At 59.2% G+C, this 54,365-nt stretch carries 59 protein-coding genes, 1 pseudogene and 1 riboswitch (1 of these 61 running past the window's edge); of the genes and pseudogenes, 36 read left to right on the plus strand and 24 right to left on the minus strand.

The window, feature by feature from the left end:
• Positions 1 to 346 precede the first annotated feature (346 nt).
• Complete coding sequence (locus AAE029_RS15955; RefSeq protein ID WP_371073851.1) at positions 347 to 2,443, plus strand: catalase; 2,097 nt, start codon at positions 347 to 349, stop codon at positions 2,441 to 2,443.
• Positions 2,444 to 2,490: 47 nt separating this feature from the next.
• Here AAE029_RS15955 and AAE029_RS15960 read toward each other — a convergent pair whose 3' ends face one another.
• On the minus strand, positions 2,491 to 3,726 hold the full coding sequence (locus AAE029_RS15960; RefSeq protein ID WP_371073852.1) for a multidrug efflux MFS transporter: 1,236 nt from the start codon (positions 3,724 to 3,726) through the stop codon (positions 2,491 to 2,493).
• Between the two features lie 355 nt (positions 3,727 to 4,081).
• Here AAE029_RS15960 and AAE029_RS15965 point away from each other — a divergent pair, with 355 nt between their 5' ends.
• A complete protein-coding gene (locus AAE029_RS15965) occupies positions 4,082 to 4,426 on the plus strand; it encodes a nuclear transport factor 2 family protein (RefSeq protein ID WP_371073853.1) in 345 nt (114 codons plus the stop codon).
• Between the two features lie 302 nt (positions 4,427 to 4,728).
• Here AAE029_RS15965 and AAE029_RS15970 read toward each other — a convergent pair whose 3' ends face one another.
• The 6 genes from AAE029_RS15970 to AAE029_RS15995 all read right to left on the minus strand — a co-directional run bounded on the left by AAE029_RS15970 (position 4,729) and on the right by AAE029_RS15995 (position 9,475).
• The gene (locus AAE029_RS15970; RefSeq protein WP_371073854.1) at positions 4,729 to 5,229 is read right to left on the minus strand and encodes a hypothetical protein; all 501 of its coding nucleotides are present in this window, start codon (positions 5,227 to 5,229) and stop codon (positions 4,729 to 4,731) included.
• 93 nt (positions 5,230 to 5,322) lie between these two features.
• Complete coding sequence (locus AAE029_RS15975) at positions 5,323 to 5,898, minus strand: TetR/AcrR family transcriptional regulator (protein ID WP_371073855.1); 576 nt, start codon at positions 5,896 to 5,898, stop codon at positions 5,323 to 5,325.
• 200 nt (positions 5,899 to 6,098) lie between these two features.
• Complete coding sequence (locus AAE029_RS15980; RefSeq protein ID WP_371073856.1) at positions 6,099 to 6,830, minus strand: sulfite exporter TauE/SafE family protein; 732 nt, start codon at positions 6,828 to 6,830, stop codon at positions 6,099 to 6,101.
• 80 nt (positions 6,831 to 6,910) lie between these two features.
• On the minus strand, positions 6,911 to 7,711 hold the full coding sequence (locus tag AAE029_RS15985; RefSeq protein ID WP_371073857.1) for an ATP-dependent Clp protease proteolytic subunit: 801 nt from the start codon (positions 7,709 to 7,711) through the stop codon (positions 6,911 to 6,913).
• Complete coding sequence (locus tag AAE029_RS15990) at positions 7,708 to 9,009, minus strand: hypothetical protein (RefSeq protein WP_371073858.1); 1,302 nt, start codon at positions 9,007 to 9,009, stop codon at positions 7,708 to 7,710. The genes AAE029_RS15985 and AAE029_RS15990 overlap by 4 nt, the downstream gene beginning before the upstream one ends.
• 130 nt (positions 9,010 to 9,139) lie before the next feature.
• Positions 9,140 to 9,475 (minus strand): hypothetical protein, encoded by a 336-nt coding sequence (locus AAE029_RS15995; RefSeq protein WP_371073859.1) that lies wholly within the window; start codon positions 9,473 to 9,475, stop codon positions 9,140 to 9,142.
• A gap of 213 nt (positions 9,476 to 9,688) precedes the next feature.
• On the opposite strand from AAE029_RS15995, the gene AAE029_RS16000 reads away from it, so the two are divergent.
• Complete coding sequence (locus AAE029_RS16000; protein ID WP_371073860.1) at positions 9,689 to 10,291, plus strand: superoxide dismutase; 603 nt, start codon at positions 9,689 to 9,691, stop codon at positions 10,289 to 10,291.
• Between the two features lie 204 nt (positions 10,292 to 10,495).
• Positions 10,496 to 11,365, plus strand: a complete 870-nt coding sequence (locus tag AAE029_RS16005; protein WP_371073861.1) for a metallophosphoesterase — start codon at positions 10,496 to 10,498, stop codon at positions 11,363 to 11,365.
• Here AAE029_RS16005 and AAE029_RS16010 read toward each other — a convergent pair.
• The gene (locus tag AAE029_RS16010; protein WP_371073862.1) at positions 11,345 to 12,049 is read right to left on the minus strand and encodes a helix-turn-helix transcriptional regulator; all 705 of its coding nucleotides are present in this window, start codon (positions 12,047 to 12,049) and stop codon (positions 11,345 to 11,347) included. The genes AAE029_RS16005 and AAE029_RS16010 overlap by 21 nt on opposite strands.
• Positions 12,050 to 12,167: 118 nt before the next feature.
• Between AAE029_RS16010 and AAE029_RS16015 the strand changes: the two genes are divergently transcribed.
• From AAE029_RS16015 to AAE029_RS16045, 7 genes are all read left to right on the plus strand, one after another.
• Entirely contained in the window at positions 12,168 to 12,797 is a 630-nt protein-coding gene (locus AAE029_RS16015) for a LysE family translocator (protein ID WP_371073863.1), read from the plus strand.
• A gap of 198 nt (positions 12,798 to 12,995) precedes the next feature.
• Positions 12,996 to 13,439, plus strand: a complete 444-nt coding sequence (locus AAE029_RS16020) for a cytochrome c (RefSeq protein WP_371073864.1) — start codon at positions 12,996 to 12,998, stop codon at positions 13,437 to 13,439.
• Positions 13,440 to 13,673: 234 nt separating this feature from the next.
• Positions 13,674 to 14,588: a cytochrome c gene (locus AAE029_RS16025; RefSeq protein ID WP_371073865.1), complete on the plus strand. Its 915-nt coding sequence runs from the start codon at positions 13,674 to 13,676 to the stop codon at positions 14,586 to 14,588.
• A 29-nt stretch (positions 14,589 to 14,617) separates the two neighbouring features.
• Positions 14,618 to 14,860 (plus strand): hypothetical protein, encoded by a 243-nt coding sequence (locus tag AAE029_RS16030; protein WP_371073866.1) that lies wholly within the window; start codon positions 14,618 to 14,620, stop codon positions 14,858 to 14,860.
• Between the two features lie 42 nt (positions 14,861 to 14,902).
• A riboswitch (cobalamin riboswitch) is annotated at positions 14,903 to 15,121 on the plus strand.
• 174 nt (positions 15,122 to 15,295) lie between these two features.
• Positions 15,296 to 15,481: a CbtB-domain containing protein gene (locus tag AAE029_RS16035; protein ID WP_371073867.1), complete on the plus strand. Its 186-nt coding sequence runs from the start codon at positions 15,296 to 15,298 to the stop codon at positions 15,479 to 15,481.
• 12 nt (positions 15,482 to 15,493) lie between these two features.
• Positions 15,494 to 16,216, plus strand: a complete 723-nt coding sequence (locus tag AAE029_RS16040) for a CbtA family protein (protein ID WP_371073868.1) — start codon at positions 15,494 to 15,496, stop codon at positions 16,214 to 16,216.
• Positions 16,217 to 16,218: 2 nt separating this feature from the next.
• On the plus strand, positions 16,219 to 16,500 hold the full coding sequence (locus AAE029_RS16045; protein WP_371073869.1) for a hypothetical protein: 282 nt from the start codon (positions 16,219 to 16,221) through the stop codon (positions 16,498 to 16,500).
• A 115-nt stretch (positions 16,501 to 16,615) separates the two neighbouring features.
• Here the strand turns inward: AAE029_RS16045 and AAE029_RS16050 are convergent, their stop codons facing one another.
• The gene (locus AAE029_RS16050; RefSeq protein ID WP_371073870.1) at positions 16,616 to 17,509 is read right to left on the minus strand and encodes an aldo/keto reductase family oxidoreductase; all 894 of its coding nucleotides are present in this window, start codon (positions 17,507 to 17,509) and stop codon (positions 16,616 to 16,618) included.
• Between the two features lie 98 nt (positions 17,510 to 17,607).
• Here AAE029_RS16050 and AAE029_RS16055 point away from each other — a divergent pair, with 98 nt between their 5' ends.
• A complete protein-coding gene (locus tag AAE029_RS16055; RefSeq protein WP_371073871.1) occupies positions 17,608 to 18,507 on the plus strand; it encodes a LysR family transcriptional regulator in 900 nt (299 codons plus the stop codon).
• A 64-nt stretch (positions 18,508 to 18,571) separates the two neighbouring features.
• On the opposite strand, the gene AAE029_RS16060 is transcribed toward AAE029_RS16055, so the two are convergent.
• Both AAE029_RS16060 and AAE029_RS16065 read right to left on the minus strand, forming a co-directional pair.
• Positions 18,572 to 19,138, minus strand: a complete 567-nt coding sequence (locus tag AAE029_RS16060) for an N-acetyltransferase family protein (protein WP_371073872.1) — start codon at positions 19,136 to 19,138, stop codon at positions 18,572 to 18,574.
• Between the two features lie 172 nt (positions 19,139 to 19,310).
• Positions 19,311 to 20,219, minus strand: coding sequence for an SDR family oxidoreductase (locus AAE029_RS16065; RefSeq protein WP_371073873.1), 909 nt, complete (start codon positions 20,217 to 20,219; stop codon positions 19,311 to 19,313).
• 195 nt (positions 20,220 to 20,414) lie between these two features.
• Between AAE029_RS16065 and AAE029_RS16070 the strand changes: the two genes are divergently transcribed.
• Together AAE029_RS16070 and bla are read left to right on the plus strand one after the other, a co-directional pair.
• Positions 20,415 to 21,020, plus strand: a complete 606-nt coding sequence (locus AAE029_RS16070) for a TetR/AcrR family transcriptional regulator (RefSeq protein ID WP_371073874.1) — start codon at positions 20,415 to 20,417, stop codon at positions 21,018 to 21,020.
• A 108-nt stretch (positions 21,021 to 21,128) separates the two neighbouring features.
• Positions 21,129 to 22,013 carry a class A beta-lactamase gene (gene bla / locus AAE029_RS16075; RefSeq protein ID WP_371073875.1) on the plus strand — a complete coding sequence of 295 codons (885 nt, stop codon included), beginning with the start codon at positions 21,129 to 21,131 and terminating at the stop codon, positions 22,011 to 22,013.
• A 128-nt stretch (positions 22,014 to 22,141) separates the two neighbouring features.
• On the opposite strand, the gene AAE029_RS16080 is transcribed toward bla, so the two are convergent.
• The 3 genes from AAE029_RS16080 to AAE029_RS16090 all read right to left on the minus strand — a co-directional run bounded on the left by AAE029_RS16080 (position 22,142) and on the right by AAE029_RS16090 (position 26,783).
• Positions 22,142 to 22,606: a hypothetical protein gene (locus AAE029_RS16080; protein WP_371073876.1), complete on the minus strand. Its 465-nt coding sequence runs from the start codon at positions 22,604 to 22,606 to the stop codon at positions 22,142 to 22,144.
• A gap of 124 nt (positions 22,607 to 22,730) precedes the next feature.
• Positions 22,731 to 25,070, minus strand: coding sequence for a glucose/quinate/shikimate family membrane-bound PQQ-dependent dehydrogenase (locus tag AAE029_RS16085; protein ID WP_371073877.1), 2,340 nt, complete (start codon positions 25,068 to 25,070; stop codon positions 22,731 to 22,733).
• Positions 25,071 to 25,274: 204 nt separating this feature from the next.
• Positions 25,275 to 26,783, minus strand: a complete 1,509-nt coding sequence (locus AAE029_RS16090; RefSeq protein ID WP_371073878.1) for a YdiU family protein — start codon at positions 26,781 to 26,783, stop codon at positions 25,275 to 25,277.
• 288 nt (positions 26,784 to 27,071) lie between these two features.
• Here AAE029_RS16090 and AAE029_RS16095 point away from each other — a divergent pair, with 288 nt between their 5' ends.
• Positions 27,072 to 28,511, plus strand: coding sequence for an MFS transporter (locus AAE029_RS16095; RefSeq protein ID WP_371073879.1), 1,440 nt, complete (start codon positions 27,072 to 27,074; stop codon positions 28,509 to 28,511).
• A 29-nt stretch (positions 28,512 to 28,540) separates the two neighbouring features.
• Here the strand turns inward: AAE029_RS16095 and AAE029_RS16100 are convergent, their stop codons facing one another.
• Positions 28,541 to 28,744 carry a hypothetical protein gene (locus AAE029_RS16100; protein WP_371073880.1) on the minus strand — a complete coding sequence of 68 codons (204 nt, stop codon included), beginning with the start codon at positions 28,742 to 28,744 and terminating at the stop codon, positions 28,541 to 28,543.
• Positions 28,745 to 28,776: 32 nt separating this feature from the next.
• Positions 28,777 to 29,733 (minus strand): homocysteine S-methyltransferase family protein, encoded by a 957-nt coding sequence (locus AAE029_RS16105; RefSeq protein WP_371073881.1) that lies wholly within the window; start codon positions 29,731 to 29,733, stop codon positions 28,777 to 28,779.
• A gap of 225 nt (positions 29,734 to 29,958) precedes the next feature.
• Between AAE029_RS16105 and AAE029_RS16110 the strand changes: the two genes are divergently transcribed.
• The gene (locus AAE029_RS16110; protein WP_371073882.1) at positions 29,959 to 30,570 is read left to right on the plus strand and encodes a TetR/AcrR family transcriptional regulator; all 612 of its coding nucleotides are present in this window, start codon (positions 29,959 to 29,961) and stop codon (positions 30,568 to 30,570) included.
• Positions 30,571 to 30,753: 183 nt separating this feature from the next.
• Positions 30,754 to 31,014 carry a type II toxin-antitoxin system ParD family antitoxin gene (locus AAE029_RS16115; RefSeq protein WP_371073883.1) on the plus strand — a complete coding sequence of 87 codons (261 nt, stop codon included), beginning with the start codon at positions 30,754 to 30,756 and terminating at the stop codon, positions 31,012 to 31,014.
• Between the two features lie 30 nt (positions 31,015 to 31,044).
• Here AAE029_RS16115 and AAE029_RS16120 read toward each other — a convergent pair whose 3' ends face one another.
• Together AAE029_RS16120 and AAE029_RS16125 are read right to left on the minus strand one after the other, a co-directional pair.
• The gene (locus AAE029_RS16120; RefSeq protein ID WP_371073884.1) at positions 31,045 to 31,572 is read right to left on the minus strand and encodes a DUF1697 domain-containing protein; all 528 of its coding nucleotides are present in this window, start codon (positions 31,570 to 31,572) and stop codon (positions 31,045 to 31,047) included.
• A gap of 127 nt (positions 31,573 to 31,699) precedes the next feature.
• Positions 31,700 to 33,808 carry a S9 family peptidase gene (locus tag AAE029_RS16125; protein WP_371074153.1) on the minus strand — a complete coding sequence of 703 codons (2,109 nt, stop codon included), beginning with the start codon at positions 33,806 to 33,808 and terminating at the stop codon, positions 31,700 to 31,702.
• 271 nt (positions 33,809 to 34,079) lie between these two features.
• On the opposite strand from AAE029_RS16125, the gene AAE029_RS16130 reads away from it, so the two are divergent.
• Positions 34,080 to 34,469, plus strand: coding sequence for a DUF930 domain-containing protein (locus AAE029_RS16130; RefSeq protein ID WP_371073885.1), 390 nt, complete (start codon positions 34,080 to 34,082; stop codon positions 34,467 to 34,469).
• A gap of 177 nt (positions 34,470 to 34,646) precedes the next feature.
• Complete coding sequence (locus AAE029_RS16135; protein WP_371073886.1) at positions 34,647 to 35,396, plus strand: polysaccharide deacetylase family protein; 750 nt, start codon at positions 34,647 to 34,649, stop codon at positions 35,394 to 35,396.
• 56 nt (positions 35,397 to 35,452) lie between these two features.
• Here the strand turns inward: AAE029_RS16135 and AAE029_RS16140 are convergent, their stop codons facing one another.
• Together AAE029_RS16140 and AAE029_RS16145 are read right to left on the minus strand one after the other, a co-directional pair.
• The gene (locus AAE029_RS16140) at positions 35,453 to 36,625 is read right to left on the minus strand and encodes an AI-2E family transporter (protein WP_371073887.1); all 1,173 of its coding nucleotides are present in this window, start codon (positions 36,623 to 36,625) and stop codon (positions 35,453 to 35,455) included.
• Between the two features lie 100 nt (positions 36,626 to 36,725).
• Entirely contained in the window at positions 36,726 to 37,589 is an 864-nt protein-coding gene (locus tag AAE029_RS16145) for a VOC family protein (RefSeq protein WP_371073888.1), read from the minus strand.
• 310 nt (positions 37,590 to 37,899) lie between these two features.
• Between AAE029_RS16145 and AAE029_RS16150 the strand changes: the two genes are divergently transcribed.
• The 4 genes from AAE029_RS16150 (at position 37,900) to AAE029_RS16165 (ending at position 40,055) form a co-directional block, all read left to right on the plus strand.
• Entirely contained in the window at positions 37,900 to 38,322 is a 423-nt protein-coding gene (locus AAE029_RS16150) for a universal stress protein (protein ID WP_371073889.1), read from the plus strand.
• Between the two features lie 19 nt (positions 38,323 to 38,341).
• On the plus strand, positions 38,342 to 38,665 hold the full coding sequence (locus tag AAE029_RS16155; RefSeq protein WP_371073890.1) for a TraR/DksA family transcriptional regulator: 324 nt from the start codon (positions 38,342 to 38,344) through the stop codon (positions 38,663 to 38,665).
• Between the two features lie 117 nt (positions 38,666 to 38,782).
• A complete protein-coding gene (locus AAE029_RS16160; protein ID WP_371073891.1) occupies positions 38,783 to 39,451 on the plus strand; it encodes a hemolysin III family protein in 669 nt (222 codons plus the stop codon).
• A 94-nt stretch (positions 39,452 to 39,545) separates the two neighbouring features.
• A complete protein-coding gene (locus tag AAE029_RS16165; protein WP_371073892.1) occupies positions 39,546 to 40,055 on the plus strand; it encodes an N-acetyltransferase family protein in 510 nt (169 codons plus the stop codon).
• 5 nt (positions 40,056 to 40,060) lie between these two features.
• Here AAE029_RS16165 and AAE029_RS16170 read toward each other — a convergent pair.
• Positions 40,061 to 40,320 (minus strand): annotated as a pseudogene (locus tag AAE029_RS16170) (peptide-methionine (R)-S-oxide reductase); the annotation flags it as partial.
• A 118-nt stretch (positions 40,321 to 40,438) separates the two neighbouring features.
• Here AAE029_RS16170 and AAE029_RS16175 point away from each other — a divergent pair.
• The 9 genes from AAE029_RS16175 (at position 40,439) to AAE029_RS16215 (ending at position 47,736) form a co-directional block, all read left to right on the plus strand.
• The gene (locus AAE029_RS16175; protein WP_371074172.1) at positions 40,439 to 40,672 is read left to right on the plus strand and encodes a hypothetical protein; all 234 of its coding nucleotides are present in this window, start codon (positions 40,439 to 40,441) and stop codon (positions 40,670 to 40,672) included.
• A gap of 263 nt (positions 40,673 to 40,935) precedes the next feature.
• Positions 40,936 to 43,314, plus strand: a complete 2,379-nt coding sequence (locus AAE029_RS16180; protein WP_371073893.1) for a putative monovalent cation/H+ antiporter subunit A — start codon at positions 40,936 to 40,938, stop codon at positions 43,312 to 43,314.
• The gene (locus AAE029_RS16185; protein WP_371073894.1) at positions 43,311 to 43,730 is read left to right on the plus strand and encodes a Na+/H+ antiporter subunit B; all 420 of its coding nucleotides are present in this window, start codon (positions 43,311 to 43,313) and stop codon (positions 43,728 to 43,730) included. The genes AAE029_RS16180 and AAE029_RS16185 overlap by 4 nt, the downstream gene beginning before the upstream one ends.
• Positions 43,730 to 44,107, plus strand: coding sequence for a Na+/H+ antiporter subunit C (locus AAE029_RS16190; RefSeq protein ID WP_371073895.1), 378 nt, complete (start codon positions 43,730 to 43,732; stop codon positions 44,105 to 44,107). The genes AAE029_RS16185 and AAE029_RS16190 overlap by 1 nt, the downstream gene beginning before the upstream one ends.
• Positions 44,108 to 44,119: 12 nt before the next feature.
• The gene (locus AAE029_RS16195) at positions 44,120 to 45,685 is read left to right on the plus strand and encodes a Na+/H+ antiporter subunit D (RefSeq protein WP_371073896.1); all 1,566 of its coding nucleotides are present in this window, start codon (positions 44,120 to 44,122) and stop codon (positions 45,683 to 45,685) included.
• Positions 45,682 to 46,155, plus strand: coding sequence for a Na+/H+ antiporter subunit E (locus AAE029_RS16200; RefSeq protein ID WP_371073897.1), 474 nt, complete (start codon positions 45,682 to 45,684; stop codon positions 46,153 to 46,155). The genes AAE029_RS16195 and AAE029_RS16200 overlap by 4 nt, the downstream gene beginning before the upstream one ends.
• Positions 46,155 to 46,520, plus strand: coding sequence for a cation:proton antiporter (locus AAE029_RS16205; protein WP_371073898.1), 366 nt, complete (start codon positions 46,155 to 46,157; stop codon positions 46,518 to 46,520). The genes AAE029_RS16200 and AAE029_RS16205 overlap by 1 nt, the downstream gene beginning before the upstream one ends.
• Positions 46,517 to 46,849, plus strand: a complete 333-nt coding sequence (gene mnhG, locus AAE029_RS16210; RefSeq protein ID WP_371073899.1) for a monovalent cation/H(+) antiporter subunit G — start codon at positions 46,517 to 46,519, stop codon at positions 46,847 to 46,849. Before AAE029_RS16205 ends, mnhG begins: the two co-directional genes overlap by 4 nt.
• Positions 46,850 to 47,307: 458 nt before the next feature.
• Positions 47,308 to 47,736, plus strand: coding sequence for a MucR family transcriptional regulator (locus AAE029_RS16215; protein ID WP_371073900.1), 429 nt, complete (start codon positions 47,308 to 47,310; stop codon positions 47,734 to 47,736).
• Positions 47,737 to 47,949: 213 nt separating this feature from the next.
• Here the strand turns inward: AAE029_RS16215 and AAE029_RS16220 are convergent, their stop codons facing one another.
• Complete coding sequence (locus tag AAE029_RS16220; RefSeq protein WP_371073901.1) at positions 47,950 to 48,369, minus strand: SufE family protein; 420 nt, start codon at positions 48,367 to 48,369, stop codon at positions 47,950 to 47,952.
• 191 nt (positions 48,370 to 48,560) lie between these two features.
• Positions 48,561 to 48,998: a DUF5330 domain-containing protein gene (locus tag AAE029_RS16225; protein ID WP_371073902.1), complete on the minus strand. Its 438-nt coding sequence runs from the start codon at positions 48,996 to 48,998 to the stop codon at positions 48,561 to 48,563.
• Between the two features lie 472 nt (positions 48,999 to 49,470).
• Between AAE029_RS16225 and AAE029_RS16230 the strand changes: the two genes are divergently transcribed.
• The 4 genes from AAE029_RS16230 (at position 49,471) to AAE029_RS16245 (ending at position 53,124) form a co-directional block, all read left to right on the plus strand.
• Entirely contained in the window at positions 49,471 to 51,003 is a 1,533-nt protein-coding gene (locus tag AAE029_RS16230; RefSeq protein WP_371074154.1) for a sensor histidine kinase, read from the plus strand.
• A complete protein-coding gene (locus AAE029_RS16235; RefSeq protein WP_371073903.1) occupies positions 50,975 to 51,916 on the plus strand; it encodes a peptidoglycan-binding protein in 942 nt (313 codons plus the stop codon). The genes AAE029_RS16230 and AAE029_RS16235 overlap by 29 nt, the downstream gene beginning before the upstream one ends.
• Positions 51,917 to 51,994: 78 nt before the next feature.
• Positions 51,995 to 52,351: a DUF1491 family protein gene (locus tag AAE029_RS16240; RefSeq protein ID WP_371073904.1), complete on the plus strand. Its 357-nt coding sequence runs from the start codon at positions 51,995 to 51,997 to the stop codon at positions 52,349 to 52,351.
• Between the two features lie 380 nt (positions 52,352 to 52,731).
• Positions 52,732 to 53,124, plus strand: a complete 393-nt coding sequence (locus AAE029_RS16245; RefSeq protein WP_371073905.1) for a VOC family protein — start codon at positions 52,732 to 52,734, stop codon at positions 53,122 to 53,124.
• A gap of 224 nt (positions 53,125 to 53,348) precedes the next feature.
• Here AAE029_RS16245 and AAE029_RS16250 read toward each other — a convergent pair whose 3' ends face one another.
• Positions 53,349 to 54,365 carry the 3' portion of a DUF2336 domain-containing protein gene (locus tag AAE029_RS16250; RefSeq protein ID WP_371073906.1) on the minus strand. The gene runs 36 nt beyond the window's last position, so 1,017 of the gene's 1,053 nt are visible here — the last part of the coding sequence; its start codon lies beyond the right edge, outside the window — the gene reads right to left on this strand; its stop codon occupies positions 53,349 to 53,351.

Consider the following 54,365-nt stretch of genomic DNA (forward strand, 5'->3'; position numbering starts at 1 on the left):
TTCCCCAGTCCTTGTAGAAAATTTTCGTACCGTCCTTGGTCGTGATCGTTCCCATCCTCTTACTCCTTCTGGTTCCAGGGGCAGTCTTGGCTAGACCGGGATGTTGTCCTCCCCGTCGTCGGCGCGGATGAGACCATCGCATGGAGGGGCAAACAACTATACGATCGTCTAGTACGGCTACGCCTGACGCGCATACAGGGCGGTGAATGGGTTCCAGAGTAATAATGGTGGGAGGTGTACCGGCCGATCTCTGGCCGTCGTGCATCCTCAGGTTGCTGCACCCGAGGAACATTAGGTTCCGCCAATCGTTTGCCTCCTATTCACGCCAAGAGGAGGGATTCCTTCCATGTCTAACAATGCGACATTCAACACCGATCGCGGTAATGGCGGCGAAACCCATCAGCATATCCCCGCCAAGGGACCGCATACGGGTACCGATCACCTGACGACCAATCAGGGCATCCGAATCTCCGACAATCAGAACAGCCTGAAATCCGGCGTGCGCGGGCCGACCCTTCTCGAGGATTTCGTGCTGCGCGAAAAAATCTTCCATTTCGATCATGAGCGCATCCCGGAGCGCATCGTCCATGCCCGCGGGTCGGCAGCGCATGGCTATTTCGAGCTGACGGAATCGCTCTCCGATATCACCAGGGCGGACCTGTTCCAGCGCACGGGTGAGAAGACGCCGGTTTTCGTGCGTTTTTCGACCGTCGCCGGCGGCGCGGGCTCGGTCGATACGCCCCGGGACGTCCGTGGCTTCGCCGTCAAGTTCTATACCAAGGAAGGCAACTGGGATCTGGTCGGCAACAATATTCCAGTCTTCTTCATCCAGGATGCCATCAAGTTTCCAGACCTGGTGCATGCGGTCAAAATGGAGGCCGATCGTGCCTATCCGCAGGCCGCCAGTGCCCACGACACCTTCTGGGACTGGGCATCGCTGATGCCGGAAACCACCCATATGCTGATGTGGGCGATGTCCGACCGCGCCATCCCGCGCTCATTCCGCACCATGCAGGGCTTCGGCATTCATACTTTCCGCTTCGTCAATGAGGCGGGCAAATCGACTTTCGTCAAGTTCCACTGGAAACCGAAGCTTGGCTTGCAGTCCGTGGTCTGGGACGAGGCGCTGAAGCTGCAGGCGGCCGACAATGATTTCCATCGTCGCGACCTTTTCGAGACAATCGAGGCGGGTAATTTCCCGGAATGGGAGCTCGGGATTCAAACCTTCGACGACAAATTCGCCGAGAGCCTGCCCTATGATGTGCTCGATGCCACGAAGATCATTCCGGAAGAAGTGCTGCCGCTCAAGATCGTTGGCCGGCTCGTGCTCGACCGTAATCCGGACAACTTCTTCGCCGAAACCGAACAAGTCGCCTATTGTCCGGCCAATATCGTCCCGGGCATCGATTTCACCAATGATCCGCTGTTGCAGGGGCGCCTCTTCAGTTATCTCGACACGCAGAAGTCCCGTCTGGGCACCGCCAACTTTCACCAGCTGCCGATCAACGCGCCGAAATGTCCTGTCATGAACTTTCAGCGCGACGGCCAGATGCAGATGATGGTGCCGAAGGGCAGGGCGAACTATGAGCCGAACAGCCTGTCGGCCCATGGCGAGGGCGGCGGTCCGCGCGAATGCCCCGTCACTGGTTTCCATACTTACGAGCATCAGGCCGGCGAGAAGGAGCAGGGCGACAAATACAGGGTCCGTCCGGAGCTCTTCGCCGATCATTATAGTCAGGCACGGCTTTTCTGGAAATCGCAGACGCCGTCGGAACAGGCCCATATCGCTTCCTCTTTCGTCTTCGAGCTGTCGAAGGTCAATCTCGAACAGGTGCCACCGCGTATGGTCGGCAATCTGCTGAATGTCGATGAGGATCTGGCAAGACGCGTCGCCGACGGGCTCGGCATAGATCTGCCGAACAAGAACCCCGCGGCGCGTGAGCCGATCGACATGGCGCCGTCGCCGGCCCTGTCGATCCACAAGAACATGAAGGAGACGATCGAAGGCCGGAAAATTGGGATCCTTGTGGCCGACGGCAGCGACGCCAAGGCATTAAAGGCCCTGGTTGGCGAGATCGGCAAGGCTGGCGGCACGCCGTTCGTGGTGGCGCCAAAGGTTGGCAAGGCCAAGCTTTCCGATGGCAAGGTGACGAGAGCTGATGGCCAGCTCCTGGGGTCGCCGTCGCAGATCTTTGACGCCGTGGCTGTGCTATTGTCGGATGAAGGCTGCAAGATGTTGTTGAAGGAGGGGGCCGCGGTGCAATGGATCATGGATGCCTTCGGCCATCTCAAGGCAATCGGCTTTACCGACGCAGCGAGGCCGCTTCTGCAAAAGGCGGGTGTTGAACCCGATGAAGGCGTCGTGGCGTTGAACGGCGGCTTCGTCACCGCTGCCGGAAAGCGCTACTGGGCACGCGAACCAAAGCTTCGTATGCTTGCCTGACATCTATGTCGTCGTGTGTCCGATAAGACGCACGACGACAGGTCGCTTCAGAGCGCGCTTTCCTTCTCCGGCGGCTTCACCAGCCATGCATAGCCGGCGCCCGCAAGAAGCAGCACGGAAGTGCCGAGGAAAACGGCAGGCATGCCGATATGCCCCCCGACGAAGCCGCCAAGGATCGGCCCTGCGACCTGGCCGACATATTGCGAAGAGATCGAAAGGCCGAGGATGCTGCCTGCCGAACTGTCCGGCACGTTGTGCCGGATGACGGCGGAAATGCAAGGCAGCAGCCCCCCGAGCGCAATGCCCATCAGGAAGCGAAGGACGACCAACTGCCAGGAGCTGGCAACAAAGGCCTGCGGTATCAGCAACAGGCCGGCGACAGCGAGCGCACCGGCGATCACCGGCCAGTGGCCGATGCGGTCGGCGAGCTTGCCGAGCCGTGAGGCAGACAGAATGCTGCCAAAGGCAGTCGCCGACATGACGATCCCGGCAATCATCGTCACCTGGCTTTGTTCGGATACGAGCTGTGCGACATAAACCGTTATGATCGGCTCGATTGACATATTGGCGAACATGAGCAGCAAGCCGGTTGCCAGCATGGCGATGACCGGCCCCTTGTCAGGGACGGATTTCCAGCCACCGCTCGCCTTGGCCGCCTGTTTGCGCGCCGGGGACTTTTCCTCCTTGATCAGGAAAGTTGTCGCCAGAAAAGCAAGAAAGATGATGCCGCCAGCGGCAAGAAACGTTCCGCGAATACCAATGATCGGCGGCAGGGCTCCGCCGATCAGCGGCCCGACGAGGTTGCCCGCCATAATGCCGGAGGAAAGCACACCGAGCGCCCAGGCTGAACGATCCTTCGGCGTCTGGGTCGCCACCAGCACCATCGAGCCGGAGGCATATCCGCCCGCCAAACCAACAAAGAGCCTGAGCGCCACGAGCTGCCAGACGTTACCTGCCATGCCCATCAGCGAGATTGCCACCGTCATGCCGAGGCTGGCTCTCACCAGCATCAGCTTGCGGCCATAGATGTCCCCAAGCCTGCCCCAGAGTGGCGCGACCAGGGCGGCGGCGAAGAAGGTTGCGCCATAGGCAATGCCTGACCATTGAACGATCGCGGCGTGGTCCCCGGCGCCCAGCTCTTCGACATAGAGCGGCAGGAAGGGGAGCAGAAGGGTCATAGCCACGATCGTCGTGAAGGAGCCGAGGAGGCTGATGACCAGATTGCGTTTCCAGTAGGATGATCCGGCTTCTGCCTTTGTGGCGTCCCATGCTGTCTCGGTCATTTCCCGGCCTCGGCATTGATCTTATCTGTCGGCTTCGCCGCGCCGCACCAAGCAATGTCTTCTTTCACCACGCCCCCAAATCGGTGTGGCTGAAGACATTCGGGAGGTTCGCTGGCCGGTATCGTGCGCGTGGATCGTTGCGGTGGCGAGGCATGCGCTCGCCGTTCCAGGGCGGGCAGGTGTCCATATAGCGCCCATACCGTCTGTCCAGCAAGGCAGCAAAGTCACTTTGCCGGCGTCACTTGGTGCCCCGGACACCTTCGCTCGCCTTGCGGGATCGTCGGCGGAGTGGTAGAAATACTGATTGCAAGTTGCAATCGGTTATGTGAGGGCGCGCAAGAAGAGGAGATTAGTCATGAACAGTCTGGAAACGTCACGGACGGACATGGTTCACAACCTCTATGCTGCCTACTTAAAAAACCGGAAGGATGCGGTCGCGGCCATGCTCACGGAGGATTTTAGCTTCTCGAGCCCGCGCGATGATCATATCGGCAAGGCGGCCTATTTCGAGCGCTGCTGGCCGGAGAGCCCGGTCTTTGGCGAGATCGATATTGAATTGGTGGTCATGCACGGCGAGGAGGCGTTGGTTCGCTATCGTGCTGAAAAGCTCGATGGCGGCGCCTTCCGCAATATCGAGAACATCAGGTTTCGGGATGACAAGATCGCCGCGGTCGACGTCTATTTCGGGCGGAATGTGTGAGCACACGTCTGAGCCACCGGATGCTCCCGAGTTTCGCCCCTCACCCTAGCCCTCTCCCCGCAAGCGGGGCGAGGGGACGATCGAACAAGGGGCGACTGTTAACGACCCATCGCCGCAGTGATGGACGACGGAGGGTGCGACTCCCCCTTCGCCCCGCTTGCGGGGAGAAGGTGCCCGAAGGGCGGATGAGGGGCCTTTGCGGTACTCGAACTTATACGGTAACTATCGGATTCGCTGAGGGTTTCGCTCCTCGTCATAGCCCCCGCACGCGTGGAAAGAGGATACCCGACCGGTTGCTTGAACTATGCCCTCGACGGCATCCGGCTCCTGTGGATCGTCCAGGCCTGATAGAGGCTGCCGACGGCAAAGAGAACGAGCCAGACGAGGAGGGCAGCCTGGACGGGCGGCGAATCCGGTCCGTTGCCGATCGGATGCGACGGCGGCAGGCGCGACAGCGTCTCATTGATGCCCGGTACCCACACCAGGAAATAGGTGAAGGACAGCGCGAAGGCCTCAAGGTAGGGTATCAGACGCCCGAGGAAATGAAGTTTGCGCACGCTGAGTGCGGCCGCAGCTACGGTGAGCGCTATGATGCCCAACGCATGGCCGGGGTTGAAACCGCCGGTCGAAGACAGACCGAATGACGTGAAGACTGAGAGCGCAAGCGAATCGAGATAGACCTTGCCGGCGACTGTTTCGGGGCGGATCGCCCTGTATCTGGCGAAGCTGTAAAAGCCCGCAACGACGGGGACGAGGCTGACGGCGGTGTGGATCTCGCCGAGCAAGGAAAGAGGGTTTACCATAAAGGATTCTCCGAGTTAGACCGACTAGTTGGTCGATTGCTTTGACAAATGAAACTTCGGCATGCAGTTCATGGTGTACGGATGCGATGTTGTTCAGGCTTTCAGTCGTTGCAGCGCCGCGTTGACGATGCAGGAATAGAGCGCGGCATCGCCGCCAGCGACCCGTGCGGCAAGCATGGCGCCATGCACGCTTGCCAGAAGCGTATGGGCTTCCTTTTCGGCGCTGTCGCTGCTGCGCAATTCATCGTTCTTTAGCCCTTCGTCGATCACTTGCGTGAGCCAATTGGTGAAATCGGCAAAATGCCCCTGGACTTCCTTCACCACCTGATCCGGGAGGGACGGTAGCTCGGCGGCGAGCAGCGCACCGATGCAAAAGGGCCTGTCGTTGTTGCGGATGCATTGTTCCCAGTAGCCGACATAGGCACCGAGCCGCGCCATCGCGCCGGGCTCGGCTGAGAGCAAATTGCCGACCGCCTGCCTGCTGGTCTCGCGATAACGCGCCAACACCGCTGCGGCAAGATCCGCCTTGGTGGGGAAGTGATGGTGGATCGTTGCCTTCCCGATACCGACCTCCGTGGAAATATCCGCGTAGCTGAACGCGTTGTACCCATAGGAGGTTAGCAGTGCCTGTGCGCTATCCAATATGCGTGTGTAGGTGTCTTTCGTCATGAGTGTCTATCTACCGACTAGTTGGTCGGCAGTCAATCCTCATACGGGAAAGCAGTGTTCACGGAATGGTGACAATCAATGCATGTCGCGCAAAAGCGTGCAGCGGTTTTTGCGACAACGACATGCATGAAAACAAAAATGCATGTCGCGCAAAAGTGTGCAGCGGTTTGCGGCGACGACATGCATGCCAACAATGGGTTTTAGAAGATGCGGATGGCCGACGTCGCGATGATGATCACCGAGACGGCGACCATCAGCGGCCGTACCGGCAGGCGCTTGACGAGAAGTGCGCCGAAAGGAGCCGCGATGACCCCACCGATGATCAGTCCGACGGCGGAATGCAGTTCCGACCAGCCGAGCGTCAGCACGAAGGTCAGCGAGATAACGAACGTGACGGCAAATTCGGTGAAATTGGTGGAGCCGATGACTTTTTTCGGGTCATGACCACGACCGACGAGTGAACCGGTGACAACTGGTCCCCAACCGCCGCCGCCGATCGCATCGAGAATGCCGCCGGCCAGTCCAACAGGAGGCACGATCTGGTCGCGCACGTCGCGCGGCCAGAGCGGCCGGAACGCCTTGAACAGGATGAAGAGACCGATGATGAGGAGATAGGCTGAGACATAGGGTTCGATCACCTTGCCATCGATGTTTGCCAACGCATAGGCACCGATCGCTCCACCGATCATGCCCGTCGGTGCGAGACGTGCCACCATGCGCCAGTCGACGTTGCGGTGATAGGCATGTGACATTCCGGATGCTCCTGTGGTGAAGATCTCGGCCACGTGAGTCATGGCGCTCGCATTCGCTGCAGGAACACCCAGTGTCAGCAGGCTTGTCGTGGAGAGCACGCCAAAGGCCATTCCGAGCGCTCCATCAACGATCTGGGCGCAGAAACCAATGATAATAAAGAAGAAAAAATCAACCTGCATGGGCTTCCTGGATCGCACAAACTCCGAAAAGAACACGGAATGATGGAGAATGTTCCTTCCACTCGGTCAAAAGAGCCGCATTATTTTCGTTGTTTGACCACAGCCTGCGCCGGTTCGGTCGTCAGCGCGAACGCCCTCATCTCCTCCGGAGTTAGATAGTAGAGGCGGTCGGCTGGAGTTTCGAGGGCCTTGAACCAGAGATCGGGTTTGATGCCCATGGCATGAAGATGCCGGCCCATTTCTGCTGTCGTCTTCTGTGCCGCCGACATGGCGCGTTCGGGGGAAAGTGTCTCCTTCGTCGCGTTGAAGATCTGGTGCACGCCGATGACCGCACCTGGTTCTGCTTCGCGGGTGGCGCCGCCGGCGAGAACGAGCGGGCAGGAAGAGGCACAGAGTGCACCCGCGGCGACCTTCGTGCCGATCTTCTGCGTGCGGATCATTTTGGATATCGCGAGCGCGTCGCCGACCGAGCCGCCAGGCGAATCCAGCAATACGGTCTTTACATATTCACCGCGCGCTTCGATTTCTTTCGCAAAGCGGTCGGCCGCGCCGATATCGATCGTACCTTCCGCCGACAGGACACCGCCCGATCTCAACTCGAAGCGCATCGCCCGCTTCAGCACGTCCGGATCGCTAGTCACTTCGGAAGGTGCGGCCCGCGGTCGGCCTTCCGTCAGGGCGGGTGGCAATGTGAGCAGCGTTTCCGGTTGCATCGGATCGTAGCGGAGCGCTGCATTGACAGCCCGAATTTCCCGCCAGTCGATGACGACAAAGACCGCGGCAGCGGCAAGCAGCGTGTAAAAGACATTGCGCATCAACGAGCCGTCGTCCAATGCCAGAAAAGCGTCTCTGGTCCGCGTGACGATGGCATCGACCTTCATGAGGGCGGACCTTTTCGCGGGTTCTTCCCGGCAGAATCGAAACTGGCGACGTTCGAGGCTTCGCTTTGCTCGTCTGTCTCCGCCGAGGCGACGGCCGTCTCGACGTCGACACCGTTTCTTTGGATGGCCCTTTGCACTTCGAGCGCTTCGATGAGTTCTGCGGCGGTGATGCGTTCAGCAAACGGCAGGCTTTGTTCCTGACGTCTGAGTGTCGCATGTACGATCGAGAGCATGAAGACGAGGACGGCAGGGAGCAGATCGATCGAGATGGCGCCGGCCCAACTCGGTATGAAGTCGCCGGCATAGCGAAGAACGGCTTCGGCGGAGGAAAGCGGAACGAAGCGGCGTTCTTCCACCGGTGCGCGGGCCAGGATCTCGTCTGCTGCCTGCGACAGCACCTTCGATTGTGCGGAAACGGAGGAACGGATCGTCTCCATCACCTGATCCTGACGGTTGACGAGATCGGCCTCTCGACCATCTGCCACCGGCGCGATGAAGCCAAGCGAAAGATCGTCTGCTGCGCGCTTGACCGAGGCGGCGATCGAGGTCTGCTCCAGCGACGTGATGACGCCGGAAAGGGCCACGACCTCGGCCGCGAACTGGTCGGCCCGCGGATTGATCGCGCCTGGAGCGGAGACCAGCGTGCGCATTGTCTCCAGATGCTTGCGACCCTCGTCGAACAGGGTCGTTACGCGCTCGCGCGAGGTCATGATGCCGTTTTCGAGTTCGGTCAGTTGCGCAGCCATTTGCGACAGAAGCTGGACGACACTGCCGGCGCCCATCGTGCCCGTCAACGCGCCGGTTTCGCGCTCCTGGTCGGCCAGTCGCTGAAACCGCTCCTGGGTGCGCTGGATGTCGGGCAGCAGGCTCTGGGCCGCAAGGGCATTCTGATGCGCTCTGTCGAGATCGCCGGTATAGTCCTCGAGCGTTTCGGCCAGATGCTGCTCCAGCGCCGCCGATCCGGCAAGCGCGGCCGCGTTCAGCCAGCTCGACATGGCGATGATCATCGCGCAGCCGAGCGCCATAACCCCCAACATGGCAGCTCGCCCACCCGTCCCTGTCACATGGGGATAGAAGCGCCCCATGTAAGTCCAGAATGCGTAGATCGCTACTGAGACGGCGCTGGAATAGATGAGGGCCGCGAAGAAGACGGCCGTCGGCGAGCCGTCGAGGATGCTGCGCACGCCAAGGTAGGTATACACACCGGAGGCGAGCGCCAGCACAGCAAATGCAAAGCGCGTCATGGTTTCGACGGCAACGATGCCGTCCTGCAATCGATGCGATGCGCCAAGTCCCATGAATGGTCCCTCCCGGCAATATCCACTAAGAGGTCACTAAAATGCCGGCGAAAACAAGGCCATTATGCCATCGTCATTCAACGGGAAGGAGCCTGTGTCCGCGTCGCCCGAACTCCTCTATGCTGCAGTCCTATTGCTTGCCCTCTGGCAGCAGCTTGAGCTTCTTTGTTTCCAACTCGCTGCCGATCTCGGCCGTCTTCTTCTGCTTGTCATAGACGCAGATATGGGTGACAACGCCCTTTGCTCCCTTCGGCTTGCCGGTCACCAGGGCAAGTCCATAATGCTCGCTGCCGAAGGGATCGACGACCGCGTTGGCCGATTCGACGAAGCCGCTTGCAGCCTTCTTGCATTTTGCTTCGACATCTGTTCTGAACCCGGCCCAGGCATCGTCCGAAGAGGCCTGTGCCAGGCCCGCTGTCAGCGCAAAACCGATGAAGGCCAAGAGACGGATTTTATGTCTTTGCATGTTGATGTCCTGTTTTTTGCCGGCATTGTGGGAGTGCTCGCGAGGGGGATCTTATCGACGATTCTTCCGCGCTAAACCATTGCTGAAATAAAGGCATTTTTTCCGCGCGGTGACCACTTTTTGATATTCCGCCGGGTTGCCTCGCAACAGTTCCCCTCCTATGTTTCCGCTCACCTGCCAATACGCAAATCATTGCCAAGAGGAGATGTGACCATGGCTTTCGAATTGCCTGAACTTCCCTATGATTACGAAGCGCTTGCTCCCTTCATGTCGAAGGAGACGCTGGAGTTTCATCACGACAAGCACCACAAGGCCTATGTCGACAACGGCAACAAGCTCGCGGCCGAGGCAGGCATGGCTGACCTTTCCGTAGAGGAAGTGGTCAAGAAGTCCTTCGGCACCAACCAGGGCCTCTTCAACAATGCCGCCCAGCACTACAACCATATCCATTTCTGGAAGTGGATGAGGAAGGGCGGTGGCGGCAACAAGCTGCCGGGCAAGCTCGAAGCTGCCTTCACCTCCGATCTCGGCGGCTACGACAAGTTCAAGGCCGATTTCGCCAATGCTGGCGCCACACAGTTCGGTTCCGGCTGGGCCTGGGTTTCCGTCAAGAACGGTAAGCTCGAAATCTCCAAGACCCCGAACGGCGAAAATCCGCTCGTCCATGGCGCAACTCCGATCCTCGGCGTCGATGTCTGGGAACATTCCTATTACATCGACTATCGCAACGCCCGCCCGAAGTACCTCGAGGCTTTCATCGACAGCCTGATCAACTGGGACTACGTGCTGGAGCGCTACGAGGCCGCCGCGAAGTAAGCGGACTGATCGTTCTCCAAGTTCTTGGACACCCGGTGTTTCAAAACGCCGGGTGTTTTGATTTTATGTCACAAGACTGTCATCTGAGCAGCCTAATGCACTTCCAGTAAGCGCGAAGCGGTTTTCCGTTCGGAATTGCATGAAAACAAAAGGTTAGAGCGGTTCTGCGCTTCCACAAAAAGCTGAACCATTCTAAGAGGCCACATGTCCTCCTTTCCCGATAGTCCCCTCTTTCGTTTCGGCGTTGTCGCTGATCCGCAATATGCCGCTCTTGCGCCGAACGTCGCTTTCAATCGGTACTATGCCAACAGCCTCGCAAAACTTTCCGAGGCGATCACCGAATTCAACAGGGCTGATCTCGCTTTCGTGGTGACATTGGGCGATGTCATCGACGGCATCTGGGAGAGCTTTGACGCCATCCTGCCGATCTATGAAAAGCTGCGGCATCCGCGTTATTTCCTGCTTGGCAATCACGATTTTGCCGTCGCACCGGATCGTCTTGCCTCCGTCTTCGCCAGGGTCGGCATGCGTGATTCTTATTACGACTTCGTCGTCGGGGACTATCGCTTCATCATGCTCGACGGCAACGAGGTGAGCCTGTTTTCATCGCCAGAGAACGACCCGCGCCGGACGCTTGCCGAAAAGCGGCTGGAGGCGCTGCGGTGCGAAGGCGCGATCAATGCCCATCCCTGGAATGCTTCACTCGGCGATGTGCAGTTCCTCTGGCTGCGGGCGGTTCTGAAGAAAGCCCGTACCGCCGGAGAGCGGGTGATCGTCATGGGCCATTATCCGGTTTATCCGCCAAACGAGCACAATATGTGGGATGCCCAGCGGATTGTGGATCTCCTGGTCGAGCACGACAATGCCGTCGCCTATTTCTGCGGTCACAACCACGCGGGCAATTTCGGCACGAAAGACAACACACATTTCGTCAACTTCAAGGGCATGGTGGATACAGCGGATCAGAACACCTTCGCAATTGTCGGAGTCTATCCCGACAGGCTGGAAATCGAAGGATTCGGCCGGGAGGAAAGCCGCATCCTGCCGCTCACATCAATGGTCTTGCCGGGTTGATTTCCTTGACGCCCATCCGTCCATCCATATCCCGCGCAAGCCGTCCCCTTCGCCTTTGAAAAAAGCGTCCGTTGCCTCGCAGTGCTCGACACGATCGCTTCGGAAATTGCGGATTGCCTCGCGCAATTCACACCAGGCGACGATATTGGCCGTCTCTGAATAATAGATCAGGGCCACCGGACGAATGGTTCGTTCGGTGGCGCGACCAAGTTCGTCACGGTAGTCGATGCTCAGTTTCTGCTCGTCGCGGATAGCACGGCGCACCAGCCCCAGGTCGATCCCGATCGGGGAGGGGGCGGCGGTACCCCAGGCATAGAGCGCGTTGCTGCTCAGCGCCTGGCGCAGGGGCGTCGGTACTGCGGCCGCGATCTTCTGGTTCACGCGCTTGGCCGCCTGCTTCAATTCGACGTCGCCGGTGCGTTCCAGGAGCGCCAGCGAAAGCACGATCGCCTCCATCTCCTCGATGGAAAACATCAGGGGCGGCAGGTCGAAGCCGGGCCTCAAAATATAGCCAATGCCTCGCCCGCCCTCGATCGGGACACGCATGGCCTGCAGGGCCGCAATGTCGCGGTAGACCGAACGGACGGTCACCTCGAGCGTCTCGGCCATCGTAGCTGCGGTCACCGGCTTTCGTGCCAGCCGCAGGATCTGGATGATCTCGAACAGACGCGACGCCTTGCGCATCTTCTCTCCCTTTTGAAAAGGCTCCTGACAATACACTGTCAGTTGGTCATCCGTATAGAGATCACTATCGATTTGAAATTCAACGAAATCTTTCGGAAAAATCCCCCAGGCAACTGACATGACCTACAGCGAAAATCTCTGGCTCTATTTCACTCTCTTGTTCGGCATCATCATCGTGCCCGGCATTGACATGCTCTTTGTACTTGCCAATGCGCTGACCGGCGGCGTACAGCGCGGGCTCGCCGCAACAGGGGGTATCATGGCGGGAGGAGCGGTCCACTCGCTTTACGGCGTCATTGGCGTCGGACTGTTAGCAAGCCTGCTGCCCTCGGTCTTCAATCTGCTGCTCTTTGTCGGCGTCGCCTACATGGCCTGGATCGGGGTCACGCTGATGAAAAGCTCGATCACTGTCGATGCCGTGGGACCGGGAGGCGCGCGTTCGGTCTGGCGGGCCTTTCGACAGGGCGCCGTGACCTGCCTCATAAATCCCAAGGCCTATCTCTTCATGCTCGCCGTCTATCCACAGTTCCTGAAACCGGAATACGGGCCGCTCTGGAGACAGGGACTCATTATGGGACTGATGACCGTTTTCACGCAGTTTGCCATTTACGGGGCCCTCGCAATGACGGCCGGTCGCAGCCGCGATCTGCTGGTTGCCAATCCCGCTGCGACTGCCTTCGTCGGCCGCTTTGTCGGGCTTCTCCTCGTGCTCGTATCGGCTTTTAGCCTCTGGCACAGCTGGCGTTAGGCCAGCGTGCCCCGCCTTGTGCATGAGCGCCGTCTATTTTGAGAATTCGCTCCTTGTGTAAACGAAATATGACGCTGATTTTACTATCATATCACCACTTTGTTACTTCATGGGTAAGTTGGAAATTGCCATCATGCCGCCGCACATGAAACGTCCGGCAGTTCACGGGGAACGCGGGCACGAACACGGAGAGCGGATATGAAAATGAAATTGATTGCGGCCGCGGTCGTCCTGGCCGGCGTGGGCCTTGGCGCCGCGATCGCGCAGGACGGGACCCACGAGGCGCGTTCGGCCCTCATGAAGAAGGTCGGCGGCTCAGCCGGCGCTCTGGCCGCCATTGCCAAGGGCGAAAAGCCCTATGACGCGGACGCGGTGAAAACGGCGCTGACGACGATTTCCGAAACGGCTAAGGTTTTCCCCAACCAGTTCCCGGCAGGCTCGGAAACCGGCGACAAGGCGGCGAGCCCGAAGATCTGGGAAAATATGAGCGACTTCAAGGCACGCGCTGAGAAACTCTCCACCGACGCAGAGACCCTGGTCGCTCAGCTTCCAGCGGATGCTGCGGCTGTCGGTGCCGCCGTCAAATCACTTGGCGCCAACTGCAGCGGCTGTCATGAGAACTACCGCATCAAAGTTGACTAGAGCGGGATGCCGAAAAGTGTGCGCGGTTTTCGGACAACATCCCGCTCTGACTTTTTGATTTAGAGGCGGATCCAGATTTCAGGTCGATTCGACCTGAAATCATCCGGCTCTGAGGCTGATCGGTAGGTCGTTTCGGCGCCACCGCCGCATCTGTACCGCGCCGGTCTTGCCTCCGGCGCGGTTCTCTCATCTTATGCAGCGCAAAGATCTCCGATATTTCTAAGAAGGAAGCCAATGGCTGCGATAGTCGCGAAAGTGCTGCTCTGTCTTGTCGGTCTCGCTGTCATCGGGGCGGGCGCCTTCTATTTCGTCACCCGCCCGGATCCGCTGCCCGAAAGCCATTGGGCCAATCTCGGGGCGCCTGACGTCAAGAACGGCGAGATGGTTTTCTGGGCAGGTGGCTGCGTCAGCTGTCATGTGGCGCCCGGCGCCCAGGGCGATGCGCGGCTTGTGCTTTCGGGAGGGCTGGCCCTGAACAGCCCCTTCGGCACCTTCCACGTTCCAAACATCTCCCCGGACGAAACGGCCGGCATCGGTACCTGGACGCTGGCCGACTTCGGCAATGCCATGAAGCGCGGCGTCGGCAGGAACGGCGAGCATCTCTATCCGTCCTTTCCCTACGGCTCCTATACGCGCATGAGCGACAAGGACGTCAACGATCTCTTTGCTTTTCTGAAGACGCTGCCGAAAAGCAGCAATGTGGCGCCGCCTCATGAACTACCGTTTCCGTTCAATATCCGGCTGGCGCTCGGGGGATGGAAATTCCTCTATTTCAATGATCAGCCGCGTGTTGTGCTCGCTGACGCCGACGACAAGGTCAAGCATGGTCAATATCTCGTCGAAGGGCTTGGCCACTGCGGCGAATGCCATACGCCGCGCGATGCTCTTGGCGGCTTCCTCAAGGACCAGTGGCTGGCTGGCGCGCCGAACCCGGAGGGCAGGGGCCGTATTCCGGACATTACACCCGGCTCGAAGGCGGTTGGCTCCTGGAGCGCGAGTGATATCGCGAGCTATCTAGAGACCGGCTTCACGCCTGACTTCGATTCGGTCGGTGGCTCCATGGTCGATGTCCAGAAGAATATCGCCCGTCTACCCGCTTCCGACCGTGACGCGATCGCGGCCTATTTGAAAGCCATCCCGGCGCGCTAGGACCTTCCTCGAGAAAGAAAGCGGATAGCATGAAACCTGACAGACCGCTCTCTTCCGAGGACATCGACGCCGCGTTCATCCGCCTGAAGCAGCGCTATGCGGCCGGGAACGAGCCGATGGCGCGCTGGATGACGGACACCATGGCGAAGCTGGAGACGCGTCTTGCAGAGGATGTCAAGGATCCGCGCGACCTGGCTGAGGCGCGTGCCGCCGCTCTCGCCTTCATCCGCATGACACTGGAACAATGGGCAAAGAGGCCGCCGCATGAATAGGACGCGCAGCGGCCGTATTGACACCGCCCGGCATGCTGAGTGATAGTTCCTTCATTCGATGGTTCCCCGTAAGCCAAGCTTCGGGGATGAAAAGGGAACACGATAGGGATGACCCATGAGGGGCCCGATTCGTGGCTGCCCCCGCAACTGTGAGCGGCGAGTCCGAGGACCAATTCCGGCCACTGGTATTTAAACCGGGAAGGCGCGGTTCCGGATTGTGACCCGCAAGCCAGGAGACCTGCCATTGAATGATGTCCAAGTCGGGCGGGGTGTCCCGAGACTGCGATGCTGATGGAAATTGCCACTCTCGGCAACTTATTTCCGTCGTTGCGGCCTTTTCGTCCCTCCAGGCTATACCATTCCACTCGGGAGCCGCCGCCTTGCGCAGATCGCCGGCTCATCAATTTATCTCTGCGCTGGATGAGGGGACGTTTCATGCCTGTTCAGCAAACTGCTTCCACTGTCGTCACGACCGACGTCAAGGCCGGCAAAATTTTGCAGTCGGTGATCGCCATCTGCTTCGGTTTGGTCATTGTCGGTTTCGTCGGCTTCTCGCATCTCGAAGTCGTTCACAATGCGGCGCATGATACGCGCCATGCCAACGCGTTTCCCTGCCACTGAGCGGTTAGAGCCATGTCGCTTTTCCGTTCGATCGTCTTCACATCGGTCATTGTTGGCCTGATCGTCGGTGTTGCCGTCAGCGTCGCGCAATTTATCGGCACGAGCCAGCTTATCCTCAAGGCGGAAGTCTATGAGAAGGCTGGCGAAGCACCCGCGCACGATGCCGATGCTGCAGCGCCCGCCGCGCACGATCATACCGCCGTGGCCGCGCACGAACATGAGGAAGGCGGCTGGGAGCCGGCCGACGGCTTCGAGCGCAACGCCTTCACGGTCGCCGCCAATATCCTGACCGCGATCGGCTATTCGCTGGTTCTAACGGGCCTCATCGCGTTGCGCGGCAAGCCGGTTACATGGCGCGATGGCCTGCTGTGGGGGCTTGCCGGATTTGCCTGCGTGATGCTGGCGCCGATGCTCGGCCTGCCGCCGGAACTGCCGGGCACGCAGGCTGCTCCGCTTGGTGAGCGGCAGATCTGGTGGGTTGGAACGGCCGTCGCGACCGCCGCCGCCATCGGGCTTATCGCCTTCCAGCGCAAGCCCTGGGCTGCCGTGCTCGCTGTCGTTCTGATCGCCGCGCCGCATCTGATCGGCGCCCCTGCGGCCCCTGAAGGAGAGCATGCGCTGGCGCCGGAGGCGCTGGAGCATCAGTTCGTCGTCGCAGCCGTGTTGACGAGCCTGCTTTTCTGGGTGCTGCTCGGTTCTCTCAGCGGCAGCATCTATCGCCGTTTCGAGGCCTGATATTGCCCCGCCTTGTCGCCGAATGGCGCGAGGACATCGATGCTCTGCAATTCGCCGCCGTGGATCACGGCGGCGTTTGCGTCATTCACAGGCTGGCCTTTCGCAGCCTGCTCGGCTTCACGCCGCAACGAGAGGATTGCCTCGCCTATTTCACGATGCATTCCGTCGCTTTCGACGCGGCGGCCTCGGCGAAGATTGCGGCTGCAAATATACCGCCGGGCCGCAGTTTTCATTTGAACAGCAGGGATGTTTCCCGGCAGCTCAATGCGGCAAAGACCCTTTAGATCGGGATGATTTCAGGTCGGATCGACCTGAAATCTGAATCCATCTCTCGATCGAAAAGTTGGAGCGGGATGTCGCCCGAAACAGCGCACACTTTTAGGCACCGCGCTGCGGCGTTCAAGCAGACACGGCAGGTTCTGGCTTTTGCTCTCCGATCGCATCCAACTGGGCGAGCGCTTCGTTAGATAGCGTCAGTTTGGCGGCTGCGAGATTTTCACTCAGATGCGCCAGCGATGACGTTCCAGGGATGAGGAGAATGTTTGGCGCCCGGTGCAGCAACCAGGCGAGGGCGATTTGCATCGGCGTGGCGTCGAGTTGCGTCGCCACCGTTGAAAGGATCGACGATTGAAGTGGCGTCATGCCACCCAGTGGCCAGAAAGGCACGTAAGCGATGCCGGCCGCCGCCAATGTGTCGATAAGGCCGTCATCGGCGCGGAACGCGAGATTGTATTGGTTCTGGACGCATGCGACCTCGGCGATGCCACGCGCTTCTTCGACTTGTGCGAGGGTGACATTGCTCAAGCCGAGTTGCCGGATGAGCCCTTGGCGTTGTAGCTCGGCAAGGACAGCAAATGGCTCCTCGATCGACCCCTCCGCTGGTTCGTGTATTGTGCCCGGAACGCGCAGATTGACGACATCGAGCACCTCGACTCGGAGGTTCCTGAGGTTGTCGTGAACCTGGCGGACGAGATCGCCCGGGCTGAGGGCAGGGCGCCATGATGCATCGTCACCGCGGGACGCACCGACTTTCGTGACAATCACCAAGTCGTCCGGATAGGGATGGAGCGCCTCGGCGATAAGCTGATTGGTGACGTGCGGGCCGTAGAAGTCACTGGTGTCGATATGATTTACTCCAGTCCCCACGGCCTCCCGCAGAACTGCGAGTGCCATTTCCCGATCCTTTGGCGGGCCGAACACGCCGGGACCGGCGAGCTGCATGGCGCCATATCCCATGCGATTAACCGTGCGGTTGCCGAGATGAAAAGAACCGGCGGACGAGATGTTAGTCATGACAGATCTCCGTGCGTTAAATTCGCACCCTATTTGGACCTGTTCGGATCTTATGATAATACAGCACAAACTCTACGGGCTGTGCGCGGTGGCGAACAATGGAAAATCTGAGTGATCTCTCGGCTTTCGTAGCGGTGGCCAAGGCAGGCGGGTTCCGTGACGCAGCGCGCGTGACCGGCGCATCAGCCTCGCACCTGAGCGGGGCCGTCCGGCGGTTGGAGGCGAAACTTGGTGTTCGGCTGCTGAACCGCACGACACGCAGCGTCGCTCCTACCGAAGCAGGCACCCGCGTGCTCGAGCGGCTGATCCCGGCCATTGCCGAAATGGAGGCGGCGCTGGATGTCGTCAATGCGTTTCGTGATCGCCCGACTGGGACGCTGAGGCTCAACGTGCCCTCCAGCGTGGCCAACGGCGTCTTGCCCTCGATTATCGAGCCGTTCCTGAAGGAATATCCGGACATCCGGCTGGAGGTCGTCGTCGAAGACAGCTTCGTCGATGTGCTTGCCGCCGGATGTGATGCGGGCATTCGCTACGACGAGCGGCTGGAGCAGGACATGATCGCAGTGCCGATCGGTCCGCGCATCCAACGTTTCGCGACGGCGGCGGCCCCGAGCTATCTCGCAGTTCGAGGACACCCGGAACATCCGCGAGACCTCCTCGACCATAACTGTCTGCGTGGACAATTTGCCGGCGGCGCGATCCCGATCTGGGAGTTTGAACGCGACGGCGAAATCATGCGTATCGATCCGACCGGGCCGCTGATGGTCCGGCCTGGAGCGGCAGCAGACATGTTGGTCAGTGCCGCCATCGCCGGGCTGGGAGTCATCCGCCTTTTCGAAGAGCGGCTTCGTCCTGCACTCGATGAGGGGACTCTCGTTCCTGTGCTGGAAGCTTGGTGGCAGAGCTTTTCGGGACCCTTTCTCTACTTTCCAAGCCGGCGGCTCGTACCTGCGCCGTTGCGCGCCTTCGTGGATTTTATCAGGAACAGGCGCAGCTAGATTCATCTAGTCGGAGTCCTGAAGGTCCTCGGAGTTGCCGCCAAAACTCGGTCGGACTGCCGCCTCATGCCAGAGACTGCATGTATCGCATGCCGGTGACGGGACGGGGGATGAAGTCCAACTGCTCGTAGAAGCGGTGTGCCTGTACATTGCCGGTCGCCGCGCTGACGGAGAGGTAGCCGCAACCGGCCTTGCGCGCGATCTCGCGTGCGCGGTCGACGAGATGCTGGCCGATACCATGGCCGCGATGACCGTCGCGCACGAAGAGGTGATGCAGGTCCATGCCACGCTGGCCCTCCTGCGCCCTGTAGAGGGGAACGAGGATGGCGTAGCCCATCAGCCCTCCGCTGGACTCGGCAACGAGCGCGGTAATCCATGGAACCAGGCCGAAGAGATCGCGCTCGAGTTGCTCCAGCGTCGTGGCGGCGGCGTCGCCATGGTGAGCGGCAAGAAGGGTTATCATTTCATGAAGTTCCGGCAGGTCGCGCTGCTTTGCAGTGCGTATGGTGACCACCGGCGGGCGGGGGAGGGTGATTTCGGTATCCTCGGTCATGGCCTTCGCGTCCTCTTGATTTCTGCCGTCAGGACGCTGCCGATACAACAAAGCCGCCTGACGGCGGCTTGTTGACAATATGATCTGTCCGGCCGCCCCTTACAGGTACAGCCAAAAATACGAGCGAGAATGGAGCGCTTGTCTGATCATGCGCCCTAGATTCCCCGAAACCGGGGTTTTGTCAATAAGGGTCGAATTCGATCTCTCGGAATGTTGCCGAGAGATCTCTCCGATAGTACCGAGTGATAACCTATCTGTAGCCTGTCGCATCGGCAGGCTTTCCCGCATCCTGCACTTCAGGGACATAGCGCCACGCATCGGGGCTGGAACCATCGAGGTCGGTGAAACCATAGACCTGCGCCAGTCCGCCGCTGGAAAGCGATTGGCCATTCCAGCGTCCGCGATCCGGATCGGCCGCAAGCGCGGCAACGGCACGCCCGATAAAGCGTGGTGTCTCGGATATGACGAAATGCGGTTGCTTCGAAAGGGCATCGCGCCAGTTTTCCTCGGTCACGCCAAAGGCTTCCAGCATCATTTCCGAGCGCAGCCATCCCGGTGTGAGGGAGACGGATGTCGCCCCATGTGGCGCAAGGTCTCTGGCATGCGCCCAGGCCAGGCGCGTCAACGCCACCTTGGCGAGATCGTAGAAGGGCGAGAGCCGGTAATTTTCCGCATTGTACTTCGCTGTGCCATCCGTGACTTCCACGAGGAGGCCGCCCGGATGCTCGATCAGAAGCGAGAGCGCATAATGCGCTGTGACCAGATGCGTCTCGATGCCAAGGCGCAGCATGCGCAGACCTTTCTGCAGGTCGTGTTCCCAGACCGGCTTGTACCATTCCATCAGCCGTTCCCCACCCCAGATGTCGTTGACGAGGACGTCGAGGCGTCCCTCATCTGCGCGGATCCGATCGATCAGTTTTCGAACGTCGTCGGCGATGAGATGGTCAACCTGAACGGCAATACCCTTGCCGCCCGCTTCGGAAACCAGCTCCGCCGTTTCTTCTATGGTTTCGGGGCGAGCATATTCCGATTGCTGTTTGCGCGTCGTCCGTCCGGTCACATAAACAGTTGCGCCGGCGGCGCCCAGTTCGACGGCAATTCCCCGACCGGCGCCTCGTGTCGCACCGGCGACCAGCGCGACTTTTCCTTGAAGCTGCATGAGATTCCTCCCAAAATCACACCCATTCGAAGGATTAGAGCAATTCCAGGAAAAGTGCGAAGCGGTTTTCCGTCGGGAATTGCGTAAAAACAAAAGGTTAGAGCGTTTCTGCGCTTCTGTGAAAAGCAGAACCGCTCTAGCGGTTCTTCGCTACAATGATTATAAATGATCATTCGTTTATAAATGGATGTCAAGATGCCTCGTCCCAAAACTCTTTCCGATACCGACGTCCTGACCGCCGCACACAGGCTCATTCATCAGCATGGGCCGGCGGCGCTGACGTTTGCGAACGTGGCTGAAGCCTGTGGCCTCTCCTCGGCGACCCTCGTCCAGCGTTTCGGCAGTAAGGCCGGGCTTGTGCAAAGCACGCTGCTCTATGCCTGGGATCGCCTGGACGAGAAAACCGAAAGGCTCGCAGCCACTGTTCCGAAGACTATCGACGGTGCGATCGCGCTCCTCGTAGCACTCTCCAGAGACTATGGTGGGATCGAATCCTATGCCGATGGCCTGTTGATATTGCATGAGGATCTCCGCGATCCGGTTCTACGAGCGCGGGGTGTCGCATGGAAAGTCTCGTTGTCCAGCGCGTTGGAGAGCTGCTTCTCTCAGGTACCTCACACACCACATGGCATGGGATTGCTGATGGCGTCGCAATGGCAAGGCTCGCTTCTCTGGTGGAGCTTCGATCCGCAAGGTGATGTGGAAAGCTTCGTCGAAGACAGCTTGAACCGCTTCGTTTCCGCGTTCTTCGGCCGCGAGCCTGCCGTATTGTCTGAAAGCACAGGGGAGGCGGCGCAATAGCCTTTTCTATCCTATCGAGGTCCGGTCCTGCGGACGTCGGCTGCCAGACTCAGAGCCGCCACATTCGCGACCTAGCCCTATACTCTCCTGATTTGCCGGACGATATTCATGACCTATCTCGTTACGCGCCGCTTCCTTCTGGGCTCGGCACTGCTTTATCCCGCACTCGCGTTTACCCCTGCCGCTCGCGCAGCCGAGACTGACGATGATGTCGACCGCCGCCTCGCGGACCTCGAAAAGAAAACCGGCGGACGCCTTGGTGTTTCGGTGCTTGATACCGCTACAAGTATCACCTTCGGTTATCGCGGCGCCGAGCGCTTCGCCATGTGCAGCACGTTCAAGGTCCTGGCCTCCGCGCTCGTGCTTTCACGTGTCGATAAGGGTGAGGAGAACCTGGAGCGCCGCATTGTCTACGCATCGGACAAGCTGGTCACCTATTCGCCGATGACTGAAAAGCATGCAGGCGGGGAGGGTATGACGCTTGCCGAAATCTGCAAGGCGGGGATCACCCTCAGCGACAACACGGCTGGAAATCTGATGCTCGAAAGTTTTGGCGGACAGCAGGCACTGACCGACTGGCTGCGCTCGATCGGCGATACCTCCACGCGCCTCGACCGCATCGAGACCGCCCTCAACGAGGCCAGGAAGGACGATCCGCGCGATACGACGACCCCGGATGCGATGCTGGACACGCTTGGCAACATTCTGATCGGTTCCGTTCTGTCCGAAGGATCGCGCAACCAGCTGATCGACTGGATGGTGGCGAACACCACCGGCGATGCCCGTCTGCGAGCCGGTTTGCCGAAGGAATGGAAGATCGGCGACAAGACGGGGACGGGCGACAACGGCTCTGCAGCCGATATTGCCATTATCTGGCCGGAGGATCGCAGTCCCATTCTCATCGCTGCTTATATTGCGGAGGCAACGGCGCCGCTCAAGGATTTGAACGACGTTTTTGCCGAGATCGGCCGCATGACGGCGGAGATGGTCTGAAAGTCATATTCATCAAAAGCATACGGCGGAGAGTTGAATCTCCGCCGTATCGACTTGAATCACTTTCTGAGCTTGCTTGGAGCACCATGCGTTCGAACGCACGCACAAGACCGTCCAACTCCTTAATTCTAGGCGGTCGGGATATCGGTTTGCGAATCCGTGTTGACGCCGCCTTTGTCGTCCACGCCGGTGAGCTGTCGCTTAATGAGTTCGGCGATCTCTTTCTCGATGGCCTCTCGGTCTTCGGGTGACATTTCGGCAAGGGACTCTTCCGTCAGGCCATGCTCTTCCAGATATTGGGCGCGGATCTTTTCTCCGGGCGTCATGTTGGCCCATTTCGACAATTCGGCGGCAAGCGCGTCATTGGCGCTTTTCGTTTCATCGTCGTCGCCCAGCGTGGTGTCGCCGGCGCTCTGCAGGGCCCACATGGTGCTGGAGATCGACGGCGGCGTCGTGCTCGGCTCAAGTCCTGCGCCGCTCTGACGTATGCTGGTGTCTACGTCCATGCTCTGCTGGTTTTTCGACTGGCCGGACTTCTGCCCGAAGAGACCGCCAATACCGTAATAGCTGGAAATGCTGTCACCGATCTTCATGGTTTTCTCCCGTTTTGATTGTGGGACCATGATTGGCGGAACATGCCCGAGGCTTGCGCGTTCACGATTGTCGCAAGAGCTTCACCTCCAGTTGCAGGCTGAAACGAGTACCCGAGCATTACGATCAGGGCAGCGTGTAGGCAATCACATAGTCTCCCGGCTTGGTGCCGACCGAGCCGTGGCCTCCGGCGACCATGACGACATATTGCTTGTTGTCGCTTGTCGTATAGGTCATTGGCGTCGCCTGGCCCCCGGCGGGCAGCCTGGCCTGCCAGATCTGTCGCCCGGTGGTCACGTCGTAGGCGCGCAGATAGTTGTCGACCGCAGCGCCCAGAAAGGCGACGCCGCCTTTGGTCATGATCGGTCCGCCGATACCCGGAACGCCGACCTTGAAAGGAAGTGGCAGCGGCGTCATGTCGTGCACCGTGCCGTTCTTGTGCATGTAAGCGATCCTGCCCGTCCTGAGGTCAACGCCCGCGACATAGCCCCACGGCGGCGCCTGGCAGGGGATCTGCAACGGCCCGAGAAACGGCCCCATATAGACGCCGTAGGGCGCACCCTCGTTGCGATTGAGGCCTTGCTCGCTGCCCTTCTCATCCTGTCCTCTCGGCGGAAGGTCGGCGGCGGGAACGAGCCGCGATGTGAAAGCGAGATAAGTTGGCATGCCGAACATGATCTGCCGTTCCGGATCAACCGCGACGCTACCCCAGTTGAAGGTGCCGAAATTGCCGGGATAGACGATTGTCCCCTCGAGCGATGGCGGCGTATAGCGACCTTCGTATTTGTGCCGGTGGAAGGCGATGCGGCAGGCAAGCTGGTCGAGCAGTGTGATACCCCACATGTCCTTTTCCTCGAGTGGGTCGGGCATGAAGGTGAGGTCGGAGACCGGCTGTGTCGGAGCGGTACGATCCTCGGGTATTGCACCGCCGGGGGCCGCTACCTCCTTGACCGGAATAATCGGTTCGCCGGTGCGCCGATCGAGGACGTAGATATCACCCTGCTTCGTTGGACCGACAATGGCGGGAACAACCGTCCCGTCCGCTTTGGTCAGGTCGAGAAGGGAGGGTTGCGCCGGTACATCCATGTCCCAGAGATCGTGATGAACCGTCTGGCGCACCCAACGAAGTTGCCCGGTATTGATGTCGAGCGCCACGAGTGAGGAGGAGAATTTCTCCACATTCTCGCTGCGCCCCATGCCGAGCTGATCCGGCACCTGATTGCCAAGGGGGATGTAGACCAATCCAAGCCCCTCATCGACGCTGAAGACTGACCAGCTATTCGGCGAATTGGTCGTGTAGGTCTGCCCCGGCGGCAGGGGCGTCGTCTGATCAGGATTGCCGGAGTCCCAGTTCCAGATCAGCGCGCCGGTATTGATGTCGTAGGCACGGATGACACCGGACGGCTCCTCAGTCGAATAATTGTCGTTGACGGCGCCGCCGATGATGATCTTGCCGGCGACCGCGACTGGCGGCGACGTTGAATAGTAGTAGCCGGCAGGCTTATGCAACATGCCGGTTTCGAGATGCAGCATGCCGTTCTCGCCGAAGCTCGTGCACACCTGTCCGCTTGCGGCATCGAGCGCGATCAAGCGGGCATCGGAGGTCGGCAGGTAGATGCGCTCCGCGCAGGGTGCGCCGGCGGCCGCCGTCTGATCTCGATAATAAGTGACGCCACGGCAGGTCTGGTGCTGCCTGTTCGGGTTCATTCCGGAATTGGAATCATACTTCCATTTCTCCTTGCCCGTTTTGGCGTCGAGCGCGATTGCCAAATTGTGCGGCGTGCAAAGGTAAAGCGTGTCTGCGACCTTGAGCGGCGTCACCTGATAGGTTGTCTCGCCGACATCATCCGGCCGCTTCACGTCGCCCGTCTGGTATCGCCATGCCTCCTGAAGCTGGCTGACATTGTCCTTGTTGATCTGGTCCAGCGGCGAATAGCGCTGCCCAAAGGGCGTGCGGCCATACTGATGCCATTCGCCGTCGGGGACATTGCCGCCGAATGGCGGCGCGGCGGCCACGACATTCGTCGGCAGTTCGCCGGACAGATCATGCGGATCCCTTGTCATCGCATAGACAGCCACGGCGATGGAAATGATGACGGGGACCGCCAGCGGCCAGGGATTGGCGCCGTAACGTATGCCGGTCGGACTGATAAAGCCGAGCGGGCGCCTAATCCAGGGTGTCAGCAGCCAGAGCCCGAGCAGGATGATGAGGCCGCCGCGAGGACCGAGCTGCCACCAGTCGAAGCCCACCTCCCATATCGCCCAGACCAGCGCGACGATCACCAGAAACGCATAGAGCCACAGGGCGGCGGCGCGGCGGATGAAGAGCAGGAAGGCCGTCAAGATAAACATTAGACCGGCAAAGACATAGAAGAGACTGCCACCGAGCATGGCGAGCCAGAGCCCGCCGCCGCCAAGCGCGAGCCCGATGAGAAGGAAAAGAATGGAGGTGATGGCGATTGCCATGAGGCAGTCTCCCGCTGTTGAGAGGCAGGAAGGAAGAATCAGCGGGGCGTTGTAAGAAACTTTCAGGGCCTCGCCGCCCACGCAGATAGCGCGAGGTAGACGCCTTTCAATGGCTGATAATCCGGACTGACGGCGAAAAATTATGGAAAATCAGAGCGTTTAGTCGCAAATTCCGGCGGAACAGGTGAGCGGCGGACGCAGGATTTAGGTTCCGCAGAAAGTCTGCAGCACGCGTTCTTCCGGTTGTGGCGGTTCGGCAAAGGGCGCGAATGCCGGCTGGTCCTCATAGGGTTTCGAAAGCACCGTAAGGAGTACCTCGAACAGCGAAAAATCCGCATCCTCGACGGCAGCCGTGATTGCCTGCTCGATGCGGTGATTGCGGGGGATGAAGGCCGGATTGACCTGGCGCATCGCCTTGGCGCGTGCGGCGACGGATTGCCCGTCGCGCGAAATCCGCTCACGCCAGCGCAGGAGCCATGGTTGGCAAGATAACGGTTCTGCGAAACTCCCGGCGAACATTTCTTCCGCCGCGTCGCTTTCCGCCAGATCTGCCAGCCTGCGGAAGGTCAACGTAAAATCCGCCTGCTGCGTCTGCATTAAAGCGAGCAGCGCCTGGATCAGGTCGAGATCGTCGTCTTCGACGGACGTCAGGCCGATCTTTCGGCGCATGCCGTTCAGCCAATGCGTCTGAAAGCGTTCGCCATAGCCGGCGATCACCTGGTTCGCCAGTTCCACAGCCTTTTCCTGATCGGGGTCGATCAGCGGCAGCAGCGTTTCGCCGAGGCGCGCAAGGTTCCACTGACCTATGCCCGGCTGATTGGCATAGGCGTACCGGCCACGCTGGTCGATCGAGGAAAAGACGGTGGCCGGATCATAGGTATCCAGGAAGGCACAGGGACCGAAGTCGATCGTCTCGCCGGAAATCGTCATATTGTCGGTGTTCATGACGCCATGGATGAAGCCCACGTGCAGCCAGCGGGCAATAAGTGATGCTTGGCGCTCCGAGCCTGCTTCGAAGAGAGCAAGGTACGGATTGTCTTTGTCCCGGAGCTCCGGATAATGCCGCTCGACGACGTAGTCGGCAAGCGCTTTGACCCCATCCGTATCGCCTCTCACGGCGAAGAACTGGAACGTGCCGACACGAATATGACTGGCCGCGACGCGGGTGAAGACGGCGCCCGGCAGTACGCTCTCGCGATAAACCGGCTCGCCCGTAGTAACGGCAGCGAGCGCCCGTGTTGTCGGGATGCCAAGCGCATGCATGGCTTCGCTCACGATATATTCGCGCAGGACGGGCCCGAGTGCGGCCCGGCCGTCGCCCCGACGGGAAAATGGCGTTTGCCCGGCCCCCTTGAGCTGGATATCACGCCGCCGGCCGTTTCGATCCACGACTTCGCCAAGGAGGATTGCACGGCCGTCGCCGAGCTGCGGGACGAAAGCGCCGAACTGATGCCCGGCATAGGCCATGGCGAGCGGATCAGCCCCTTCCGGCAGCAGGTTACCGGAAAAGAGCGCAGCGCCGTCGCGCCTGAGCGCTGCGACATCGAGGCCCAGCTCTTCGGCGAGCGGCTCATTGAGCTTGATCAGCCATGGTTCCGACGCCGGCGCCGGCATTTGCCTTGCATAAAAATGCGTCGGCAACCGCACATAGCTGTTGTCGAATGGAAATGCCGGTCTGTCGACGGCTGGATTGTCACTAGGCGATAAGGTCATGACCCTAAGGTAGGGTCGGAGAGGGAGGCACGCAAGCGCGTGCACGGATTACGACGTCATTGTTCGTCGCCGCACGAGACGCAGTCGAGATAACAAACCAGTTTACGGTGTTGCGCCTTTGAAAACGCGCACCCATTCCGCGCTGGAAGGGCAGATCTGCGTGGAAAGTGATAGCGCTGCCATAATTCGCGGCGTATACACATGCTGCCCCCAGGCTTCGCGCCATCTTCATACCGCGGCTCTGTTGCTTTCGCGCTCCGTCGCGCCCATCGAGAGTGATTCCCGACGATGTCGGACCAGATCCATCACGCCGCCAAGGCTCGGCCGGCTGCTGCCAATTTTCGTACGATCGCACTTATCGTCGCCAGTGCAATGTTCATGGAACAACTCGACGCCACGGTGCTCGCTACGGCATTGCCGACCATGGCACATGATTTCGGTGTCAGCGCTCCGGCGATGAGCATTGCACTGACCTCTTATCTCCTTAGTCTCGCAATCTTCATACCTGCGAGCGGCAGGATCGCAGACCGCTTCGGTTCACGCACCGTTTTCCGCGCGGCCATCGCCGTCTTCGTTGCCGGCTCCATCTTCTGTGCCCAAGCGCCGAACTTGACCATTCTCGTGATCGCGCGTCTTATCCAGGGGCTGGGCGGCGCGATGATGATGCCGGTCGGGCGTCTCGTGCTGATGCGCAGCGTGGCGCGCAAGGACTACGTCGCCGCCATGTCTTGGCTTCTCGTGCCGGCGCTTGTCGGCCCAATACTCGGCCCGCCGATCGGCGGCATGTTCGTGACTTATCTGGACTGGCGCTGGATCTTCTACATCAATGTGCCGATCGGGCTGCTCGGCTTTGTTCTCGTCACTCTCTTCATCGAGGAAGTGAAAGGCGTATCGAACGGGCCGTTCGATACGGTCGGCTTCGTTCTCTCGGGCATCTCGCTTGGCTCCCTGCTCTTCGGCTTCGAGATGTCAAGCCGCTCGGGCGAGGGGTCACTGGCGATCTTCCTGATTTCCATCGGCCTTCTTTTTGGTATCGCCTATTTGCATCATGCGCGCAGGCATCCCGCGCCGATCATGGATTTTTCGCTGATGCGGGTCCCGAGCTTCGGCGTATCGGTGATCGCAGGATCGCTGACGCGCATCAGCCAGGGCGCGCAGCCTTTTCTCATGCCGTTGATGCTGCAATTGGGATTCGGCCTTTCGGCCGCTGCCGCCGGTCGCGTCGTCATTGCGGCCGCCCTCGGCTCGATGGCGATGAAAATGTTCGCCTCCAGGATCTTGAAGCGCTTCGGCTTCCGCAGCAGTCTGATCGTCAACGGCATTATCGGCACGCTCGGCTACGGCCTCTGCGCCGTCTTCCGGCCGGATTGGCCGATATCGCTGATCTTCGTGATCCTGTTCTTCTGCGGCTTCTTCATGTCGTTTCAGTTCACGGCCTATAACACGATCGCCTATGACGAAATCGAGCGCGATCGCATGAGCTCGGCCACGAGCTTCTATACCACCTTCCAGCAGCTCATGCTGTCGCTCGGCATCTGTGTTGCAGCACTTGCCTTGCACGGATCGATGTTTATGGGTGACCGCGAGACGCCGGCGCTCGGGGACTTCACTGTCGCCTTCGTTGTCGTAATGGTGATTTCGCTATTGGCGACGGTTTGGAATGCCCGCTTCTCCCGCACCGCTGGCGCCGAGATCAGCGGCCATCAGATCCCGAGTAAGGCAGCCTGAAGGCGAGCGGCCTGAGCCGCTCGTCATAGTTAGAACCGGTATTCGTCCGCCTCGTGTTTCCGGCCATCCAGGTGATAGCCGATATCGCGTTCGAGGTGACCGTTCAGGCTTTCGAATGGCAGAAGGTCGTAATCGGGAATATCGATCTTCCCGCGCGGCTTGTGACCAAAGATCTCGCGGAAAGCGGCCAACAGGCCATGCCCCGTATGTAGTTTTTCGGTGATGGTTGTCATATACGCACTCCCATCGATGAACTATTGCCTGTTCAGGCACTTGCCGCCTGTTGCGGCAGGCATGCCTCGCAGATCGCCGCGATATGGCGGTGATCAGTGCCGCAGCAGCCGCCGAGCACGTGCACATGCGGCATGCGGCTCGTCAGTTGCCGATAACGGCGGCCGAGATCGATAGGGTCGCCGGCGTCCAGCGTCTCACTCCCATCGAGCTCCGCATGGCTCATCATCGAGGCGTTCGCCCGGATACCGGCGATGCGCTTGATCCAGCCGCTATTGTGATCCAGTGCGCTGTCGAAATGGCTCGGATGGGCGCAGTTGATCATGTAGTAGGCAGGCGAGCCGCCGGTCGCCGCATCGACGCTTTCGATCGCGTCCTGCATCGTCCGTCCGGTGACGAGCTTGCCGTCCGTCTCCACTGTGAACGCGATGGCGCAGGGCATGCCCTGCCTTTCGGCGGCGCGTGCTATGCCGATTGCCTCGTCGATATTGTTCAGGGTGTAGGCAGCGACCATATCGGCGTCCGTGCCTCCGAAGACGGCAATCTGTGTGGCGTGGTAGTCCTCAGCCTCCGAAGCATTCATCCTACCGGCCTTATAACCGTCGCCGCGCGGACCGATCGCGCCGCAGATGACAATCGGCGCCTGCGGCCGTTCATATTCGGCGCGCAATTCCACCAGGAGTTCAACAGCGTCCTCATTGGCGGCCTTCAATGCTTCCGGGCTATAGCCGAGCTTCGCACCCCAGTCCGCGTTTGCTCTCCAGGTGGCGGTGTCGAGCTCGAAGCCGGTGCCGTGCCGCCGAGCGATGTCAAGATAGCGGCGATAGTAGTTCTTTATGACCTGGCGGCCGTCATGCGTTGCCAGCAGCACGAAGGATGCGAAATGAGGCAGCTCCATTCCCTCGTGAAAGATCAGTGTCGTTTCTATTCCGCCGTCGCTGATGAAGGTTCCACCCTTCAGTTGCGGCAGATCCTGTCTGTACTTTGCCATGATCGTCTCCCTCCCGTTTCGGCCCCGCTCTTCCTTCAGATGCCGCGGAACAGGTGAAGTTCTGACGTTTTATCGCCTGCTAAACTAGAAGACTTAAGGTATACTGACTGTAAAAAAGATGTTCTTGTTGAATATCATATGTTTACCGGCGCGATGCGCTCCTAGGAGGCAGTTCCGGAAAGATGCCGGAGAGGAAATACTGTACCGACGGTACAGGAGGGAGTAATGCGAAAGGGTGAGGAAACACGAGGACGCTTGCTCGAAGTGGCCGAGGCCGCCGTTCTCGCCAAAGGTTTTGGTGGCACTTCGATCGACGAACTGATCGCAGAGACTGGCATCACCAAAAGCGGATTCTTCTATCATTTCCGCGATAAGAACGAACTCGCCAAGGCTCTCCTGCAGCGCTACATCGAAAACGATGAAAAGATTTACGACGACATCTTCGGGCGCGCACGCGAGCTGATGGATGATCCGCTGCAGTCATTCCTTCTTGGCTTGAAGCTTCTGTCCGAATTGCTGTCAGATCTCCCGAACGGCCACCCTGGCTGCCTGGTGGCGACCATGTGCTACTACGAGAGATCTTTCGACCGTGAAATCCAGGAGATCAACAAGCAGGCTGCATTGATGTGGCGGCGCCGCTTCCGCGGCATGTTCGAGGAGATTATGGCGCTCTACACGCCGCGCGAACCGCTGGATGTCGACCAACTCGCCGACATGGTCTCGACGGTACTCGAAGGCGGTATCGTACTCTCCAAGGCGTTGAAGGAGCCCAACAGCCTTGCCGAACAAATCCTGGTTTTCCGGACGTTCGTCAGGCTTCTGTTCAAGCCGAACTAATGCATGTCGCGCAACAGTGTGGAGCGGTTTGGCGATAACGACATGCATAAAAACAAGATGCATGTCGCACAAAAGTGGCTGCGGTTTTGCGATAAGGACATGCAGTCTCAGGGACGCTGTTATTTGTCGCTGCATTTCGGTGGTGCTATCATCAAAAAGCATGCTTCACGGAGGTTGAGAGCCATGAACGAGAAGCTGACGATTGATATCACGACAAGACATGCCGATGTGCTCCGACGCGCTGTCGCCTTGGGCAGATATGCCACATTGAGCGATGTCGTGGCCGAGGCGATGGATGAATGGGTTGCGAGACGAGCAGCTATGGCTGCCGATCACGAGATGCTGCGCAAGCTCTGGAAGGAAGGCGCCGTCGCCGGCGATACCTGCGCGGTCGACCTCGCCAAATTGCGTGATGCCGCGCGTCGGCAACCGTATAGCATGTAGTCCTTTCCAAATCCGACAAGCCGGCGAGGTTCACTTCTCGCCGTCTTCCAGTTCCGCCGCCATTTCGGCAAGCTTGCGGACGGTGTTGAGATTGCGGGATGTGCCTGCCTTGAGAGCAGGCAGCTTGAGCTTCGATCTCCCCGAACCATTCGGATAATGCACGTAAATTTCACGGCCCGCGATCTGCACCTCCTCGCCATCCGGAGCGACCATCGTGTCGAGCGCATCCTTCGCAGCCGCTTCCGGCCGGAAATTGACGAGCAGATAATTGGGTTTCGCGTGAGGGAAAGGCGCGCCGGCAGCGATCGCCTCGAGTTCCTTGCGGTTGCGGAGCATGACGCCGGGCGATTTGCCCATCTTCCTGCTCAGCCCTGCCTCAAGACGCTCCCGAACCGTCGATTCCGCCTGATCTGAACGGAAGAGTACATTGCCGCTCTGGATATAGGTCCTCACATCGGCGAAGCCGAGTTCCTCACAGAGGCTTTTGAGCTCCGCCATTGGCAGCGCGCCGGTGCCGCCGACATTGACGGCACGAAGCAATGCGACATAGACCGGCATCGATTCCTCCTACTGCATGGTTCCTTAAATCGGAAACCGATTTAAGGATAAAACCATGCAGCAATTCAAAGTGCTACAGCGACTTTGTGCGTCTTATAAGAGGCACGGCGCTGTAGACGATCTCCGATTACATCTTCTCGGCAACCTTTATCGCGAAGGCATATTCGAAGGCGATCTCCTCCAGTCGCTGGAATCGCCCCGATGCCCCGCCATGGCCCGCATCCATATTGGTCCTGAGTAGGATCGGAGCCTCGCCGGTGGTCTTGTCGCGCAGCTTGGCCACCCACTTCGCCGGCTCCCAATAGGTCACGCGCGGATCGGTCAAACCGCCAAGCGCCAGGATCGGCGGATAGGGCTTCTCGCCGACATTGTCGTAGGGGCTATAGCTGGCGATATGGGCGTAGTCTTCCTTGCTCTCGATCGGGTTTCCCCATTCCGGCCATTCCGGCGGCGTCAGCGGCAGCGTGTCGTCGAGCATAGTGTTGAGCACGTCGACAAAGGGGACGGCTGCGATGATGCCGGCGAATTTCTCCGGCGCCATGTTGGCGATCGCGCCCATCAGCATGCCGCCGGCCGATCCGCCTTCGGCGATGATCTTTGCATAGGAGGTGAACTTTTCCTGATTCAGATAATCAGCAGCCGCGATGAAATCTTTGAAACTATTTGTCTTCCGGCCCATCTTGCCGTTCTCGTACCAGGCAAATCCCTTGTCCTTGCCGCCGCGGATATGGGCGATGGCATAGACGAAGCCGCGATCGACAAGCGACAGGCAATTGGTGTTGAAGCCGGCCGGAATAGTGATGCCATAGGCGCCGTAGCCGTAGAGGAGGCAAGGGGCGGATCCGTCGAGTGGCGTATCCTTGCGGTAAAGCAGGGTCACCGGCACCTTTTCACCATCCCAGGCAGGGGCAAAAACGCGGCGGGTAACGTAGTCCTCTGGATTATGGCCGGAGGGGACTTCCTGCGTCTTCAGGAGCGTGCGCTCGCGCGTGACCATATTGTAGTCGTAGAGCTGCGAGGGCGTCGTCATCGAGGAATAGGAGAAGCGGATGACGTCGGTGTCATATTCTGCAGCGCCCTGGAGGCCGAGCGAATAGGCTTCCTCGGCAAAGGCGATGGCGTGTTCTTCGCCCGTCCGTCGGTCGCGCACTATGATTTGCGGAAGACCGTCCTTGCGCTCCAGCCAGACCAGATGCCGGGAGTAGGCCATATGGCTGAGGATCAGCGTGCCGGGCTTATGGGGAACGATCTCGCGCCAATTTTCCTTTTCTGGTCTGTCGACCGGCGTCTCCATGATCTTGAAATCCTTGGCACCGCCATCATTGGTGAGGATGTAGAAGACCTCGCCGCCTTCGGCCATCGAATATTCGATGCTGGTTTCGCGCTTGGCGACGATCTTCGGTTCTGCGGTCAGGTCCTTCGTCGACAGGATACGGTACTCGCTGGTCTCGTGGTCGTGGATATCGATGAAGATGTAATCATCGAGCAGCGAACCGCCGACGCCCATGAAGAAGCCGTGATCCTCTTCCTCATAGACCAGCCGGTCGGCCGATTGCGGCTGACCGAGAATATGATGGTAGATCTTCGACGGCCTATGGTTCTCGTCCTGCAGCGTGTAGAAGAAACTCTTTCCGTCCGGTGCCCAAACCCCGCCGCCGCCGGTGTTCTCGATGACATCGGAAAGGTCTTCGCCCGATTCCAGATCGCGCACCTTGAGCGTGAAATACTCCGAGCCCTTGTCGTCATAACCCCATATGCCGCGGCTATGGTCGGTGCTGTGATCGATGCCGGAGAGGCGGAAATAGGATTTCCCCTGATTCTCCTTGTCCCCATCGAGAAGAACGTGGCGAACCATCTCGTCATTCTTGTCGCCGTCGCGCGGGATGCGGAAGTAATGCGGTTGCTCTCCACCAGTGACGAAGAAAGTGCCATAGGCATACGCCCCGTCCTTCATCGGAACCGAGCTGTCATCCTCCTTGATGCGTCCGCGCATTTCCGCGAATAACTGTTTTTGCAGAGGTTTTGTGTCCTCCATCGCAGCGTTCATATAGGTGTTTTCGGCCTCGAGATGCTGGCGGATCGCCGGATCGAGGATTGAGGGGTCCTTGAACATCGCCTGCCAATTCTCGGCTCTGAGCCAGGCATAATCGTCGGTGCGGGTTACACCGTGGCGTGTATCAGTGATCGGCTTCTTTGGAGCTGCGGGCGGGGCGGGAAGATTCTTGAATGCGGGCACGGGCAAGGCTTTCTCAGTGAGACCGAAGGTCAGAAAGAGATAGAGGCCGCATCTTCCCGGATCAAGCGGCACTCCGGAGCTGCGCGTCTTTTCAGACCCACAAAGGACGCTGTACGCAACCACAGAGCAAAATCGCCTTCGGATCGGGACCATTGCGTCCCGACGTTGCCTTGATGTCACCACATTCTTTAACGAAGTCCGCTAGCGTCGCGACAAGTCTGATCCGACATTGCTGCGTCGGCTTGGAAGCGAAGCAAGGGATTGTTCTTACATGTTGAAATTCATTGCCTTTGTGGTGCCCGTTATCTGTCTTGCCATGCCGTCCTTCGCCGTAGACCCCAAGATCAAGAAGCAGTTGCAGGCACTCGATCCTGAGGAACGCATGGAACAGAGCTGCGACACCGAGGCGATGAGTGAGATCAGCAAGAAAGAGGACGCGTTCAGGCCGGACAAGGTCATCGCCTACACCTTCAAGGACCCGGTCCTCGACAAGGATTCCATCAAAGCCCCGGGCGCCGTCTTCCGTAGCCGTGGGGACTGGTATCACCTTTCCTATACTTGCATCACGGGACCGCAGCACATCAACGTCCGTTCTCTCAGCTACGAGATCGGCGCAAAGGTGCCTCGCGATAAGTGGGACAAATACTATCTCTACGACTGATTCTCCGGCGTGCGAGCGTGCTGCCCTGCGGGCAAACGACAGCTCTGCCATGCGCCAACCGGCCGCATGGCAAGGGCGGGAAGAAGGCGTAGAAACAACTCAAAGTGCTACAGCGACCCTTGTGCGTCTTACTAAGACGTACCGCGCTGTAGATCGAAAGAAGTGAACGCCCTAGAGATGAAACAAGTCCTTCTCGCCTCAGTGTTAATCGCCGCCGGCAGCTCTACCGGCTTCGCTGCGGCGTCGTCCTCATCCCCAAAGCTCGTCGAGCCGCATCTCCATATAGCGCGCTCCGGCACGCAGCAGCCTCGTATCGCATTGACCTTCGATGCCTGCATGGGCATGGCGGATCAGCGCATCCTTTCGGTTCTGGTCGAGCAGAAAGTGCCGGCCACGATCTTCGTCACCGCACGTTGGCTTAAACGCAATCCGGAGGCGTTGGCAGTCTTCCTCGCCCATCCCGACCTTTTCGAGCTGGAAGATCACGGGGAGAATCATATTCCCGCCGTCGACAAGCCGGCCATGATCTACGGCATTGCCGCTGCAGGATCGGCGGAAGCCGTCAGACAGGAGGTCGATGGCGGAGCAACTGCCATGGTCGCAGCCGGTGTGCCGCAGCCGCACTGGTTCCGTGGCGCGACGGCGAAATACAGCCTGTCGGCCATTGGCCAGATCCGAGGCATGGGATACCGCATCGCCGGCTATTCGATAAACGGCGATGGCGGATCGCTGCTTGGCGCCGCTGTCACCGAGAAGCACATCGCCTCCGCGCGCGATGGTGACGTCATCATTTCCCATATCAACCAGCCGACCCATGCGGCGGGCGCCGGCGTCGTCAAGGGGATCCTCGATCTGAAGGCACGCGGCGTCCAGTTCGTCCGCCTGCAGGATGCCGATGAGAGCGGCGACGACGACACGACGCAATAGGCGTATCGCAGGTCCACGCGCTGATCAGACACTGGCTGCAATCACTTGCCTTCGTTTCATTTCGGCAGCTGCGGCTGGACCTTTTCCTCGATAAAAAGCTCGTCGATGATGGTCATGGCGATGAGTGATAGCGGCAGCGCCAGCATCGCGCCGACGGCTCCCCACATCCACGTCCAGAAGATGATCGCGAGGAAGATGATGAACGGATTGATCTCCAGTCTCCGGCCCATGACCGCCGGAAAGATGAGATTTTCCATGACGAGGTGGACCGCGAAGAAGGCCGCAGCCGGTACTAGCCCGAGGATGATCCCATCATGCGTCAGGATGCCGGCGATTGCGACCGAAAGTGTCATTATGGTGATGCCGAGGAATGGAACGAAACTGGAGAGAAAGGCGAAGACGCCCCAGAGAGCCGGCACGCCAAGGCCGCCGGCATATGCGATGATCGTCATCATGGCGCCAAGGGCGGCATACAACAGCGACGCGGTTGCGAAATAGAAACCGAGCACTTGCTCAACGCCATTGATGACGCGGATGGCGGCAAGGCGCTGCGCCCGAGTGCGGAAGGCCATGATAATCGTCTTGCGCAGGTTCACCCTGCCTGCCAGGAAGAGAAGCAGCGCCGCAAAAAAGATGAGCCCCTGCACGAGCGCCGGCGTCAAGTTCGTCGTGACGAGATGCAGGACATTGCCAGTATTTTCAATCAGTGTCTCGATCGACATCGGCCCTCTCTCGAACGTGGCCGGTGTGATGTGCAGCCATTCTATGCGCTCAAGGAAGGGCATGAGCCGGTTTATCGTCCGCTCCACGAAGGCAGGGCCTTCGTTCGCCAGCGTCGTCAGCGGTTGTGCCAATGCATTCGCCATAAGAAAGATGACGAGCGCCACCAGGCTCGATAGCAGCACTGCGTTGGTGATGCGCGGTACGCCAAGCTTGCTCAGCTTTTCGGCGGCAAGCCCCAATATCATGCCGACGACGACGGCTAGCGTGAGGGGGATAAGGATCAGCGACATCATATAGACGCCGGCAAGGCCAAGGATGACGAAAATACCGATCACCGCCCAGGCCATAGTGACGTCGAGGCTGTCTTTTTCGACTCCATGAACGGCCGACGAAGCTTCCATCTCTTCTGTCGATTTCTGCAACGCCTCGGCCCAGCTGCTTGTCTTGAAATTGCGTTCCAGGGAAGTCTTGTTTGCCTGTTTGCGTATGCCAGCGGCGATGCCCATTTCCTTATCCCCGAAAGCGCCCGTTGCTCCGCCACTTGAACGCGCAAAACCCCGCGCTTGTTCCGGGGCGGGGTTTTGCGCGTGTCGGAAAGAGAGTGGCTTAGGCGGAAAGCGTTACGCCGATGCCCCAGGGATCCCTAAGGAAGACACCGCCGTCACGCCTTTCAGTCGGGATCTCCTGAGCATTGAGTGCGGCGACTGCTTTATCCAATGCAGCCACATCGTTGAATTGGAGGGTATAGTCGGAGAGGCCCGTCATGCCTTCGGCGCGCGCCTGGGCACCACGGCTGTTCCAGATATTGGCGGCCACATGATGGTGATAGTTGCCGGTCGCAAAGAAGCTCGCGCCGGGATAGCGCGCCATGATCTTGAGACCAAGGACGTCGCGATAAAAGGCGTCGGCTTCGGGAATATCCCCCACCTGCAGATGGATGTGCCCAATGGCGGTGCCGTCCGCCATGCCGCTCCAACGGCTCTCCGGCACGCTATCGTGGAGCCCCTGTAGGTTGAGACGCCGCGTCGCCATCTCGACACCGCCGTCGGGATGGAACTTCCATTGGTCGTGCGGCCGGTCTGCATAGACCTCGATGCCATTGCCTTCCGGGTCGGAGAGATAGATCGCCTCGCTGACCAGATGATCGGAGGCGCCTTCGAGCACGACATTGTTTGCGGCGGCATGACGAAGCCAAAGGGCGAGTTCCATGCGGCTTGGTACGAGGAATGCAGTGTGGAAGAGACCGGCAGCAGCGCGGGGCGCCCGTTGCGCATTCCCCTGAGTCGTCAACGTCAGCAGTGGCACACCGCCAACGCCGAGCACTTCGCCGCTTGCACGTTTTTCGAGGAGCGTCAGCCCGAGCATCGATTGATAGTAGCCGGCGACCAACGGCAGATCTTTCACGATCAGATGAGAGTGGCCGACATGGATGGGATGCGTCAGCGCATAGGAGGTCGGTGTTTCACTCATACTGTCTGCTCCTGCTCTATAGGAAAGGCGAACCAGCGGCGGCAAGCGCGCCGCCCTTGGCAGGTCGAGATATCTTTCGCCGGTTCATTCGCCTCTTCAACATTCTCGTCCGACCGTACTTACCCCAAGATATGGCGCATTCTTATTGTTCACAAAAGATCAGTTTTTGACGATTGAGTGTTTAACTAGCATTGACAATAAGAATGCTGCCTTCTTGATCCCGATCAAGGCCCTATATTAGTGAGATGGCATGGTTCGGCGATGATCGGACAACCAGAACCGGTTCCGCCTGAAGGCGGGAGGGCGCAAAATGTATAGGAAAATTATTGTTCCTGTGGAACTCGGGGCTATCGAAAAGGGCGAGCGGATCCTGCGCAAGGCGGCAAAGCTGTTGGACGCGCCTGGTCAAATCATCCTGTTGAATGTCGTGGAAAACATGCCGAGCTATGTCGCAGTCGATCTGCCGCCCGATGTGATGGAAGATGCCATGGACGATGGCCGGGCAAGGCTGGAGCAACTCAAAATAAAAACTGGAATTACCGCTTCGGTCGAGATCCGCGCGGGGCCACCGGCCAATGGCATTCTCGCGGCGGCGGAGGAGCATGACGCTGATCTCGTCATCATCGCCTCGCATATTCCAGACTTCTCGAACTATTTCATTGGAGCGACAGCCGATCGCGTCGTGCGTCATGCCAAATGCTCCGTGCTGGTCGATCGCCAGCGCGAACACTAGAAAGAAGGGGGAAACATCCATGACAGATGTCGGCAAATATGAGGATGTCTTGCGCGAGCGTCAGCAGGAGATCTATTCACGCCTGCGCAGGATCGACACCGATCTTGGCCGCACAAAAAACGCCGACAGCGCCGACCGCGTGACAGAGGGCGAAAACGACGAGGTGCTCGAGGGCCTGGGTCAGGCTGGCCAGGACGAGCTGAGGGCGATCGACGCGGCGCTGAGCCGCATCGCCAAGGGCACATTCGGCATCTGCGTCCGTTGCGGCAACCCGATTTCCGAAGATCGCCTCGCCGCCGTGCCCTATACTCCGCTCTGCAAGGAATGCATCGTGCGACCGTGACGCGTCTCAATCTCCGTTGCCCGCTTTCATGAAGATTTACCCGCGGCGCGTGCGTTGGTGGTTGCGCCGCCGGGCGAGAGATGAGACGATCAACGCGGTTGACACTGGTATGTGTGTATGGGCGAGTTTCACGGAATTCGTTGGGCCTATGACAGATATGAGATGATCGCCGATGCCGTCATTCACGTCGTCGGGCTTGTCTTTGCGCTCATCGGTGCCACCGTCCTGATCTTTTATGCGACAGTCTGGAGCTCGCACGGAGAGCTCGCTGCCGCCTGGATTTACGGCATCGGACTGGTGCTGGCCCTTGCGGTCTCGTTTTCCTACAATGCCTGGCCAGTGTCGCGGACGAAATGGATCCTGCGACGTTTGGACCATTCGGCGATCTTCATTTTGATCGCCGCGACCTATACGCCCTTTCTCGAGCGTGGCGCGGCCGATCCGCTGATTTTTGCCATGTTGATCGCGATATGGATCTTCGCCGCATTCGGAATTGTCCTGAAATGTGCCTTCCCCGACCGCTACCACCGGCTGGCGATCCTGCTTTATCTCGCCATGGGCTGGAGCGGACTGATCGTCGTCGAACCCGTGGCAACGCACATTCCTTTCGCGTCGATGCTGTTGATCATCATCGGTGGCGTAATCTATTCGCTCGGGGTCATCTTCCACATCTGGGAAAAACTACGCTTCCAGAATGCCATCTGGCATGGCTTCGTCGTAACGGCTGCGGCCGTGCATTATTCGGCGGTGCTGACCTGCTTCAGCATGTCCGTCCCGGCGCTTTGATCAGTTGCAAGCCAGCGGGACGGTTTCCTGCGGTTTACATCCGCAATGACGAGCGATATGTCGCTTTCCACAAACGAACCGCGATGGAAATCCCATGACCGAAGCCGTCCTGATTCGCGACGCCGTCGAAGGCGATCTTGCCGCAATCCGCGATATCTACAACCACGCCGTTGAGCACACGACCGCGATCTGGAACGAGACCCTGGTCGATCTTGATAACCGCAAGGAGTGGCTTGCCGCGCGCAGGAGCAGGGGCTTTCCGGTGATCGTGGCGGAAAAGGAGGGGAAAGTCGCCGGCTACGCCTCCTACGGCGACTGGCGACCTTTCGATGGCTATCGGCACAGCGTGGAACACTCCGTCTATGTCGACAAGGATTGCCGTGGTTTCGGCATCGGCGAGCGTCTGATGCGCGAATTGATCCTGCGGGCAGCCCGGGCCGACATTCATGTAATGATCGCCGGCATCGAAGCGGAAAACACCGCCTCCATCCGCCTGCATGAGAAGCTTGGGTTCCGCGTCGTCGGCACTTTTTCCGAGGTCGGCATCAAGTTCGGTCGCTGGCTGGACCTGACCTGCATGGAACTGCGCGTCACGCCTATCTGATTTATTTTTCCAGCCTCGAACATCATCGCATGGCCGTCAATGCCGTAGCACAGGCTGGTGGGTGGCGGACCGTCGGGGAAGACGTGGCCAAGATGGGCCTCAGAGGTTTCACAGCGGATCTCCGTGCGCACCCATGCCGTAAGAGGCATCGGGATGTTCGGTGACGGCCTCAGGCGAAACCCGCTCGAAATAGCTGGGCCCAGCCGCAACCTGCATCGAATTTTGTGTCGGCGCGGAGGAGCGGCGCATTGCAGCAGATACAGCGACGATCAAGTGGCAAAGATACGAACGGACCCGGCGCAATCATGACCCAATTGAGGGGAGCTTCGAGCAAGTTTGCTGCTATACCTTTTCTTAAGGATAACATCGACTGAAGGTGCGCCATGCTTTGGGACATGTTGCTGTTGTGCGCATACGGTTTCGGAACGGCATCGTTCTTTGCCGTGACCTTTCTGGAAGGCCGCGGGCATGGTGACGGGTGGAATCTTCGTCGTATTGCCGGCCTTTCGCTCAGCCTTTTCTGGCCGGCCGTTCTTCTGGTGCTTTTCATGCTGGCGCGGCTCGCGCCACGTGGCGCCAATCCCCTCCCGGTTTCGTCTCGCACGAACGGTCGCTAGAGCCGGATGATCTCAGGTCGAGTCGACCTGAAATCTGAATCCGTCTCTCAATCAAAAGTGAGAGCGGGATGTCGCCCGAAAACCGCACACACTTTTCGGCATCCCGCTCTAAAGGCCCGCAGCATTCGACATTTATTCAACTATACGGTGGATGATCCCCCTGTCGCTGCCGAAAATTCTTGAGGCATTCCCTCATTCATCCTATTTCGGTAAAACTCTTTTCGGCTTCGCCGCGATTTCATGCCTCGAGATAGGGAGAAGACATGGCCGGTGTCACGGGTCTGACATTTCTGGCCTTGTGTCTGCCTTTCCTCGGAGCGGCGCTCGGTCCTGCCGCGACAAAACTGCTGGGAGCCAAAGCCGCGTGGTTGCTGGCCATCGCACCGGCGCTCGCCTTCCTGCACTTCCTCAGCTTTCTTCCAGAGATAGCACGCGGCGAAGTCGTCACCGGCGGCTACTTCTGGGTGCCAAGCTACAATTTAAGCTTTTCCTGGTTCCTCGACGGCCTGTCGCTGACCTTTGCGCTGCTGATCACAGGCATAGGCACACTGATCGTCCTTTATTCCGGGGGATATCTGAAGGGGCATCCAGATCAGGGACGCTTCTTCTCCTTCATTTTTCTGTTCATGGGATCCATGCTCGGGGTTGTCGTCTCTGACAGCTTCCTGATGCTTTTCGTCTTTTGGGAGCTGACCTCGATCACCTCCTTCCTGCTGATCGGCTTCAATCACGAGCGCGAGGCTTCACGCCGGGCAGCACTTCAGGCGCTCGTCGTCACAGGTGGGGGAGGGCTGCTGCTCCTGACCGGACTGCTTTTGATCTGGAACATCACCGGCATCACGCAAATGTCGCTGCTTCTGAAATTCGGCGACGTCATGCGGGCGAGCCCTTTTTATCTGGCGACACTCATTCTGGTCCTCGGTGGCGCCTTCACCAAGTCCGCGCAATTCCCGTTCCATTTCTGGCTGCCGAACGCGATGGAGGCGCCCACGCCGGTTTCGGCCTATCTTCATTCGGCAACCATGGTGAAGGCGGGTGTCTATCTGCTCATGCGGCTCAATCCAGTATTGGGCGACACGCCTGCCTGGCAGATCCTGTTGCCGTTCTTCGGCGGCCTGACGCTGATCGTCGGCACCGTGCTTGCCATTCGCCAGACGGACCTGAAGCTGAAGCTTGCCTATACGACCGTCTCCTCGCTGGGCCTGCTTGTCATGCTGACGGGCTTCGGCTCCGACCATGCGGTGGAGGCGGCGGCGCTCTATCTGGTTGCCCATTCGCTCTTTAAGGGGGCGCTCTTCATGGTGGCCGGCATCATCGATCACGAGACCGGCACGCGTGATATCACCAAGCTCCGCGGCCTTCGTTCTGCGATGCCGATCACTTTTGCGGCCGCACTTGCCGCCGCATTCTCGATGGGTGGTTTGCCACCCTTCTTCGGCTTTCTCGCCAAGGAGGAGATCTATACCGCCCTTGCGCATGGGGACATCCGTTCGGTCGTCTTCACGGGCGTCACGGTCTTCGGCAATGCGCTGATGTTCGCCATTGCGTTTGCTGTTGCCTTGAACCCGTTTATCGGTGCACCGGTGGAAACACCGAAACATCCGCACGAGGCGCCCGTCCTGCTCTGGCTTGGCCCGATGGTTCTAGCCGTTCTCGGTCTCGTCAGCGCCGTCTTCCCCGCCCCCTCCCATCTGTACGTCTCATCGCCTATGGCTACCGCCGTTCAGGGGAAACCGGCCGAAATTTCGATTTCGCTTGTACCGCATATCGGCCCGCCGCTGGCGCTTTCGGTCCTGACCGTGCTTCTCGGCATTGCGGTCTATCTCAACTTGAACCGCGCGCGTTTTTTCATGGCGGTCTTCCTGCAATCGGTGGGGCCGGGGCCGGACCGCGGTTTCGACTATTTCATCGCGGGCTTGCTGCGTTTCGCCTATCGCGTAACGCGCATCCTGCAGCCGGGGCGACTGGAGCTCTATCTGACTTCGACCTTCCTTTGCGTGGCGGCGATCCTCCTCATTCCGCTTTTTCTGTACGGCGAGCTTCCACAGATGCCCGCGTGGCCGCGCGGCGTTCTAATTCACGAATGGGCGATCTTCCTGCTTGCCGTCATAGGGCTCGTGGCTGTGCTGCGTGCCAGTGACCGGCTGACGGCAATCGTGTCCCTCGGGATCCAGGGCTTTTCCGTCGCCGTCATCTTCCTTCTCTTCGGAGCGCCGGATCTCGCGTTCACCCAATTCATGGTTGAAACCCTGTCCGTCGTCATCCTCGCACTCGTCATGACGCGGCTCAGGCTTTCGACAAGGGACGCGCGTCCGTTCGGTCAAAAAATCTTCGACGGCACGGTCGCGGCGACCTGTGGTCTCGGCTTTACGCTGCTGCTGATGAAGGCGACGCAAGGCCCGTTCAACAATAGGCTGACTGAATTCTTCAACCTTTATTCTAAGGCGATCGCCCACGGCACCAATGTCGTCAACGTCATTATTGTGGATTTCCGTGGCACGGACACGCTCGGAGAAATCGCCGTGGTGGCGGTCACGGGCCTTGCCATCCTGGCACTGATTCGTGTCCGGGCGCGCAGCGAGCGCAAGCTGGCTGCCAACGATCCGGACAGACCCGATGATCTGGGGGTCGAACGCCCGTGAACACGCTGATCTTTCGCACCGTTGCTCCCTTTCTGACAGCGCTCATGCTGCTCTTTTCCGTCTTCGTGCTGTTGCGCGGCCATAACGAGCCAGGGGGCGGTTTCACGGGCGGGCTGATTGCCGCCTCGGCATTTGCCATCTATGGCATTGCGCGCGGTGTTGAGGCGGTTCGCCGCGCCATCGTCGTCCACCCCTTGGCGATCGCCGGCACGGGGTTGCTGATGTCCTGCACCGCTGGCCTCCTGTCCGTCTTCTTCTCCGTGCCCTTCATGACCGGGCTTTGGATCTATCCGGACATCTTTGGTGTCGAGGTCCCGCTTTCCAGCGTCATGCTGTTTGATTTCGGCGTCTATTTCGTTGTCGTTGGCGCCATCACGTCGATCGCGCTGGCGCTGGAAGAACGGGAGGTTGAATAATGGAGGCGCTTTTTGCCATCCTCGTCGGCCTGTTCTTTTCCGCCGCCATCTACCTGATGCTGTCGAAATTCTCGATCCGCATCATGCTCGGCGTTGCTATTCTCGGAAACGGCGTGAACTTGCTGCTCTTTGACGCTGGGCGGCTCACGCGCGAGGTACCGCCGATCATTCCCGCCAATCTTGACGCACTGCCGCCGGGCACTGCAAATCCGTTGCCTCAGGCTCTCATCCTGACTGCGATCGTGATTTCCTTTTCCTTTCTTGCCTTTCTGCTGGTGCTGACCTATCGCGCCTATCAGGATCTGAAGACCGACAATACCGATGAGATGCGGATCGCTGAGCCCAAGGACCAGCCGCTGCCGCCGATGGATTATTGAGGAACAGGAAGGATGGCAGCACCGACCGATAAGATTGCCGATCTTTCCGCCGCATTGGTGATGACGCCCGTCGCTCCGGGCCATTGGCTGGCAATCATGCCGGTGGCGCTCTGCATCGGTCTCGGCGCTGTCCTTCTGATGCTGCGCGACCGCACCGGGCTGCACGCGGCCATCGCCGTTCCCGGTCTGATGCTATTGGTGTTGATGGATGCGGGCCTGCTCTATCAGGTGATCACGCAGGGGCCAGTGACCATGGTCATGGGCCGCTGGCTGCCGCCCTTCGGTATTGCTTTCACGGTCGATCCTTTCGGCGCCGCGATGGCGCTTGCAGCGGCCGTCGCGGCTCTCGCGGGCAGCGTCTATGCCCTTGCCGAAATTTCCTCCAGTGCGCGGCGCTACGGCTTCTTCCCCTTCCTGATGCTGCTTCTGGCGGGCGTCACCGGCGCGTTCCTGACCGGCGATGTCTTCAATCTCTATGTCTGGTTCGAGGTGCTGCTGATCTCATCCTTCGGCCTGCTGATTCTCGGTTCGGAGCGCGAGCAGATAGACGGCGCGCTGAAATATGCGGTGCTGAACCTCGTTGCAACGACATTGTTCCTGATCGCTGTCGGCTATCTTTACGCTATCTTCGGCACGCTCAACATGGCAGACATCGTCGAAAGAGCGAAGGAACTGCGCGGTTCGGCGCCGCTGATGACGCTGTCGGCGCTCTTCCTCCTTGCTTTCGGCATGAAGGCGGCGGCCTTCCCGGTCAATTTCTGGCTGCCTGCCTCCTATCACACACCGCGCATCGTGGTCTCTGCACTCTTTGCCGGCCTTCTTACCAAGGTCGGCGTCTACGCGCTGATCCGCGTCATGGTCATGCTCCTTCCGGTCGAGCGGGAAGAATTGAGCCTGCTGATCGCCATCGTCGGTGCGGCCACCATGATCCTCGGTGCGCTCGGCGCGCTCGCCCAGACCGATATCCGCAGGCTGCTGGGCTATGTGGTCATTTCCGGCATCGGCAACATGCTTGCCGGCGTGGCGCTTGGCAGCCCCGGTGGCATCAGCGGCGCAATCTTCTATGCATTGCATTCGATCGTGCTCATGACGGCGCTCTATCTCGCGGCCGGACAGGCAGCCAAGATCGGCAGGGGCTTTTCGCTTGCCTTGCTTGGCGGGCTCTACCGGCGCAACCCCTGGTTTGCCGGCCTTTCCTTCATCCTTTTTCTCGCCGCCTCCGGTCTGCCGCCCTTTTCCGGCTTCTGGCCGAAGGTCATCCTGGTGAAGGCTTCGCTCGATGTCGGCGCATGGTGGCTTGCCGCCGCCATCCTCGTCAGTGGCTTTCTGATGACGATCGGCTTCGGCCGGGTTTTCCTTCTTGCCTATTGGCGTCCGCAGTCAGCCGACGGCATGGTTGCCGGTGAATCGCAGCTCGAATGGCAGGCTTTTCTGCCGCTTCTTCTTCTGACGGGTCTCATCGTCGGCTTCGGCCTCTTTCCAGAGCCGCTGTTTCGTCTGACGCAGATAGCTGCGGCAAATCTCGAAAACCCCGAGCCCTATCTGCTCTCCGTCTTTCCGGGAGGTGCTGGCCGATGATGCTGTTCCTCTTCAACCTGCTTCTTGCCATCGTCTGGGTTGCGGTCACCGGCAGCGCATCGTTGCACAATCTCGTCCTGGGTTTCGTGCTGGCGGCGATTGCGCTTTCGGTGGTGCGCGAGCCTTATGGCGGCAAAGGTTATCTTCTGCGCTCCCGGCGCATCCTTTCGCTGATACTTCTCTTCATCAAGGAACTGATGCTTTCGGGTTGGAGGGTAGTGATAACGGTCCTCAGCCCACGCATGGACCTGAGGCCGGGCATTTTTGCCTTTCCGTTGACCGTGGATCGTGATTTCGAAATCACGCTGCTCGCCAACCTTATTACGCTGACGCCGGGCACGTTGTCGATCGACGTTTCGAACGACCGCAAGACGCTCTATGTCCATGCGCTCGATTGCTCTGATCCGGAAGTAACGAAGCAGGAGATCGCTGCGGGCTTCGAGCGCAAAATCATGGAGGCGTTCCGGTGATGACACCACTCGCCATAGTCTCGGCTGCTGCTATCGTCGCCCTTGTCATCCTCTCCGCTGCCTTGCTTCTGACCGTCTGGCGCGTGATTGTCGGTCCTACGCTCGCCGACCGGGTGCTGGCGCTCGATATGCTTGTCGCCATCGCTATTGGCTTCATCGCCGTCGTCGCCGTCAAAACGGGCTTTGCACTTTACATTGATATCGCGATCTCGCTTGGCCTTGTCGGCTTCCTCGCAACGGTTGCTTTCGCCCGCTTCATCCTGACTCATAAGGGATCTGAGGGAGCGCCCTCCGAAATGCAGCGCCCGCGAAATGCCGGCCGCAAGCGATCCGCCAGAAGATCGGGGAAAGGGCCGGCCGCGTGACCGACTACATTCTTGCCGCCGTCACCGCGATTTTGCTTCTTGCAGGGGCGGTCTTTGCACTGGCGGCCGCCATCGGCATCGTGCGCCTGCCGGATCTTTATACACGCATGCATGCGGCAGCAAAGGCAGGGACGATTGGCTCGGGTCTGTTGCTACTGGCAGTAGGTGTCCACTCAGCCGAGGTGTCGGTCATGCTGCGAGCATGCGCGGGATTCGTATTTTTCGTTCTGACGGCGCCGGTATCTGCGCATCTTCTTGCGAAGGCAGCCCATCAGACTGGACAGCGTCTTTCATCGCTGTCGGTGCGTGACGATCTTGGTAAGCATTGACTTCGCAGCACGCCGCGTTACATCCTTCGAGTGAGTTTCGACGGCGCTAAAGTTCAGTTAAAGATGTAATTTTTCATTTCTTAATTTTAATAGGCTGATGTTTTTACTGTGTAGTGGGGGAAATAATAGTTGGACTTTTTTTGAAAGAATGATAAGCCTGATTCAAGTAGAGTTCCGACGCTGAGTTAGACACGTTCGGTTTTGACGCGCCCGACGCTTCGAGTTTTCCAATAATGCGAGCTAAGGTTGCTTCTGGGTCTCAAGGGCCGAGACCGGCGAATTACTATCCGGCAAGGCGTTGGGCGGTATAAAAATAGGCTACTCGCCGTGAATCTAGGGGTGGATTTCACATTGCTCGCAATAAGCGGGAACGCCTGGTTTTATGCTGACGACTGCTACGAATGGAGCGCCCGTCATCGGACGGTCGTTCAGGCAAGCATATGAACAGGAGAAGAACAATGACAGACTCGGCGCTTGGCAACGGCCCGGACCTACTTGTGGAATTGACCGCCGACATCGTGGCAGCATATGTCAGCAATCATGTCGTACCGGTCGGTGATCTGGCGAATCTCATATCGGATGTGCATAGCGCCCTCAGCAGCACGTCCACTCCGGCTCCGTCTGTAACCGTGGTGGAACGGCAGAAGCCTGCTGTTTCGGTCCGCAAGTCGGTGCAGGATGATCAGATCACCTGTTTGGAATGCGGCGGCACTTTCAAGTCTTTGAAGCGGCATCTTATGACGCATCATAGTCTTTCGCCGGAAGAATATCGTGAAAAATGGGATTTGCCGGCGGATTACCCCATGGTCGCTCCCGCCTATGCGGAGGCGCGTTCACGCCTAGCCAAGGAAATGGGCCTCGGCCAACGTCGCAAGCGCGGCCGCTGAGAACCCGGCTTCAGAGCAGCGCAGAACAGCTCTAACCTTTTGTTTTTAAGCAATTCCAGACGGAACCGCTTCGCACTTGGAATTGCTTTAGGCAGCTCAAGAACCGGGCTTCAGGTCCGGTTTTTTGTTACCGGCGATTTGTCACGGGAAACCGGCCTCGTGGACGGTAGGAAATCCGGGCTATGGCAAGGTCGCCCACGTCTTTGGGAAAGACTACGCCGCGACCCGTCGCGCCTCTTCGCGGATGCGGTTGACCATGGACCGGAGGCCATTGGCGCGTTGCGAGGATAGATGTTCGACGAGGCCGATTTTTCCGAAGACATCGAAGGCGTCGAGCGCACTGATCTCGGAAGCATGCTTGCCGGAATAGGTGGAAAGCACGATTGCCACCAATCCCCGCACGATATGGGCGTCCGAATCGCCCTCGAAAGTCATGACCGGATCGTCGATATCTCCCGATAGATGCGAGACAAGCCAAACCTGGCTGGCGCAGCCCTGCACCTTGTTCTCGGAGGTGCGCTTATCCTCCGGAAGGTCGGGCAGAGACTTGCCGAGCTCGATCACATAGCGATAGCGGTCTTCCCAATCGTCGAGAAAGGAAAAGTCTTCAATGATCTGCTCAAGGGAAGCCATAGTGCCGTCCATCATACTCTCTTTACCTGCATATAGGTTAAAGTGGGGTGGATTTGAACCCAGGACAAGAAAGAACGCCGTGAGAGATGGGTATCTCACGGCGCAACATCAAGATTGAATGCTGAAAGATAACAGGGCAGGCACGTCAGGCACAGGCTGCTCGCCCGTGCAAGCTTTGGAATGACGATCCATCAGATCGCCGGCTTAGGCTGAGGCACCGGGATGGCGCCGTGCTTGGAGACCGTGCCGGTGACCACCGCATCGGCGGTTTGCGGGTTCGTCGCAATCGGTTTTTCCGGCATAGTCGGCATTGGCTGTGACAGTTCGGCGATTTTGTCGGCCGGCTTCTGGTCGCCGAACTTGTTATCAAGGAATTCATAGGCGACCCGGGCGCCTTCGCGGGCGCGGTAACCAAGCGCAGTGAATGTCTCGGCGCCCTTCAGGCAGACATCCGGCTTTTCCTTGCACAGGTCGCTCACATATTCATAGGTACCCGTCACTGCGCTAAAAGCATCTGAAAATTGCACCTTGGGATCGCCTTCGAGCCGCGAGGTGCTTTGCGTGCTGAAGATTGGCAGGAGCACCAGCACCAGCGAAAACCAGAATGCTGCCTTGATCAGAAACCACATTGTGTTGCCCATCCTGTTTTACCCGTCCGGTCTTGCTGCCGAATCGGTCCGGTATGTCCCGTCATGGTCAGATCCTATGCGGCAGTTGGAAATATCGCTTTTCGAAACATCGGAGCATTTTCACCAAATTTGAATCAAATTCGAAATATCGGCAATTGAACGGTATTTTGGTCGAATCTTACCGGCTCGTGTTAAGCATGTCTGCCCCTCATGCCTGAAATTGCGGGATATTCGGATTGCGCGCTTGCCAAAAAAGTTAACGCAAAGGCGAAACGCGAGAAAAATCCGTCGCTTACTCGACGTTAACCACAAAAGCCAAAGGGTCTTGCGGATGACCCAAAACGGGATTTTGGGCCTTTTTCGCTCCTTTTCAGGGCTCTTCCTTTATCCTTTCCTTAAGTCGCGAAGGCCTATTGTGCGCATGAAATAAGGTGCCGTTCAGGCGGGTTTTAGCGTGCGCGTATTGAGTGACATGAGCAACAGGGCAGCGGCCCTCGTGGATCGGGCGGCCGAGAGCTGGCTCGTCCGCACGGGTGGCGCTGACGAGGTCCGTCAGCAGGAGCTGCGGATCCTGCGACGTCTTGTCCTTTTGTCTTCTGCAGCACTCGTCGCGGTTCCCGCTGCTCTTTCGACGGTCACCAGCCCCGCTGTCGCACTCCCGGCAGGTGCTGCGACCGTCTGCGCGGCCTTTCTCTTCTCCGCCGTCGGCAGCATCGCGCTTTCTCGCCAGAAGGCGCCGATATCTACCGCAGCATCCTTGCCCTCAGAGGATCTGCTGCTTCAGGCGGGTGCGGGCCTGGTTCTTTTTTTCGATGCGCAAGGCGGCGTCATCACCGTCGGCGGGCGTGATCGCGATGATTTCCTTGCCTGGATGCGTAATCCGCGTGGTCGCGGCTTTATTGAACAGGTGCACGTTTCCGATCGGATACTCTTCCTGCAGGCAGTCGACGCAATGCGCCAGGGTGCGGAAAGGGCGACGGTCGATCTTCGCCTCGATCGGCCCACGGTTTCGCAGGACATGCGCCAATTCGTACACCTGCGCATGGACATGACCGCCCGCCGCGATGAGGATGGAACGCTCGCTGGCGTCGTTGCGCAGTTGCGCGACGTCTCAAGCGAGCATCAGTTACGGGCCGAAGCCGCACGAAAGACGGCGGAGGCGGAATCAGCCAATGATGCCAAATCCCGTTTCCTTGCCGCCGTCAGTCATGAGTTGCGCACGCCGCTCAACGCCATCCTCGGCTTTTCCGATATCCTGAGCGGCGAATATTTCGGCAAGCTCGAAAACGACCGACAGCGCGAGTATGTCGGGCTCATCCGCCAGTCTGGCGCGCATCTGCTGTCGGTTGTCAACACGATGCTCGACATGAGCAAGATCGAGGCTGGTCGTTACGAACTCATTGTGGAGCCATTCGCCATTGCCGAATCGGTGCGCGCCTGCGAGGCGATGCTCGCCCTGCAGGCACGGGAGAAAGGCGTTACCCTGACGAGCCGCCTCCAACGCGGCATGGGCGAGATCTTCGCCGACCAGCGCGCCATCCAGCAGATTCTGATCAATCTTGTCGGCAACGCAATAAAATTCACCGAGGCTGGCGGCGTCGTGACGGTGGATGCATTCGTCAGCGACGGCATTTTGACTGTCAGTGTCAGCGATACCGGAATCGGGATCCCTGCTGAGAAACTAGGGTTGCTCGGTAGGCCCTTCATGCAGGTCCAAAACGACTATACCCGTCGCTATGAAGGAACAGGACTTGGCCTTTCCCTGGTCAAGGGCCTGGTGGCGCTTCATGGCGGCAGCTTCGCCATTGCCAGCACGCTCGGTGAAGGCACGGTGATTACGATTGCGATACCGGCCGACGGTTCGGGCGTCGCCTCGGCCGACGGGGATTTGGCACAATGGAACGGAACGGTCGAATTTCCGCCGCGTCTCAGAGGCATTGCAGATGTGACCGGCGAGCGGAAAGAGGAAATTGTTCATGGCAACGCGGAAGCGAAAATCGCCTAAGGGGAGGGGCCGCCGCAAGGCGGGCCTGCTCACCACCGGCGCCGCCGCTCTAGGCGGGGCCGGGCTCAGCGGTCTTGCCGCGCTCGGCGGGCTGATCGCGCGCTATCCGTCGATGGCTGGTGGAATAGCCGCCTTCGTCGTCATCTTCAGCTTCATCGCGGCCAATGCGCTCTGGTATCAGCCGGGGGAGCATCCGTCGCCCTTCCTGCGCACCCGCGACCCTAACAGTCCTGCGGCTCTGGCCGGGCAGCGGTTTGCGCGGCAGCAGGAGCCGGCTGTGGGCAATGTGACCACCTTCAAGATCGAACGTCCGGAGGATGGCGACCAGGCGAGCGCCTCTGCCGAGACCGCTGTCGCGCCTGCTGTAGCTGGAGCGCCGCGGTCCCAGCTCGTGATGGATATCCAGAGCGAGCTCATTCGGCGTGGGCTCTATAACGGTTCTGCCGATGGCGTCATTGGACCGCGCACGAGCGCGGCCATTCTCTTTTTCGAGGAGACGGTCGGCATGCCGCAGACCGGGGAGGCGACACCCGAGCTACTGGCATCGCTGAAGACCGGCGACAACGCGACCACCGCCACCATCCCTGTCGAGCGGCCGCCGGAGGACCTCAAGTCCGCGGCCAACGCCGTCGATCCGGTTGCCGCCGCAATCCTCGCCGCTGAGAAGGACGTCAAGACCGCTCCTCCGAAGAAGGCAGGTCCAGCCGACAAGACGCCTGCGAATATCGATCTGGTCCTGCAGATACAAAAAGGCTTGAGCAACATTGCCTATGCCAATGTAGGAGTCGACGGCGTCTTGGGTGAACAGACGCGTACTGCTATTCGCCAGTTTCAGAAGCACTACCGGCTGCCGGAAACGGGCGAACCGAGTGTTGCTGTGCTGAAGAAACTGCAGGAGATTGGCGCGCTGTAACAGAGGCCGCCTCCAGCCAGGTTGCCACCCCTTCGTACTTGCATTGCCGTAAGGCAGGTGACGGGCTATAGCTCGGGGATGAGGCTTCGAACCGACATCTTCGTATCCGCGCTGCTGCGTCGTGTCTTCGCCAAGGGGGATTTCGCAGCCGTCGAGAAGAAGGGCGCGGAGGAGGCAGGCGCGATCTTTTTCCGCCAGCGTTACAGGGATGGTTCCGAAACGCTTTTTGCGCCGGCACCGCAGAGCTTCTTCGATGCGGAGGCGAGCGGCGACCGGCTGTTCGAGATCCGGTTGCTGCGTGAGCCGCCCGAAAGAATCCGCGAAATGCTGGACCGGGAGGTGAAGTTCGATCCCGACCTCTGGATCGTCGAGCTCGAGACCGAGGATACAGACGACCTAATCCCGCTCGGCGAAGAGGGAGGGAATTCACGTTAGAGCAATTCCAGGAAAAGTGCGAAGCGGTTTTCCGTCCGGAATTGCGTAAAAACAAAGAGCTAGACCGGCTCTGCGATTCACTGGAAAGCTGAACCGCTCTATGCATGTCGCGCAAAAGTGTGCAGCGCTTTTGCGACGACAACATGCATGAAAACAATAGTCTAAAGCCTGTCGCGTGAACCTCTTTTCACGCGACAGGCTTTAGCGCAACGGACGTGCTCCGGGGACGTCGTGGTGCCTACGCCTTCGGCAAAAATCGCAGCCACTCCCGACTACACAAGGAATTTGCTCCAGCGGAGCCTGGAACAATAGGGGAGCGCGGGTGTTAACCGCGCAAAGTTTCTTTCCAAGATGAAGCTCTTTGCGGCAGAGAGACCAAGATGGCCATCCATTTCAATCATACGATCCTGTCGGCTCGCGACAGCAAGGTTTCCGCTGATTTTCTGGCCGAGATGCTTGGGCTTCCGCCGCCGCGGCGTTGGGGGCCATTCCACATGGTCACGACCGATAACGACGCCAATCTCGACTATATGAATACCGAAGGCGAAATCGTGCGCCAGCACTATGCCTTTCTGGTTGGCGATGATGAATTTGACGCGATATTCAATCGCATTCATGAGCGGAACCTACCCTACTGGGCGGATCCTGGCCAGCGAAGGCCGGGCGAGACAAACGACCACGACGGTGGGCGCGGTCTCTATTTCCAAGACCTGAACGGACATCTGCTCGAAATCATCACGCGCCCTTACGGCAGCGGTGGTTGGAATCCGTAAGCTGGGTGCCAGGCTCTGGGACGGGATAAGGAAATGTGTGCGGTCTTGCGCCGCCTCCCGCCATTTGTTTTTCGCAATTCCGGACGGAATCCGCTTCGCGCCTTTCCTGGAAATGCTCACATCTAGCCTGTCACGTGAAAAGAGATTCACGCGACTTGCTTTAGCTCATTGTTTTTCATGCATATCGTTGCCGCAAGCCGCTGCACATTTTTGCGCGACATGCATTAGCGTGAACGCCCAAAGGCGCGGGCAACGATGCGCATGTCGCGTGCCGGCGGAATCTGTTTCGCGGAGCGCAATGCATCGGCCGGTGCGGGTTTGGCCTCCTCCGTCGGCCGGTAGGTGTAGCTGTCGGCACGACACCATGCATCCACCTTGCGGTAGCATTCATCCGTGTCCAGCGAATCGAGCAACATCCAGGCCCGGCTGACGTCGCCTCTCATTTCTGAAAGATGCGGATAGAGGCGTTCCAGTATCGAGGCAGCTTCCAGGAAGCTCATGCCAAGGCTGGTCAGAGTGGCGGCAAGCTGCTGGCCGGAAATATCGAGCATGATGCGCTCGGCAAGCCAGCGGCTGGCGGAAAGCGCATCGGCCAAAACGGTGGCGAATTGGTGGCTGTCACGCTGTCGCGCAAAGCGCACCAGGAGGGCTTCCTGCAAAACCGAAAGGCTGCGGAGCCCGAGCCGACTGTCTTCCTTCTGGGTGAAATTGACGGCGAGCTGCTTGATCCTGCGGCGCAGGGCCTCTTCCGCCGCCAGACGGCCAGCCTCCCCTTCGTCGGCTGCGTTGGGTGAGATACTGGCTTCCGTCGGCATGGGAGAGCGCTCTATCCCGATCAGATCATCCCTTGCCTCCCGACGCCGTTCGGTCTGGCGAATGCCGACGAGCGCATCAATGACCTTTGGCGACAGGGAGTTACGGCGCACGATGGCCCGCGCATGGGCGGCACCTTGCGTCCTGGCGATGGTGATAAGCGTATCGTCGTCGATGGCCTGGGAAGAGACCAAAAAAGGCGCGGCGATATCGATCGGTTGGCTCCCGATAAAGAGAGCCACGGCCGGCGGAACGATCGAGCATTGCGAGAGGGCGGCAACAGCCTGACGTTTCGCCTCGTCAGAGGATGCCTGGAAGAGAGGGGTGAAGAGTTCTGCAAACTGCCGTAATTGCGATTTCGAAGGATAGATCATGCCTTCAAAACTGCTCACAGTCGCCATCAGCACCACGTCTTTCTTCCGGACAGC

This window comes from Sinorhizobium sp. CB7 (assembly GCF_041357635.1).
Classification (GTDB): domain Bacteria; phylum Pseudomonadota; class Alphaproteobacteria; order Rhizobiales; family Rhizobiaceae; genus Rhizobium.

Bases quoted from the DNA above. Each gene is read 5' to 3' on its own strand.
- AAE029_RS16015 (WP_371073863.1), top strand. From the start codon at position 12,168: ATGACCTACAGCGAAAATCTCTGGCTCTATTTCACTCTCTTGTTCGGC.
- AAE029_RS16100 (WP_371073880.1), bottom strand. From the start codon at position 28,744: ATGACAACCATCACCGAAAAACTACATACGGGGCATGGCCTGTTGGCC.
- AAE029_RS16085 (WP_371073877.1), bottom strand. From the start codon at position 25,070: ATGGCAATCGCCATCACCTCCATTCTTTTCCTTCTCATCGGGCTCGCG.
- AAE029_RS16180 (WP_371073893.1), top strand. From the start codon at position 40,936: ATGGCCGGTGTCACGGGTCTGACATTTCTGGCCTTGTGTCTGCCTTTC.
- AAE029_RS16020 (WP_371073864.1), top strand. From the start codon at position 12,996: ATGAAAATGAAATTGATTGCGGCCGCGGTCGTCCTGGCCGGCGTGGGC.
- AAE029_RS16135 (WP_371073886.1), top strand. From the start codon at position 34,647: ATGAAACAAGTCCTTCTCGCCTCAGTGTTAATCGCCGCCGGCAGCTCT.
- AAE029_RS16005 (WP_371073861.1), top strand. From the start codon at position 10,496: ATGTCCTCCTTTCCCGATAGTCCCCTCTTTCGTTTCGGCGTTGTCGCT.
- AAE029_RS16080 (WP_371073876.1), bottom strand. From the start codon at position 22,606: ATGAAGATCGGTGACAGCATTTCCAGCTATTACGGTATTGGCGGTCTC.
- AAE029_RS15990 (WP_371073858.1), bottom strand. From the start codon at position 9,009: ATGGGACTTGGCGCATCGCATCGATTGCAGGACGGCATCGTTGCCGTC.
- AAE029_RS16000 (WP_371073860.1), top strand. From the start codon at position 9,689: ATGGCTTTCGAATTGCCTGAACTTCCCTATGATTACGAAGCGCTTGCT.
- AAE029_RS16055 (WP_371073871.1), top strand. From the start codon at position 17,608: ATGGAAAATCTGAGTGATCTCTCGGCTTTCGTAGCGGTGGCCAAGGCA.
- AAE029_RS16130 (WP_371073885.1), top strand. From the start codon at position 34,080: ATGTTGAAATTCATTGCCTTTGTGGTGCCCGTTATCTGTCTTGCCATG.
- AAE029_RS16220 (WP_371073901.1), bottom strand. From the start codon at position 48,369: ATGGCTTCCCTTGAGCAGATCATTGAAGACTTTTCCTTTCTCGACGAT.
- AAE029_RS16110 (WP_371073882.1), top strand. From the start codon at position 29,959: ATGCGAAAGGGTGAGGAAACACGAGGACGCTTGCTCGAAGTGGCCGAG.
- AAE029_RS16065 (WP_371073873.1), bottom strand. From the start codon at position 20,219: ATGCAGCTTCAAGGAAAAGTCGCGCTGGTCGCCGGTGCGACACGAGGC.
- bla (WP_371073875.1), top strand. From the start codon at position 21,129: ATGACCTATCTCGTTACGCGCCGCTTCCTTCTGGGCTCGGCACTGCTT.
- AAE029_RS16035 (WP_371073867.1), top strand. From the start codon at position 15,296: ATGCCTGTTCAGCAAACTGCTTCCACTGTCGTCACGACCGACGTCAAG.
- AAE029_RS15985 (WP_371073857.1), bottom strand. From the start codon at position 7,711: ATGAAGGTCGATGCCATCGTCACGCGGACCAGAGACGCTTTTCTGGCA.
- AAE029_RS16195 (WP_371073896.1), top strand. From the start codon at position 44,120: ATGGCAGCACCGACCGATAAGATTGCCGATCTTTCCGCCGCATTGGTG.
- AAE029_RS16225 (WP_371073902.1), bottom strand. From the start codon at position 48,998: ATGTGGTTTCTGATCAAGGCAGCATTCTGGTTTTCGCTGGTGCTGGTG.
- AAE029_RS15995 (WP_371073859.1), bottom strand. From the start codon at position 9,475: ATGCAAAGACATAAAATCCGTCTCTTGGCCTTCATCGGTTTTGCGCTG.
- AAE029_RS16115 (WP_371073883.1), top strand. From the start codon at position 30,754: ATGAACGAGAAGCTGACGATTGATATCACGACAAGACATGCCGATGTG.
- AAE029_RS16245 (WP_371073905.1), top strand. From the start codon at position 52,732: ATGGCCATCCATTTCAATCATACGATCCTGTCGGCTCGCGACAGCAAG.
- AAE029_RS16175 (WP_371074172.1), top strand. From the start codon at position 40,439: ATGCTTTGGGACATGTTGCTGTTGTGCGCATACGGTTTCGGAACGGCA.
- AAE029_RS15980 (WP_371073856.1), bottom strand. From the start codon at position 6,830: ATGCAGGTTGATTTTTTCTTCTTTATTATCATTGGTTTCTGCGCCCAG.
- AAE029_RS16025 (WP_371073865.1), top strand. From the start codon at position 13,674: ATGGCTGCGATAGTCGCGAAAGTGCTGCTCTGTCTTGTCGGTCTCGCT.
- AAE029_RS15960 (WP_371073852.1), bottom strand. From the start codon at position 3,726: ATGACCGAGACAGCATGGGACGCCACAAAGGCAGAAGCCGGATCATCC.
- AAE029_RS16160 (WP_371073891.1), top strand. From the start codon at position 38,783: ATGGGCGAGTTTCACGGAATTCGTTGGGCCTATGACAGATATGAGATG.
- AAE029_RS16150 (WP_371073889.1), top strand. From the start codon at position 37,900: ATGTATAGGAAAATTATTGTTCCTGTGGAACTCGGGGCTATCGAAAAG.
- AAE029_RS16120 (WP_371073884.1), bottom strand. From the start codon at position 31,572: ATGCCGGTCTATGTCGCATTGCTTCGTGCCGTCAATGTCGGCGGCACC.
- AAE029_RS16090 (WP_371073878.1), bottom strand. From the start codon at position 26,783: ATGACCTTATCGCCTAGTGACAATCCAGCCGTCGACAGACCGGCATTT.
- AAE029_RS16215 (WP_371073900.1), top strand. From the start codon at position 47,308: ATGACAGACTCGGCGCTTGGCAACGGCCCGGACCTACTTGTGGAATTG.
- AAE029_RS15975 (WP_371073855.1), bottom strand. From the start codon at position 5,898: ATGACGAAAGACACCTACACACGCATATTGGATAGCGCACAGGCACTG.
- AAE029_RS16235 (WP_371073903.1), top strand. From the start codon at position 50,975: ATGGCAACGCGGAAGCGAAAATCGCCTAAGGGGAGGGGCCGCCGCAAG.
- AAE029_RS16200 (WP_371073897.1), top strand. From the start codon at position 45,682: ATGATGCTGTTCCTCTTCAACCTGCTTCTTGCCATCGTCTGGGTTGCG.
- AAE029_RS15970 (WP_371073854.1), bottom strand. From the start codon at position 5,229: ATGGTAAACCCTCTTTCCTTGCTCGGCGAGATCCACACCGCCGTCAGC.
- AAE029_RS16095 (WP_371073879.1), top strand. From the start codon at position 27,072: ATGTCGGACCAGATCCATCACGCCGCCAAGGCTCGGCCGGCTGCTGCC.
- AAE029_RS16140 (WP_371073887.1), bottom strand. From the start codon at position 36,625: ATGGGCATCGCCGCTGGCATACGCAAACAGGCAAACAAGACTTCCCTG.
- AAE029_RS16050 (WP_371073870.1), bottom strand. From the start codon at position 17,509: ATGACTAACATCTCGTCCGCCGGTTCTTTTCATCTCGGCAACCGCACG.
- AAE029_RS16155 (WP_371073890.1), top strand. From the start codon at position 38,342: ATGACAGATGTCGGCAAATATGAGGATGTCTTGCGCGAGCGTCAGCAG.
- AAE029_RS16070 (WP_371073874.1), top strand. From the start codon at position 20,415: ATGCCTCGTCCCAAAACTCTTTCCGATACCGACGTCCTGACCGCCGCA.
- AAE029_RS15955 (WP_371073851.1), top strand. From the start codon at position 347: ATGTCTAACAATGCGACATTCAACACCGATCGCGGTAATGGCGGCGAA.
- AAE029_RS16190 (WP_371073895.1), top strand. From the start codon at position 43,730: ATGGAGGCGCTTTTTGCCATCCTCGTCGGCCTGTTCTTTTCCGCCGCC.
- AAE029_RS16010 (WP_371073862.1), bottom strand. From the start codon at position 12,049: ATGCGCAAGGCGTCGCGTCTGTTCGAGATCATCCAGATCCTGCGGCTG.
- AAE029_RS16145 (WP_371073888.1), bottom strand. From the start codon at position 37,589: ATGAGTGAAACACCGACCTCCTATGCGCTGACGCATCCCATCCATGTC.
- AAE029_RS16030 (WP_371073866.1), top strand. From the start codon at position 14,618: ATGAAACCTGACAGACCGCTCTCTTCCGAGGACATCGACGCCGCGTTC.
- AAE029_RS16105 (WP_371073881.1), bottom strand. From the start codon at position 29,733: ATGGCAAAGTACAGACAGGATCTGCCGCAACTGAAGGGTGGAACCTTC.
- AAE029_RS16205 (WP_371073898.1), top strand. From the start codon at position 46,155: ATGACACCACTCGCCATAGTCTCGGCTGCTGCTATCGTCGCCCTTGTC.
- AAE029_RS16240 (WP_371073904.1), top strand. From the start codon at position 51,995: ATGAGGCTTCGAACCGACATCTTCGTATCCGCGCTGCTGCGTCGTGTC.
- AAE029_RS16040 (WP_371073868.1), top strand. From the start codon at position 15,494: ATGTCGCTTTTCCGTTCGATCGTCTTCACATCGGTCATTGTTGGCCTG.
- AAE029_RS16165 (WP_371073892.1), top strand. From the start codon at position 39,546: ATGACCGAAGCCGTCCTGATTCGCGACGCCGTCGAAGGCGATCTTGCC.
- AAE029_RS16230 (WP_371074154.1), top strand. From the start codon at position 49,471: ATGAGCAACAGGGCAGCGGCCCTCGTGGATCGGGCGGCCGAGAGCTGG.
- AAE029_RS15965 (WP_371073853.1), top strand. From the start codon at position 4,082: ATGAACAGTCTGGAAACGTCACGGACGGACATGGTTCACAACCTCTAT.